The sequence below is a fragment of the Anaerobacillus sp. genome, assembly GCF_046314235.1.
GTDB lineage: Bacteria > Bacillota > Bacilli > Bacillales > Anaerobacillaceae > Anaerobacillus.
Genome location: NZ_JBKBWN010000013.1, coordinates 57672 through 115342, shown reverse-complemented (window position 1 = coordinate 115342; position 57671 = coordinate 57672). Strand labels below are relative to the sequence as shown.

Sequence of the window (57671 nt, the reverse complement as noted above, 5' to 3'; positions counted from 1 at the left end):
AATATTAGTTCTAGTAATTGCACTATTAGCAATACTAGCAACGACAACTGCACTTTTTTCATCAGAGGGGAACGGGGAATATGTGTACACGTCAATTCATGGCGAAGACGTTGTTATATATGGAAAAGGCTTATACAAACATATGTCGTCGGAAGTGGCAGTTCAAGGACTTGCTCAAGATGTGATCACACTTGTAGCCGGTGTGCCACTTCTACTGTTTGGTTTATTTAGTGCAAGACGAGGCTCACTTAAAGGACGTTTTTTACTGAGTGGTGTTTTACTATATTTTTTACTGACTTACCAGTTTTATCTAGCGATGGCGATGTTCAACACGATGTTTCTTACTTATGTTGTGCTGCTCTCATGTAGCTTTTTCGCGTTCATTCTATTAATTCTACAAATGAAGCCAGCTACTTTAATGGCAGCTTTTCATGAACGAACACCTGTTAAGTGGGTTGGTGGGTTTCTAGTATTTAATGCACTGTTGATTGGCATGCAGTGGTTACAAGTCATTGTTCCAGCAGTTATTGCTAACAAACCACCTGTTGGAATTGAACATTACACAACGATGATCGTCCAAGGTTACGATTTAGCGATATACATCCCAGCATCGTTTCTTGCTGGAATACTTCTTTTTACAAAAAAGCCGCTTGGGTATGTTCTTGCGCCAGTTTATATTACGTTCCTATCGATGATTATGCTCGCACTTACTTCAAAAATTGTAGGAATGTGGCTTACAGGATATGAAGTTTTTCCGGTTATTATTTTGTTTCCATTACTACTCACCCTTACATTAACGAATGCAAGCCTAATGTATCGGAATGTGAGACCAACAAGTCAATAAGGAGGGGCGAAGAGAAATGAAGAACATATCGAGAACTTTTTTACGATTGGGATTTACGGCTATGCTACTAAGTGCAACACTGAGCATAATCGGTTTGTTGTGGAAAGGACTTTACCAAGATACAAATGTATTAATTTTGAAAGGCTGGTGGTTCAACGACTGGGTAACACTCTTACTTGCAGTGCCACTATTTGCTTTGGCCCTTTTTCTAAGTAACAAAGGCTCAATACGCGGGTTCGCATTGCTCATGGGGATGATGATGTTCACCGTCTATAATTATTCTTTTTATTTGTTTGGTGCTGCCTTTAATGCAGCATTTCTAGGCTATGTTGCAGTGTTTGTTGTCGGGTTATTTGGTCTATTCGCAGGGACTTTGACGTTGTTGACCTTACTAAGAAGTGATCATTTTCCATCTATCATAGTTTCAAAGAGTATTAGTAGTTATATGGTGCTAACAGCAGTTTTTCTAAGTATCGGATGGGTTGGTCAATGGTTAGACTTCGTCATAACAGGAAATAAACCACAGTTAATGGAGCAATTTGAAGCCAGTAACCATCTTGTTGCAGCATTAGATATGACGTTCGTCGTTCCGTGGTTCCTGTTTGGTGCCTTTCTACTATGGAAGCAATGCATTTCTGGGATAATTGTCTCGTTTATGGTTCACGTGAAGACCACTATTTATAATGTAATTTTATTGTGGAGCTCAATCGCTCAGTATCTGGACGGAGTTGAAGGGGCGGAAGCTTTTATTCCGCTGTGGATTTTCTTTTTGATTGGGTCAACTGCATCCCTAGTAGGATTACTTCGCCCACTAAATAAACCTAACTAGATATAAAGTTTTTCTCAATATATTCCTTGTTTTCCATAATTAACTTATATATAATGAAGCTAGATTAGTTGAAAGGGGTGAGGTCGATGTTAACTGAATTCAATAAGTTTAGTCTTGTTCCGTCCTCGCTTTTTATTGTTCATTAATTAGCATTAGCCCTATGGACGTTTCAGACTTGGGGCTTTCGATAATATCAATATTTTCACTTCTATTACTGGAGGAAAGCCTAGGATCATAATTCTTTTGGCTTTCCTCTTTTTTGTGTGCTTATTTTGTTGGGAGATTTACTGAGCAAGCTTCTTTCGTAACTGGAAAACAGTTTGATGAGAAAAGTAGCCTAACATTTTGCCCAATTGAGAGGGGAAATGGGTGGTAAAGACTTGCTGTCGCCTTTTTTATACGAGATATATCACCGTACAGCAGTCGCCATACAATTTTAGAGTGAGAAGTCATGGACACAGGAATACCCCCTTAAAAACTTGTTGAGTTAATCAAATATTAACTGAAGGGATGTTATTTTTATGATGAAGTTAAGTACAATGAAAAAAGTAATGGAAACTGTTGATAATGTTTGGAGAAGTCCATTAGGAGAAAAAATTCTAGAAAACTGGGGATATGATGAGGGTTCTGTATTTATTCTACGCGCCAGTGCCAATTTCGTCTTTACATTCAAGAAAGCTGGGAAATCTTATTTTCTTAGATTTAATGATGCATGCGAAAGAGACTACGAAACGATAGAAGCTGAGATAAACATTGTTAATTTTTTAGGGGAGCAGTCATTAAACGTTGCCAAACCAGTGAGATCATTAAATGGAAAATTCATCGAAGTTCTCGTTACAGAATTAGGAACTTTTTATGCTGTAGTTTTTGATGCTTTAGCAGGGAAACATATTGAATATGAGGAAATAAGTGATGAACAGCTGTTTTTATGGGGGAAAGCTCTAGGTAAGCTCCACCAGACGCTAAAACGGATGCCTAAAAAATATCAGGTGAATCGGCCGAATTGGCGTGAACATCTCATTCAAGTTCAAGAACTTCTCCCATCTATTGATTACGCAGCAACTAGAGAACTAGAAAGAATTTCTGAATGGGCTGAGGGTTTAAAGGTTTCAAAAGAAAACTATGGGATCATTCATTATGACTTTGAACTTGATAATATCGTTTTTGAAAATAAGAAAATTAGTATGCTTGATTTCGATGACTGTTCTAGCTATTGGTATGTTGCTGATATTGTTTACGCGCTTAGAGATGACGGAGATTTCAGTTTAAAATCGGCAAATGTTCAGAAATTCATTGAAGGTTATCAACGTGAAACGAACCTTGATCTAGAGCTACTTAAGGATTTTTCATGGTTTGAGAGGTTACACAAATTAGTGATCTTCGCAAAGTTGATAAGGGCGGTTGACATTGAAGAAACAGAACAACATCCAGATTGGCTTAATAAGCTTCGAGCTAGATTGTGTCGGACACTAGATGATTGCCGTCGCTCGTTTGAGAAATTTGATTAACATAATGAAGAGGGTGGAGACGATGAATTCAATCATACGTATTAAACAAGAACATATCTCTGAATGCGCCAAACTTTATTGCGACGTATTCAATGCCAAGCCATGGAATGATAACTGGACAATAGAAACGGCTTATCAACGATTAAATGATATTTCTAATTGTCCTCATTTTGAAGGTGTATTGTTTGTTGAGCAAGGGATTTTTAAAGGGGCGATTTTCGGTAATTATGAGCAATTCTACGATGGCAAACATTATAATTTACGAGAAATGTTTGTAGCAACGGATCAACAAGGGACTGGAATAGGAACGAGATTGCTGTGTGAATTAGAAATGACATTAAATGAAAATGGGATAACAACAATGATGTTATTTACATCAAAAGGGAATAAAACAAGTGATTTTTACATGAAAAATGGCTTTTCTGAGTGGACTAGCATGGCAATGATGGGCAAGGCGATATAGATTGAATATTTAATGGTGCCTGGCACCTTTTAGTTTAGGAGGGTAATAGTTTTGATTATATTAATAGGTGGAAATAGTTGCACTGGTAAAACGATAATGTCTCAAAAGCTACTAGAAAGATATAAAATTCCGTATTTTTCTATTGATCATCTTAAAATGGGGTTATATAGAAGTGATGGTCATTGTGGCTTTACTCCGTTGGATAGCAACGAAGTGATTGCTGCAAAGTTATGGCCAATAATGAAAGAGATGATTAAGACAATGATTGAAAATAACCAAAGTAGGATCATTGAAGGGTGTTATCTATTACCGAAATTTGTTAAGGACTTAGAAGAACAGTATCCTGATAAAATAATCTCTGTGTACTTAGGCTTTTCAACGAATTACATCGAAAATAATTTCAAATCAAGTATTATAAAATACAGGAATATTATAGAAAATCGAGGTTGCTTTGAAGAAAGACCGATAAAGGAGTTCATTAATGAGCACAACAAGTTTAGACAAACGTGCATTGATTACGGTGTTCAATATCATGAGATAAACAGTGACTATGAGGAAGAAATTAAAACAGTTTATGAGCTAATCGACAACAGAATGGCTGAAGTTCATTTAAAAAAATAGCTGAGTCCACCGAAAGAAGGCTAACCCAAGCGAATATTGGAGATAATACTCAGGGAAATTTATTTACTTTGTCCTGAAGGAGGATTTAACTTGGAAATGACTTTGAAGGTCGGGGATATCGCACCGGAATTTAGCTTGCCTGCGACGATAAAAGAAAAAATATCTTTGTCCGATTATCGTGCCAATAAGAATGTTGTAGTGGCTTTTTATGGAATGGACTTTACTCCTGGCTGAATTAAAGAAATCGCCTCTTGGAAAGAGGATTACCAAAGGTTTGAAAAAACGAATGCAGAAGTGCTGGCAATTAGTGTTGATCATATCCACTCTCATCGTGTTTTTGCTGCAAGTCAAGGGACATTACCTTACCCGTTATTATCAGATTGGCACAAAAACACTGTGAAAAGCTACCATGTGTTTAATGAAAAAGGTGGAACTGCTAATCGTTCTGTCTTTGTTGTAAATAAAGACGGGATCATTACTTATCTGAACACTTCATTTAAAGCTGATAAAGTAGAGGACTATGAGGCTGTTTTTAAGGAGCTTGAAGCATTGATGAAAAAGTAGAACTTTTATTCTTAAATGAGGGGACAAACTCACCACTTTGAGTTTGTTCCTTTTTTTGTCTTGGCAGGTATTTTTTAGTTCGGACACGAATATAGAAACTGAGTTATAATTTTTAAAAAAGGAGCTTGCTATGACATTATCTAGAACGGTAACATATTCCAAGAAAAAAAGTAAAAAGACAATCATACTGAAAGGTTTCCTCGTCCTATTTACTGCATTTATTATTAGTTATCTTTTATTATTATTTGTTTTTGTACCAGAAAGAGAGATTCATCCTTTTTTTACTCATCATGATGGGCCATTGAATATTGCCCATCAGGGTGGCTATCATTTAGCACCTTCTAGCTCGATTGCCGCGTTTGATAAGGCTGTTGAAATTGGTGCCCATGTCCTAGAGTATGATTTGCATATAACTAAGGATGGTAAGCTCGCCCTCATCCATGATCCAACAGTAAACCGGACGACAGATGGAACAGGGGAAGTTGCGGCTATGACCTTAGCAGAGGTGCAAGCACTTGATGCCGGTTATTCGTTCACCGATTTAAGTGGTGAACATAGCTACAGAGGTCAAGGCGTGTACATCCCAGATTTACGCGAAATGCTCGAGCGCTATCCCGACAAGCTTCATTTAATTGAAATAAAGGACACGAATCCTTATGAAAGAATGGACGAAATCATTACAACATTATGGAGTCTCGTTGAGGAATTCAAGATGCAAGATAAAGTATTAATCGCTTCATTTGATAGCTTTATCTTAGAGCGTGTAACAGAACTTACTGGTGGCAAAGCAGCAACTGGTGGCGGAAAAAAAGAGACAACATTTTTTGTGATTGCTCATAAGTTCTTCTTACATCCTTTTTATTTTCCAAAAGTAGATTCGTTCCAACTTCCATTAGAGCAGGTCGGCTTTGATCTGACAGATCAGAAATTAATTAAAGGTGCATCACGTTTAAATCAACAAGTCCATTACTGGACGATTAATGATAAAGAAACGATGGTACGCCTACTGGAAAACGGTGCACATGGAATTATTACAGATCGACCGGATTTGCTTCATGAGGCAATCGAGGAGTATAAACAAAGCAAAGCTTCTGAATAACAAACTCAACGGGTGCCAGGCACCAATGAAAGTTCACTTTCACCAACGCGGATGTAAATATGATCGCCACAAACATCCAATCGAAGAAAGTGAACTTTCCTGTAAATACTATTTACAAGGAAGACACCAACGAAAGTTCACTTTCACCAACATGGATATAAATATGATCGCCACAAACATCCAATCGAAGAAAGTGAACTTTCCTGTAAATACTATTTACAAGGAAGACACCTGTTGTTTCAGTTTATTATTGACTAGCAAAAAGGAATGCAAGCTTGTATAATTTTTAAAGAGGAGGTGAGAAAAATGACAGAAAATCAATTTGGTCGTTTCGAAGGATTACTGACCCAATTAGTGTCGATGGTTGGACATTTAAGAGAAGATGTAGACACTATCAAACAAGACGTGGCTGAGTTGAAGGCAGACGTGGCTATGCTGAAAACAGAAATGACAACAATGAAATCAGAATTAAACACTATGAAAGAAACGCAGGAAAAACAACATGCTGAAGTAATTGGTAAGTTGGATTTATTAAGAGTGGATCAGGAAATCACTTGGGAAAAAACCGTTGAAAATGAAAGAGAAATAGAGAGACTAAAGAAATATGTTCTAAATAATTAACCCATGCGTTTTTTCTTCGATTACTACTACTTCAGTGAAAAAACACCTCTATTCTAAACTTACCCGTAGATGATGACAAATGAATAAAAAATAAACAGTCGATCATCCAATCGGCTGTTTATTTTTTATCAACAGGTGCCATATCATAGGGTGCCAGGCACCTTGATATACAAACAGGTGCCTGGCACCTATGAAAAGGAACCTATATTACAAAGAAATTCTCGCATGTGTATCTAGAGTGAATTTCTTAAAGGGTGTATCTGGAAGAGGGGTGAAATTTTCGACAGCTCTCTCTATTGCAGTCATAGCCGCTTCTTTATTTCCAAGCTCTAGTTGGCAAAGGGCCTTAAAAGCGTCCAACACGTAAAAGATGGATAAATCAAACGGATGATGGACATCGGGAATGACTATCTGATCAAGATGCAAAAGGGCTTCTTGAAAGCGACCCAAATAATAAAGCGCTTTTCCTTTCTCGAGGGTAAACCAAGGGTCGTAAAACTCTAATGTCTTTGGTTTGGCAAGTAATAGATCAATTTCCTCAAGAGCTTGACTGTACTGATGTTTTTCAGATATAAGGATCATAATATTTAGGAGTTTATAAAAATGAAGCGAAGACAAGTTATCGGCAAACTCACCGTATTGCTTGAGCTTTTCTAAATAGTAGATCTTTTGATCTTCATTTTGTGACATCATCGCTTGTGCAGCCGCAAGTCGATATAATTCGTCGATCCGATAAAAGATTTTTTTCTCTTTGGAAAAGGTCAGTGCACTTTCCATAATCCTTGTCGCTGCTTTTGAATCGCCGACTGCATAGTGCAAAACGGCTTCGTGATAATCAAGATCAAGCCTGGTTAAAGGATCGATATAGGCATGGTTAGCTTCGATGTTGCTTCGTTCACATAGGAAAACCTCCAATGATTTAGAATACTCATGGTCTAAAAACTTTGTAAATGCTCGATGTATAGCGATGGCGGACCGATTTGCGGAAATGTTCATTTGGTCAAACATTTTCGCAGCCCGTTCACAATACACCTCCCAGCCTCGTTTTTTTTCTCGGAAAAGAGAGTAGCTATAGATTTCTAATAACCGAGCAGCTTCGTATCCTTGTGAAAGGTTTTCGGCAAATGGCTCGATAAGGTCAATCAGCTGTTTATGTTTGTCCTTTGACTTAGCAAGATCGTTATTGTATATTTTCTCAGCTTTTTCTAAAGTTTCTCGAAGTTCCTCCGCATTAACGACGTCTAATAAATCGGAAACATCTACTTCAAGCTGTTCAGCAATATAGGTCAAGCTTTCCATTGATGGATTTGCCTTGTTATTTTCAATCAGACTTAGCATACCTTTCGTGAGCTGTTTACCAGCTAGTGCTTCAAGGGTAAGCTTTTTTTGTTTTCTTAATTTCTTAATCCGTTCACCTAGCATGTAAAACACTCCTTACGCCTATTTGTTTAATTATATTAAACTTGCTCTTGAAAAGAAAGGGGGAGCGTGATATGATTTGTTTAATTAAATTAAACTTTTAAAAGAGGTGGAATGATGGAGCATCATTTGAAAGTAAAAAAAGCGACGTATCACCTGTATACATTTATGATTAGTAAACTAATATCTTCGTTTGGGGCTCAAGTCTATACATTTGCGATTAGCTTTTACATTTTGCAATTAACTGGATCAGCTACAAGTTTTGCGACGAACTTGATTTGTAGTATCTTACCACGGACATTACTAGCTCCTTTTGCTGGAGCAATTACCGATCGGTACTCAAAAAAAGCGATTGTTATTAGTGCGCAAATCGCAACAACGATTACGATAGGTGGCCTACTTGTTTATACATTTACATCAGGACTTTCTTTGCTGGCGATTTATGTAACGACGAGCATTTTGTCGATAACTTCGATGTTTTCAGGAATTGCGTTTACTTCATCGATTACTAGTCTTATTGATAAAGAAAGAATTCAAAAAGCGATGTCACTAAATCAAATGGCAATTTCTTTCGCTGCAATAGGTAGTCCAGCAATAGGCGGAATTTTATACGGTGCTGTTACGATGCCAGTATTTCTCGTTATCTATATGATCGCATCAAGTATTGCTGTCCTATTAGAATCAACGATGAACTTTAAACTTTTTGCCAAAGAGAAAGAAGTTGTTGAGGGAGCAGAGAAGGAATCTCTACTAAAGAGTATTAAGCTTGGAATTGATTATTTAAAATTACATCCGGTGATCTTACTTTTGTTGTGGATGGCATTATTGATTAACTTTTTCTTTGGAGCGTTTGAGGTAGGTTATTCCTATATTCTCATAGAAAAGCTACAAATGAAATCGCAGCATTTTGGATTTACACAAGGGGCTTTCTCGGTAGGCATGGTGTTAATGTCGATTTATTTTTCAATTAGAAAAGAAGTGAAATTCCCTTTTCTTGTATCGAAACGTGGAATTATTGGATTGTGCTTTGTCATGGCGGCGGTAGCTATACCTCTCTTAACTTCATTGTCTTATAATCTTATAGTCGGTTATTATCTTGTCCTTATGCTTACCTTTGGCTCACTGATTATGGTAATCAATACTCCGATCCAAGTGATGCTTCAAAAGACGATTGATGAAGAGTATAAGGGGCGGGTATTTTCAATTATTGAAACAATGTCAATGGCGCTCACTCCACTAGGAATGGTTTTATACGGCGTTCTTTACGACCTATTCCCAGGTCAATGGATCTTAATGATGTCTGCTGGTCTATTACTTTGTGTTGTACTTTTCTTTGCTAGACCAAGTGAGATTAGGAAGATCCATCCAGAGCTAGGCGGCGGTAAAGAAACCATCAGAGAGGAAGTAGGAGCGGTTTAATCAAAATGAAACGACAGGGTGCCCTGCACCCTGTCGCTTATTAATTAATAACACTTACCTTATTTGGTGATGCCTCAACATTTTCCCATCCAAAGGCGCATTCTTCCAAATCTTTTCCGCCGATGCTAGTGTTCTTCTCGTAAACTTCCTCACCGCCAAGATGTTCAAAAAACTTATGTGAAAGGTGGTTCTTAAAGGTCCACAAGGCGATTTTTGAATGGTGCAAGGAAGCTAAATGCTCAGTAACCGAATTAAATAACCTTCTCCCAAAACCTTGCCCTTGAACTTCAGGATGAACATAAATCCCGTATATTTCTCCGGTATATCGCATTCTTAAACGCGGATCTCTCATCGTGCCCGCTAAGGCAAAACCGACAATATCACCCTTTTCATCTAAGGCAACAAAATTCATCGAACCTCCCTTGATGGAATTTGGTAGATCCTTTTGCCACCTTTTTTCCCGATCAGTATATGTGAACTTATCAATAATCTCTTCAGTAAAAAGCCCTTTATATGAGGCATGCATACAATCAACATGAACGCGAGCAATCCCTTTAAAGTCTTCTGCAGTTGCTTTCCTAATCATGTGTTTGCTCCTTTCCGTTACCTATATTTACTATTATCTTCATATTATCAGTTTCCTGAAAGTATTACAAAATAACAGGGTGCCAGGCACCAATTTCATATTCCTATATTAACTAATGCGAAAGTACTGATATTTTAGTACAATAAAAGAATGTAGAATTATGTAAATTTTTAGGAGTGCTTTTTCTTGGATAACATTAAAATATTATTAGCTACATATGAAAAGAAAACGGTTGATTTATCGAATCTAGAGCAGCTCCTCATGCCGTTTGTTCAAAGCTATGAGGAGTTTGCCACCTTAGTTTTACGACTTGAGGACGAAGGGAACCTCCTTGAGGTAAAGGCCAAGAAAAGAACGTCACGAAAGCCGTCCCTTGCTTATCAATACCGTATTATTAAACATTTGCTAACTGAGGATTACCATAAGGAAATCCAGCGCTATCGCCAATCACTCCATCCGGCAATAAATCTAGATAATTATTACAGCAAAGACCCTGCAATCTGGAAACATGATCTTTCTCTCATTCTTAAAATCGATCAATACTTAAAACAAAATGGATTACCAAGTGAACAAGTGCCTGCACCAGAGAGGAGCTACGAGCTGGTTGGTGATGAGAAATGGATCGTTGAACAAGGGGGAAAAGAGTTATTGGAGCGGCTGCAGCTATTTCACTTACTTCAGATTATTCCAGTTTCAGAGCCACTTATGTTCGCAATCAATCAGAAAAACTTTCAAGAAGACCACCAATTTCATCTCATTGTTGAAAATAAAACAACATACCAAGGTCTGCTACCTGCATTGAAGGATACGGCTTTCTCTACCTTAGTTTATGGAAGCGGAAAAGCTATCATTAATAGTATCGAGCAGTTTTCAATTCAATTTCCGATAATAGCGGAGCATCATTTTCTTTACTTTGGCGATATCGATCGAGAAGGAGTTTCCATTTGGGCTTCGTTAAATAAAAAACAGCAGATCGCACTAGCCTTACCTTTTTACAAGGCGTGTATCTCAAAAAAAGAAGCCAAAGGAAAAGAAAATCAACGAGAAAACGAGCAAGCTCTTGAACAGTTTTTAATGTTCTTTTCTAATACAGATCAAGAAAAAATTCGAAACCTTTTAAAAAATGGTTACTATTATCCGCAGGAAACGCTGAAAACTTTGGAATTGCAACGGATATGGAGGGCGACTGATTGGACAAGTATGAAATACAAGAATTAACGAGTGGCTACCGGGAGCGAATAAGAAGGCTAGCTCTTTTTGACCCTCTCTATGAGCTTGATCGGAAACGAGAGCAGGATCTAGATCACCAATTCATTGATATGAAGGGACTTGGTTTGTTCACGCTACTGTTTTTTTTCGAGCAAAAATTAATGCGACAATACAAAACAGGTGTGAAGCAACTAGCTGGATTTTTACATCAGCTAACACATGAAAAATATCGCTTTGACGAAGAAGCATATGAAAAAATTGCTAGGTTAATCGTCCAAACATTCCGCCCAACAACTGGAAAAAAACGCAGCTATCCGTTTTTTGACTGGGAAGAGCAAGTGGATGACGTCATTGAATATTCAATCTTAAAAGCGAATGACTTCGATGTGAATACAAACACGCAATATTATACACTCGATGAAGATGGACTTGAGCTGGTTTTTGCAACAAAAGAATTTTATAGTGAATTTCAGCTTTCGATTAATCAACTCTTACTTCGGAAACAGCTAGATAAAGGCGAGTTTAAAGGTGCGCTTCGGCAGATTAATGAAATGCAGATTGATGTCGAAAGCCTCGAAGAGCGAATGATAAAGTTAAAACATGAAATTCAGCGCAGCATTGTATCTGAAGAAACCTTTGAGCGGTACAAACAGTTGTTAGAAGATATTTATGGTCGGCTAACAAGGGAAGATGAAGAATTTAAAGAGTTACGGGAATTCGTAAAAGATACTAGGGATCGTCTTTATGCAAAGGATACACATCAAAAGGAACAAAAAACGTACGAACTATTGCTAAAAATTACGAGAGAGCTTGAACGAGTTCATTACGATCATTCTCGTCTCTTAGAACAAACGATCGGCTTGAAAAATACAACTCTAGTAACTGCTCAGGAATCTCTTTATTATACTGGAATTCAATCGTTTAACTTTGACCATGACCTTGTTTCGAGGATTGTGTCAACGCCACTACCATTAGCTGCAATGAAAGGTATTCTTCATCCTTTTTTAAAAGTAGAAGAAAACAAACGATGGTCCCCATTAACAATCCTATCCGAACAAAATATTACAGAAGATCGAGAAGAAAAGATCGAACAAAGCTTTATTGAAGTTGAAAAAGCAGAAAGTGATGACCAATACCGGAAATGGTTAACAACCAAATACAAACAAATTATGGAACAATATTTATTAGCGCATGCTTCAGAAAAAGGAACGACGCTAAGTGACTTTATCACGTATTTAGAAGCTACAAACCAAGCGGATTTTTATAGGCAACGATATTTTTATGAATTTTGGCTGTTTCTACATCAGCGGTCGCCAGTGACAAAGGGGAAATTTAGTGATGATGAAAGAAAAACCGTTTTTACTGAGGCAATTGCGTTACTTGGAGAACGAATATTATCGATTCAAGAACGAAATCCAATTATCAAAAGGTGTGAGCGCTTCTCCATTCAGGAGATGGTCATCACTTTAGAAGGAGACGAAAATGAATTATTCTGAGCAAAAAGTGATCCGCTCGTTTCAACTCTACACTCAGATTGCACGCGAAGGTGTGTTGGACATAGAGGCAGTGCAGTTATATAAATCAGATGACGAGATCCGTAGTCTATTAGATTTGTATAGTCGCGAAGTCGATTGCGTCATCATCTTAACAAGTGAGCGACTATTTTTAGTACCGCGGACGAAGCTTTCACCGTTCCATGTAAATAATGATTGGATCAAAAGGCATTACTTACGCTCGGGGGCAACTAACGGCGATATTTATTTATTATATTTTGCAACGCTTGTTCTTTTCGGGAGTTTTTATGATACGTACCAAAGTCAAGAGCCAACAAGGCAATTTATAAGACTTGATGAGTGGATCCACTTAATACAAGAGCGGATCGAGCAGATAAAAACGAATGATGAAGCGCAGTTAAAAGAACTAGAAAAAGAATTTTCTTATAATTGGAGTATCATTATTCAAAAATGGGACGATATGGATGATATTAAAGAAACTGCAAAAAAACAGAGCGGAAATACGATTAGTCGCTTGAGCTTCATCGATACGGTCAAGCGTTTCCTTGTCGATCAAGAACTCGTCCAAGAGATTGGAAACGATGAAATTACCTTAACAGAAAAGGCAAAAACAATTATCCAACGCTTTTTTATGGAGGTAGAGTATAACAAAGGGATTTTTGAATTTATTTATGGCTTTGAAAGGGATGAGGAAAATGCCAGCTATTAGTAAAATTCGTTTGATTAACGTGCAATATGAAGAAGGCAACAAGCGTTATAATGACGAGTTGTTTTTATTTGATGGGCATAACGGTGCAATTTTACTAGAAAATGGTGGTGGAAAAACCGTTCTAATTCAAACAGCCATCCAATCAATCCTTCCCCATGTTGACTTTGCTGACCGGAAAATTAAAAGTACGTTAGTGTTAGAAAACTCGCCAGCCCACATTGCCATTGAGTGGATCATCAATGATTCTCCTAGGCGTTATGTTGTAACGGCGGTTTCACTTTTCATGACAAAACATGGCCTCGATTCGTTTCGCTATGTCTATGAATACGGTGGGAATGACCCTAACGGCATTGAAGGAATTCCTTTTACATGTGAAGGGAAAGAAGGGAAACGGACAGCCGAACGAGGTGAAATTCAAGATTATTTTAGTTCAATGCGTGAACGTTCTTTTCTTGCTCGTTCATTTAACACAATTAAGGAATACAAGGCATTTCTTGAAGAACAATACCATATTATTTCAAGTGAATGGGAAAGTATTGTGAAAATTAATAGTTCTGAAGGTGGAGTTGAGGCATTTTTTGATGAGTGTAAAAGCACAAATCAGTTATTTGACCGTCTGCTCATTCCAACTGTCGAAAGCTCGATTATTGGTCATGACGAAAAAATGTTTGCAGATATGTTTGACAAGCAGCATGCGAGCTTTAAAAATTATAAAAAACTGAAGGAAACCCTTGAAGAAAATGAGAAAATACAGATTGAGTTAGAAGGCTATGTTGGTGCATTTAAAAATCTCCATGATCTTGATCTTGAATACTTAACAACGAAAAAACGTGCTAGAGGACTTTGGAATGAATTAATTAATCAAAAAAATGACTATACTGATGAGCATAAAGCAAGTCATGAAATGTTAGAAGACTGGAAAAAAAGTGATGAATTTCAACGTTTAAAAAAGGCCTCATACGACATTTTACTTGAAGAGACGAGTTTGAATACATTTGAAACGAACTATCTTAATTGTTTAGCTGAACAAGAAAAGAAAGAAGTGGAACTTCAGCGACATCAAGTTGACTATTATTCATATAAACTTGCGGATAAAAAGCGTGATATGAAAGAGCAAGAAAACCGCCTAACGCACATTGATACTGAAATTTCCTTATTTGATCAAGGTGAGGATTTGGTAAATTTTCAGGAGGATTTAGAAGCGACGAAACGAGTACTGCTCGGATTTTTCCTGAAAGAAATTGAGAAGTTTGAAAAGGAAATTCAGGATCTCAATTTTGAGCTATATCCAATCAACGTCCAAATTGAGCAAGGTTTGCTAAAAAAAGATGAATTATCAGGTCACCAAAGTAAACTAAGAGAAACCCTGTCAGGAGCTAACGCTCTTATTGATAATCGACTCAAGGACTTGGAAGGCCTAAAGCAGTTTTTGTTAGCCAATCCTAACCAAGAAGATGTAAAAATAGAGCTACAAAAATGGAATGAGCGCTATCAATTTTTGGATGAAGAAGTTATCCGCTTGCAGCAGGAGCAAAAGCAGTTATCTAAGGTAGAAGCAGATATAGATACTGAGCTTGAGGAGTTACGAGGGAGTTACTCTGATATTGAAAAAGAACGTGAAAACAGGTCTTTTCAACTAACTGAGATAAATAAGGTCCAAAAAAATTTGATCAATCGGCTTTGTAGTGTTCGACCACAATGGGCTAGTCTAGAAAATGTCTATTTGCACGAAGAGACTATAAAAAAACGGCTACAGGAAAAAATTGAGAGTCTCCAAAAAGAACGTGATGTACTATTATATAAAGAACGTTTGGGCTATCGGTTTTTCGATGATTACCGTAATCAACAACTATTTTTCAGTGATACTTTTGTTGAACAGCAGCTCTCATCATTGAAAAATCAGGTTGATTATTTAGTAACTGGGGTAGAGTACCTCCAAACGTTAAGCGACGAAGAGCGCGAAAAGAAAAAAAGCTATCCACTCTGGCCGGTGACATTAGTTACGACAACTAAATCGAAACAACAGGTGCTACAAAAATTAACACAATTGTCAGAGCAGCTGCAGGTTCCAATAGTGGTGCTGACTACAGAGGAAGCAGTATCAGTTCATGAAGAGAACCAAGAGTCGTGGATCGCGCCTCAATTCTGGAATCAGAACCTAGATGTTTCCACTTTTAAGGAATGGCAACAACAAATTGTTAATAAAGCACAGGAAGTTACAAAACTAAGGGAAGAAAAAGAAGCAGAAGTGCAATTGTGGCAAGGTGTTTATAAGGCCTATCGAGATTTTATTGAGGAATACCCGTATGAGGAAGTAACACAGTTACAAGAGGAAGTAGCAAAATTCACTCGTCAAGGAGAAGCGGTTTTTGCTAGGATTCAACAGCAGCGAAACTTAATTTTGGAAATCCGTTCGAAAATTCAAGGGACGACGACAATGAGGGCCAATTGCCTTGATGAAAAGCAGGGTCTTGAAACAAAAATAGATAAGGCAATGACCTATCTCCAATATGACAAAGAAGTTACCGAAGTGAGTAAGAAAGTAAACAAAGCCAATGGGCAGCTTCAAGAAGTAAAAAAGGAAATTACCCGTGTTGAGCGGGATCTTAATCATTTCAAAGAAGAAAAACAAGCCCTAAGTGAACGCGTGAACAATTTAAACAACGAGATCTTAATTATTAGAAGGAATGACGATTTTCAAGATCTGCAAGCTCTTACTCCGACATTCTCAAGTGAGACTAAAAAGAATATATTGGAAAGGATACGAGATTTAGAGTTTAAAATTAACAAAATTACAGTCTCTCAAGGCGAACTCCACGAAAAGCGAAGAGGGGCAATTGAAATACTTGTCCGATTAAAGAAAGAGATAGATGAGTTAAGGAAAGAGCATAGTTACATTGATGAAACGCGGGAATTTCCAGGAGACGGAGTTCAACTCTTGCATTTCTTAGCAGCTAAAATCACTACGTTAAAAAGTGAAGTTAAAACGCTACAAGATGAGGTATCGAAAAAAGCATCTCAAAAAGACACCCAAAAAGGAAAATGGGAAAAGCAAATTGAGCAATTTGGAAAAGAATTTCCTGATCAGGAAATTTACCAATTTACCCTACCTTTAGAGGATATTAAAGATAGTCTGTACTCTGAAGATGAAAAATTAATTGAAAGAAAAGTTTATCTTGATCAAGAGATAACCAGAATAACGAAAGAATTACAAAACCTTAAAGAGGCTGAACATGGCTTAGATCGATTTGATGAAGGGCATCATTTTCTTGCACCTGATATCATTGCAAGTGATCTTCATTCAGAGGCACTACTAGATTTTACCTATAATCGGAAAAGCTATGTAAAAGGAATTACTGATGAGCTTACTAGCAAAAAACAGGTAGTAGAAACAGAGAAAAAAGAGGTAGAACGAGCAAAACGTAAATTCGTAAATTTCTGTCTCAACCAAATTTCGGATATGAAACTACAACAAATGGCAACTAGAGGGGTCGAGGTAAAACAAACGTATCATGAGATCAATGAGTTTAAGAAAAACATGGTCGTAAGGATTGAAAAAATAACTAACTATGCCAATGAACATATTCGGAAAAGTGATGAAGATTTGCAGTTGTTTATTAATCAAATCCATACACATTTGTTAACAGTCGTTGATGGCTTAAAGCAAATCCCAAAGAAAACGAAAGTAAAAGTAGAGGATGATTGGAAACAAATATTTACGTTTTCAATTCCAGAATGGCAAGAAGAAGTAGGCAAAACGCGGATAAGGGATTACATTGAATGGATTCTCGGACAATTGGAATCGGAACGCTTTAAAACAAACGAAGGTAGTACAGATGAAGGGAAAATACGTAAAGAAATTGAAATGTGGCTTCAATCAAAACAACTATTACAAATGGTTCTAAACAACGAAGTAATGAAAGTTAATTGCCGCAAAGTGACAAATGACAACAAAGTCTCAACTCGTTCGTATTCATGGGAACAAAGCAACGTTTGGTCAGGTGGAGAAAAATGGAGCAAAAATATGACGTTATTTTTAGGAATATTAAATTATGTTGCTGAGAAAAAACAACACATTGAACTGAATATGAAACGACATCGGGCTGTTATCCTCGATAATCCATTCGGAAAGGCTTCGAGTGAGCATGTGTTAAGTCCAGTTTTCTTCGTTGCTGAACAATTAGGTTTCCAAATTATTGCTTTAACAGCCCATGCAGAAGGGAAATTCCTTCAAGACTACTTTCCGGTCATTTATAGTTGTCGTCTAAGAGGTTCCACTGATGGCAATAAAAAAGTGATGACAAAAGAAAAGTGGCTCCACCATGCGTACTTCCAGGACCATGAACCAAAAACAATTGAACGTTTAGGAGAAACAGAACAATTGGCGTTGTTTGATTAAAAAGAACAGGTTGCCAGGCACCGAAACCTTTTCGGTGCCTGGCACCTGCAGAAGCGAAAAGAGCTAAATAAAAGAATGAAGGTGCAAATATGGGCGACTTTTTACAACAACCTCATGCTGAGGACATAAGTTTTCAAGATTTAATTAAGGGTCAAAAAAGCCTAGTAGTCTTTATGAGACACCCCGGTTGACCAGTATGTAGAGATTATCTTACGCAGTTGCGTGAGCAGCATACATCGGTAACTAAAAAAGGAGTACAGATTATTGTGATTACTCCTTCTAATCGGGAATTTTTAGAAAAATTTATTGATGTTTTTGGTCCATACCCATTTCCTATTTATGGTGACCCTGGTCGAAATCTTTATAAAAAAATGGGACATCAAACCATGGCAAAATGGAAACTTCTTGCGATAGCTGCTATAGCGTTTATAAAATATGGAAAGAAGGCATTTCTTCCACAAGATGAAAAACAACAGGATGTAGTAAAAGTGGCGCTAAAAACTCACGATATTTATATTCAAGGTGGTACATGGATTTTTGATGAAAAAGGAAAAAACATTTGGAAACATGTTGATCAATCCCCAGAAGATCATGCAACTATCGAACAAATTCTTGATGCATTGTAGTTAAAATTTATATTTTTGCAAAAAAGTTTTATTTGTAACAGCTTTCGTCAGCGATCACAACAATGTAGAGAGAAATAAAAAATGACTATTAAATTGTCTAATAATTTAATAGTCATTTTTTTATTGTTTCTAAGGATGTTGTCGTAAAAGGGGTTAGTTGTGATTAACTTTATAGAGGAAGAAATTCATTTGGTCATATTTACAAAAAATCCTAAATGTAGTATAATAAAGGAAAATTTTGAAGGGGGAAAGTAAGTTTATGAAACCAACTAATTGCTAATATTAATTTTCTTCAAAATTAATATGTTTTCTAATGAGCGAAAATCACCTACTATGCTTAGGTTATTTGTTGTGCTCTTATGGAATTAGCGTTTAGAAGGTTACTTACTTTACCATATTAACTATTATCGTTTGTAGATTAATTCTGCAACTCTGTTTATATAAGCAAATCGCTTATATATGAATAATGGCTATTTGGACTGTAGGAAGATTCGCTTCTTACAGTTTTTTTGCGCGAAATAATCTTTAAACCTCTCCATAACGGGCGTATTTAACTATGAAAGAGGGAATTTATATGTTTGAACTATCATTAAACGGTGTAAAAAAATACATGGATGCAACGCTAATCTTAAAAAATATCACGTTTCAAGTATATGAAGGGGAAAAGGTAGGAATTGTCGGGGCGAATGGCAGCGGAAAGAGTACAATCCTAAAATTAATCGCAGGGATCGAGACGCTAAACTGTCACCCAGGTTTTACTTCAACTCTTGGTTATGATGAAGGGATGATTGCACTACCAAGAACTGCGACAAGCGCTTACCTTGAGCAAGTTCCCCAAGATCATCACGGTTTGAAGGTGATTGATATTTTGAACTCAGCGTTTACTGAAGTTTTTACTATTGAAACTGAAATGCGAAATCTTGAGCTAAAAATGAAAGCTTTAGAAGGGCCAGCTTTGGAAAAAGTTTTAAAGCAATACAGCGAATTAATGCAACTTTTCGAAGTGAAAGGTGGATACGAGGTAGAAGAGAAATTAAGCAAGGTTTGTAAGGGATTAAATTTCTCTGACAGCTTCTTAAATAAAGATTTCCAACTTTTAAGTGGTGGGGAAAAAACGAGTGTCAATCTAGGGAAAATCTTAATTGAAAATCCAGACATCCTGCTGCTAGACGAACCAACGAATCATCTCGATATGGAATCGATTGAATGGCTTGAAGACTATTTGAATTCGTATAAAGGGATCGTCATCATCGTATCTCATGATCGCTATTTTTTAGATCATGTTGTGACAAAAATTATCGAAATCGAGGATATGGAATGCGAAACATACAAAGGCAATTATTCCGCTTTTGTTAAGGAAAAAGAAGAAAGAATGCTCATCCAGTTTGAAAATTATAGAGAACAGCAGAAGCAGGTCAAAGCGATGGAGAAATCAGTAAAAGATTTGCGAGATTGGGCACAGAGAGCGGATAATAATAAGTTTTTTAAACGGGCTGCAAGCATCAAAAAAAAGCTTGAAAAGATGGAACGAATTGAGAAGCCGATGTTTGAGAAAAAGAATATGAAACTCAGTTTTAAGCCTACAGAGCGGTCAGGTAATGAGACGATCAAAGCGATCGGGGTTACGAAAAGCTATGATGATAAAGTGATTTTTAAGAATGCAAACCTACTAATCAATTATGGGGAACGAGCAGCACTGATCGGTGCAAATGGGAGTGGAAAAACGACATTTTTAAAAATGTTACTAGGTGAAGATCACCCAGATACAGGCGTCGTTGAATTGGGCGCTAACGTGAAGGTAGGTTATTTGCCGCAGAATATCATTTTTGAAAATGAGGAGCTATCAGTGCTCGAATGCTTTCGGGAAGATTTTTTCATTATGGAAGGAAAAGCACGGGAGTACTTATCTAAATTCATGTTTTTTGGAAATAGTGTGTTTAAAAAAGTAAAGCATTTGTCAGGAGGAGAGCGGATTAGACTTAAATTAAGTCAGCTCCTTTATGAAGACGTAAATCTTTTAATCCTTGATGAACCGACGAATCACCTAGATATTCATTCAATAGAAACGTTTGAGGAAGCGCTAGAAGATTTTAAAGGAACAATCTTTTTCATTTCTCATGATCGATACTTTATTAATAAAATGAGTGAAAGACTGATCGCGTTAGAGGATAAAGCTTTTAAAAGTTATCTTGGTAATTACGATGACTTTAAGGCTGCAAAAACTGTCATGAGTCCATGGCAACCAACAGAACCAATTGTAAAAAATGAAAAAATCCCGAAATCTACAGACGAACCTAGTAAAAAGAAGCTAGCAGATGTAGCTAAAGTTGAACTGAGGCTTGAAAGTCTAGAAAAAGAACTAAAAGAAATTGATGTTGCTATGACTGAATTTGGGCTAGATTATGAACAGCTTAATAAATTGTACTGTAAAAAAGAAACAGTAAGTAAAGCGCTAGATGAAGTGATGGAGAAATGGGTTGAGCTGAGCAATTAATCTAAAGGTGCCAGGCACCGAAACGTTTTCGTGCCTGGCACCTATAAAAAACGGGCACCGAAAACAAAAAAGGTAAAAAAGAGTAATGAATTCCATGTTTCGGAGCATTCTAAGGTAAGGAAGGAGAATGCTTTGTGTTTGGGACAAGATATAACAAGTTAGTCTTACGTGTTCTGACTATAGTAACATCAGGTAGTTTGCTGTTCTTATTGTTTCGAAAACCACCGATTAAAGATTGGGTATTGGTTTATTTATTTAATGCTGTCACCAATGGCATTATTGACAATTTCATTACGTCGTACAAAATAGTTAAATATCCAGTTCGTTATTTTCCGAAAGTTTTTAAAACACATATCCTATTTGACTTTTTGATCTATCCTACATTTACAGTCTTATATAATCAAGTGACTGAAAAAGACAAACCGATTGCCATTTTGTATAAATTAATTTTCTTTACAGTCCCTGCTTCTATTATTGAATGGTTGGCAGTGAAAAAGACAAATTTAATCGAATGGGATAAGGGGTGGAAATGGTACCACACTATTGTCAGTATTACGTTTAAATCCTTAGTTACAAGAGGAGTCATTGGCGTTATAAGAAAAATCGCTAAAAAGCAGCAAAATAATTTTTAAGAAATAGCCTTTAAGAAGTTGAGGGAAACCAACATGAATAATTTTATTACTACGAATAAAGAACGTCGGTATAAAGCGCATGTACATCGATAGAAGCAGCTGGAGTTAAGAAAGATAAAATTCTTGCTGTTCCACTCAATAATCGAGCAGAAGAGCGAAGGTTGTTTGATACTCTTCATCGGGCAGATGGGATTAGTTTATTTGATAAGGGAGCGGCAATCGGTACTGCATTTTCCGTTATCGGGGCTAGTGTCGGTTTTGTATTAGAGTGGGGTCCAATTTTTTGGGGATTAATTGGTGCTGCAGTAGGCTTTATTGTTGGCTTTTTGATTGACTACATTATTATAAAAGTAATTCATAAAAGAAAAAGAGTGATAAAAGGCAAAAAGTCAGAAGTGGTTTTAGTTATTGAGTGTTCAAATGAACTCGTAGAGAAGGTAGAAAGCTTACTTTGGGAAAACCTAGCTTTAGGAGTTGCTAAAGTCGGAGAGGAACGTTAGATACACTATTTATCTTTTTCTATCGTTGTTTTTGTTAAATCGACAAGGAAGTATATGGTGGGATCTGTTCATACGTTACTAATTTCGAAATAGATTTAGTAGCTTGGTAGATGGACTACCAAGCTACCCCGCAAGAACATCTATTTTTGCCAAATAGCAGGGAATAGGACGTAGGAAATTCCTGATTAACTTTTTGGACAATCTTTGCAAACTCCTCTTTGTCTATAGGAACCGAGGGAAGTTTATCTGCTTTTTCCTGTGTGTCAATACTAGCTCCAGGTGGAACAAAGCTGTTCGGCTTAAGGGTAACACCATTCGTTACAACCGCCCCCGAAGAAATAAAGCTGCCTTCTTTTATATAAGCATTAAAAACGGTAGATTGAAAACCTACAAATACATCATCCTCAATGAGACAAGGGCCGTGGACGATTGAATTGTGCGCACAAGTAACTCTTCTCCCAATATGGATCGAGTAATTTCGATTGTTTACTGTCACATACTGTTTTTTTAAACCATGAAGAATTACACCATCCTGTATGTTTGAATTACTACCAATGAAGAATGGGCTTCCCTCATCTGCACGTATACTTACGAAAGGAGCGATATAAACATTATTCTGAATGATTATGTCGCCAATAATGAAAGTAAAAGGACTTAAAAAAGCAGATGAATCAATCTGAGGGAATTTTGGATAGGGATTAGTAGAGGTTGGTGGATTGTATCCTATATAGTTATAAGGATTCATTTGACCAGTAGGCATGATTGGATAATTCCACAATATCGCTCCGACCTTTCAGCACGTTTTTTTTCAGTTTATTCAGGATAAGCCTAATTATGATTAACCTAGCTGATCATGTGAATAGTTATTTTAAAGAAAGATCATTAATAATTGTGGTAAAAAACAATTACAATTGAATTTTACCTATTTTTTTTGTGGGCTAAATGTGATAATAAATACAAGCTAAATATTTACAAAAATGTATTAAAGGTGATTAATGAAAAAATCTGGAAAGTATAGAAGAGTTTATTGAGAAGAATTAGCTGAAGTGTTCTGTTTAAGTAGCGAATCAATAAAAACCTAAATCTTGAAAGTACGGGGGTTGAATAACGTGGAAATGTCAGTGGTACAAGGAGAAAATGGAAATGTCTATCATGCAATTGATGAAAAGAATAATGTGTTAGGTAAAGGCTGGATTTATGCTTCAAAACCATCAGATATCTATACTTACTCTCGACTAGATATTTTTATCGAGATGGAGATATATGAAAAAAAGCATAATACGCAAATAAAAGATAGTATATTTGATACTTTAATGGCGGAAGCAAATAAAATAAAGAGTGAAAACCCTGACCAAGTTGTACGAGTATATAATTGCTGCTTTTCGAATGACATAGAAAGTATTAATTATTATTGTTCAAAAGAAGGCTTTGTCCATGATGAAGGAATGCATATTATTGGACTACAAATGGGTACTGAACCTTATATGGTAAATTGTAAAAATGATGAGATCCACTATGTGAGTCTCCCATTAAATTCGGATAACGAGATTACTAGATTAATTGATGTACATAAAAATGTATTTCGTTCAGGATATAGTATTGAAATGATTAAGGAATTAAAACAGAAAAAGGGCTGGAAGTCTATTGCAGCGACATATAATGGTGAGATTGTTGGTAATATTATGCTGTGGGTTAATGAAGAAGATCCTAATGCACCATACGGCTGGGTTGAAGATTTGTTTGTCCTAAATGATTGGCGAAAAAAAGGGATAGCTAAGGAGCTTATTACTAGAGGCTTAGCCCACTTTCAAGAATTGCCGGTCTTAGAAGTGAAAATTGAGGTTTGGAGTGCTAACGAAAGAGCAATGAAATTGTATAAAGAATTTGGGTTCGAATTCCAAAAAGAAACAGAGTCGTCTATTGGAATGTTTCTATAGTTATTTAAGTTTTCCATAATCCTAAAAAATATAGATAATTAACCAAGGAAAATTTAAATCGCGGCAAAGTAAATTCTAAATTTATGGGAGACGTTGTCTCGTAAATTGATATATCAGGACGCCTAGTCCTAATATATGGTAAAACATGTCTAATAAATCGAGGTTCGGGACATCAACTCCTAATAAGTGGGAAAACCAGTCTAGTAAATCAGGGTATGAGGACATCAACTCCTAATAAGTGGAAAAACTAGTCTAGTAAATCAGGGTATGAGGACATCAACTCCTAATAAGTGGAAAAACCAGTCTAGTAAATCAGGGTATGAGGACACTAACACCTAATAACTGGAAAAACCAGTCTAGTAAATCAGGGTATGAGGACATCAACTCCTAATAAGTGGAAAAATCAGTCCGGTAAATCGAAGTAAGAGGACACTAACTCCTAATAAGTGGTAAATTCAGTCTAGTAAATCAGGGTATGAGGACATCAGCTCCTAATAAATGGAAAAATCAGTCTAGTAAATCGAGGTATGAGGACATCAACTCCTAATAAGTAGAAAAACCAGTCTAGTAAATCGAGGTATGAGGACACGAACTCCTAATAAATGGTGAACGCAGTCTAATAAATCGAGATATGAGGACATCAACTCCTAATAAGTGGTAAACTCAGTCTAGTAAATCGAGATATGAGGACATCAACTCTTAATAAGTGGAAAAACCAGTCCGGTAAATCGAGATATGAGGACATCAACTCTTAATAAGTGGAAAAACCAGTCCGGTAAATCGAAGTACGAGGACACTAACTCCTAATAAGTGGTAAATTCAGTCTAGTAAATCGAAATCAAAGCACACTAGTTCCTGTGATTTTGGAAAAACTGATGAACTAGAGTGTTCGGTAGTACAAGCAATATATATTTTGGTTAGCTAAAGTCATTAATAGAAATGCGTAGTGCTGAGAATTAAAGCGATCACCTTTAGGGGGTTAAAATGAAAAAAATTGTAATTATTGGTTCGGGTGGTTCTGGAAAGTCGACGTTAGCAAGGAAACTAGGTGAAAAGTTAAAAAGAAAAGTCTATCATCTAGATGTTCTATTTTGGAAACCGAATTGGGTCGGGGTACCGAAAGACGAGCAAAGAAAAGTTCAAAATGAATTAGTTAAAGAAGAAGAGTGGATAATTGACGGTAACTATGGTGGGACAATGGAGATAAGATTAAATGCTGCTGATACAATCATTTTTTTAGATATTTCGAAAACAATCTGCGTCTTTCGCGCATTTAAGAGGATGGTTCAATACCGAAATAAAACAAGACCGGATATGGGAAAGGGCTGCAAAGAAAAATTCGACCCAGAGTTTTTTAAATGGATATGGCAATTCCCTACAAAGAGCAGGCCTCAAATTTTAGAGCAACTGAAACAATTGTCTAATGATAAACAAATAATCATTTTGAAGTCACCAAAGGAAGTAAACAAATTTTTACACAGGTTCTAAACTCTTCGTAATGCTAATACATCAAATAAGATAGGTCAGTAGGTTACAATCTGCTGAGCTATCCTTTTTTTTGATTGCCCTTTTAATCACTAAGTCCGAAGGCTAACTGTCATTGTGGTTATTCGCCTTACAACTTGCAAGTAGATAATGCAAAGCAGTTTTTTATTGTTTTTTTAAAATATTAATAACATAATCACAGTTAAAATGTTTTAATCTATGAAAAATTCTGATAAACTATGATTAGTTAAAAATTGATCGAGAATTAGGTCGGGCCTCTACTTGGTGAAACGCCGCAGTGTGAGCGCTTACTCTTTTTTGCAAATATAAGGGTATAAGGAAGGGTAAAGATGAGCAAAAGACAAACTAAAACAGACGTTATCTTAATTGGTGCCGGAGTTATGAGTGCGACTTTGGGATCATTACTAAAAGAGTTGGCACCGGAATGGGAAATCAAAGTATTTGAGAAACTCGCAAACGCTGGAGAGGAAAGCTCTAACGAATGGAACAATGCTGGTACGGGGCATGCCGCACTTTGTGAGCTAAACTACACAGTCGAAAAGCCAGATGGATCTGTAGATATTAGTAAAGCGATAAAGATCAACGAACAGTTCCAGGTTTCTATGCAGTTTTGGTCTTATCTAGTGAACGCCAATTTAATTAACAACCCAGAAGATTTTATTAGACAATTGCCTCATATGAGTTTAGTGCAAGGCGAAGAAAATGTAACGTTTTTAAAAAAACGTTTTGATGCGATGTCAAACAATCCTCTGTTCCATGGGATGGAATTTTCAACTGACCCTGAAAAACTGATGGAGTGGCTTCCACTCGTTATGCAAGACCGTGTTCCAAATCAACCTATCGCAGCAACCAAAATTGTTTCTGGAACTGATGTCAACTTTGGTGCGTTAACGCGGATGTTATTTGAGCATTTAAAGAATAAAAATGTTGAGATAAACTACAATCATTGTGTTGATGATATTAAACGAACGAGCGATGGCTTGTGGGAATTAAAAGTGTGGAATATGGCTACAGGTGAAATTGAACGTCATACTGCAAAATTCGTATTTATCGGTGGTGGGGGAGGAAGCCTGCATTTACTGCAAAAATCAGGTATTCCTGAAGGTAAAGGAATTGGCGGATTCCCGGTAAGTGGAATGTTCATGGTATGTAATAATCCGTTTGTTGTAGAGCGGCATCATGGAAAAGTATACGGAAAAGCTAAGGTTGGTGCTCCGCCAATGTCTGTTCCGCATCTTGACACACGTTTTATTAACAACAAAAAATCTTTGCTATTTGGACCATTTGCAGGCTTTTCACCCAAATTCTTAAAAACAGGATCAATGTTCGATTTAGTTACTTCTGTCAAACCGAATAATGTCATCACGATGTTGGCAGCTGGCGCAAAAGAGATGTCATTGACAAAGTACCTAATTGAGCAAGTTGTCTTATCAAAAGAAAAGCGCATGGAAGAGTTGCGTGAGTTTATCCCGAACGCTAAAAGTGAGGATTGGGATTTAGTTGTAGCTGGCCAACGTGTACAAGTGATTAAAGATACCCCTGAAGGTGGAAAAGGTACGCTTCAATTTGGTACGGAGGTTGTTAGTGCCGCGGATGGCTCAATCGCTGCATTACTAGGTGCTTCTCCAGGAGCTTCTACCGCGGTTCAAGTTATGCTTGAAGTCTTAAATAAATGCTTCCCACAACATATAAATGAGTGGGAACCGAAACTAAAAGAAATGATCCCTTCTTATGGTGTGTCATTAATGGAAAACCCAGAGCTGCTACATGACATTCATACATCGACTGCACAAGCTCTCGGTCTTAGTGAAAAAGAGCAAAAAGAGGTCGTCTATAGTTAAATTCATTACTAAAACAAAGGGCACGCGGAATCCAACCGTGTGCCTTTTTGGGCTGGCTTTCGCCTAATGAACATTGTTCAAGTTGGTATAAGAGTGGTAACCCCATTTTTGATCACCTCCTAATAAATCTTTACTAATATAACTAACAGTAGCAAAATAATTAAGTTAGTAGGCTCGATAAACCAGTTAACCAATACTATTATTAGATATTTAGTTGGATAAGGAAACAATCCGATTATAATTGCTGATATTCCGATCAGTAGTGATAACCACCAAGAATTTTCTTTAATTATTTGAAAAATACAAAGCTCTCCTTACATTAGTAGTGTAGATTTTTTTATAGGTTGAATAGCTCTTCTTTAATTGATACATCGCAATTTTTCATGGAAAGGTAACGCTTTTTTTCACTTTTGCCCTATCTTTGGGCGGTCAATCTCTAGCAATAATAATCTGCTTACTATATTGTGGTGCATTAAATGTATGTATTATTGAGATTGATCTTTTATTTAATTGGTTTGAAATTCATTATCTATTACTTTTGTAGGGTTTTAACGAAAAATTTGGGTAAATATGTTAAAGTTAAACTATTGCTTTATTAGTTTGAAATTAATTTATTTTTATTAAATAAACGAGGTGTTTTTTTGGGTATGTCTGAGTATTACCAAAAAATTAGGGAGAGAGTTGGGAATGAGTTAATTTTTATGCCATCCGTAGCTGGAATTGTTCGTAATGAAGAGGGAGAGATTTTATTTCAGAATAAAGGGAACGGTGAAAAATGGAGTCTTCCAGCTGGAGCGATTGAGCTTGGAGAAGCACCGGCTGAAGCGATTGTACGTGAAGTATGGGAAGAGACAGGTCTAATTGTTGTTCCTAAGAGGTTATTAGGTGTTTTCGGTGGTAAAGATTTTCGGTACAAGTATCCAAACGGTCATCAAGTTGAATACAGTGTCTTTGTTTTTGAATGTGAAATTAAAAGTGGGCAGCTTATTCCGGTTGATGAAGAAACTGTTGAATTACAGTTTTTTAGTACTGAAAATATGCCTGAACTTGCCTTACCATATCCAAAGTCTATTTTCGTTCAAACTGAAAATAATGAAGTATGTTTTCAATGGGATGAAAAATGGTTGAATATAAATACAGAAAACTAATAGCAGATGAAAAAGGTATCCAGAATTGAGAGATAGGCATTATATAGCATCAGTATTGAAAGATTAGGAGGCGGTAAAATGACACCTGAATTAAAGTCGTTAGAACGTATTGTTTTTGAGTATTCAAAGTTATTAGGAGATAATCTTGTAGGCATCTATTTGCATGGTTCCTTAGCCATGGATTGTTATAATCCGAATAGTAGTGATGTAGATTTTCTAGTAGTGGTGAAGGACGATTTGTCGTTTGAATTAAAGAGAGAACTTGTTGCTGTTTTATTGGATTTAAGTCTAGAGGGGCCAACGAAGGATTTTGAAATGAGTGTTATTTTAGAGTCGGATGCTCTTGATATCACCTATCCAACTCCATTTATATTGCATTTTTCTAATTACCACAAGGATAAGTATATTAATGACAATCAGTATGTTTGTGGAAATGGTGTTGATGAAGACTTAGTCGCCCATATCACAATTATCAATCATCGAGGCAGATGCTTAGTTGGAAAAGAGATTCATAAGGTGTTTGGCAATGTACCAAAACAATTTTATATACAATCGATTGTAAACGATATTGAGTTTGCGAAAAATCAGATTGTAGATATGCCAGTTTATATCATTTTAAACTTATGTAGAGTTTTGTATTACTTGCAAGAAGGAGCGATTTGTTCAAAAAAAGAGGGTGGCGAGTGGGGCGTTAAAACTCTTCCTACCCAGTTTCGTGATCTCGTTAAAACCAGTTTAAAAGTTTATGAAGGTTCCATCGAAACTAGAGAATGGGATCGGCTTATGTTAGACGAATATACGGATTACATGCAAATGGAGATAAAAAACAGGTTGAACTAGAAAAAATATAGGGGAAACTAAACAATGATTATCATGATAAACGGTGCATTTGGAGTAGGTAAAACGACAATAGCTAATGAACTTTCGAAAGAACTAGAAAATAGTATGATCTATGACCCGGAAGAGATCGGATTTTTGTTAAGAACAATAATTCCAAAAGGGATAAAACAAGTTGAAGCCCCAACTGGTGATTTTCAAGATTTGGATTTATGGAAAGAGCTAACAGTTACTACAGCAGCGCTTTTAATTAATAAGTATAATGTGAACCTAATCGTACCTATGACAATTAGAAAACAAGAATACTTCAATTACATATTAGATGGATTTAAAAGGATCGACAAACAGACTTACCACTTTTGTTTGACCGCAAATAAAGAAACTATATATGAGAGACTAAGAAAACGTGGAGAAGAAGAAGGTAATTGGTGTTTTCATCAAACGGAGAAATGTATAAAAGCGTTTAACGAAAATAAATTTGGCGAGTACATAAACACCGAAAATGTTAAAATTGCAGATGTAATTGATAATATCAAAGCAAAGATAATTCTTGATTGAACAAAAGGAGTTAAGAAGTGAAGATACTATTTTTGTGTACAGATAATTACACTAGGAGCGTAACAGCAGAATTTTGCTTGAAACACTTTTTGAAGAAAAACAAGCTAACAGGCTTTGAAGTATCGTCGGCAGGTTTTAAAGCAACAAGTGATTTAAATAAATTTTCTAGTATTCATTTTGATCGAATGCATGAATTAGGGATAGAGACATCAACTTTCGAAAGAACGCAATTTAAAGAAGAATTTTTGGATGAATTTTCAGTTATCGTTGGAATGGGAAAAGAACATAGAGATTATATACTTGAACATTTTGGTAAGAAAATATTCTTATTTAATGAACTATATAAAAATGAGCAAAAATCAGTAGTTGTCCCACCACCTGACGCAGAAGGGAAATATTTAGAAGAAATTAGAAATATGGTAGATTACATTAATCAAGCCATGCCTATATTTGTTGAACAATTATCTAAGCTGTAAAAAAATTAATAACTGTTTTCGGAAGGTGGATTTAACTTTGTCGATTTTACATTTTAAAAAAAGTCTTACGATTCTTCGTGAAATTTACTCGGATAATCTTTCGGTGAATTTAATTGCCGAAGAGGTACAAACTTGTTCCTTGGAAGATGACGCGAGTGAAGTAAAGTTGAATATGGAAAATCTGGATTTTGACTATTACGGTGTTAAAAGTAATGGACGAGTCATTGGCTATATCGTGCGATCAGAGTTAGGTGAGGGATTAATTTCAAATTATACTCATCCTTTTAAGATGGACGATCTTGTTTCAGAGTCAACTTCTTTAATAGAGTTGTTACAAATCTTGAGAGATAAGCACCCTGTTTTTGTACTAGAAAAAAACCAAGTAAAAAAATTAATCACAGTTGCTGATTTACAAAAACAACCGATACGCATGTTAGTATTTGGTTTGATTTCGTTGTTAGAGATGAATTTATTGCAACTAATTAAAGAACATTATCCAGAAGAAGGCTGGAAAGAGCATTTAAGTTTCGGAAGATTGGAAAAGATGTATGAAGTCTATAAATTAAGAAAAGAAAAAAATGAAGGCCTTGGTCTCATTGAATGCTTACAGCTATCAGATAAAGGTACGATTATTCGAAAAACGCCAAAATTACTAGAAAAGCTAGAGTTTCTGTCAAAGCGTGATGTCGATCGCTTTTTCAGATCAATTGAAGAGTTGCGCAATAATACTGCTCATTCCCAAAAATATGTGTATGACGATTTTAATGTCTTCTTAGATAATATTACTCGAGTAGAAAAGATCATAACTTTGATTTAATAAAAATCAGTTTTTTGAGGTAGGATAAGCCACTCATCTAGTAAAATTTTAGGTAGATGTCAACCAGAAACAAGAGGAATTACCATTTTTAAGTAGTATAGAGGAAGCGGATTAACTATAAATTCTAATGGAAAGCAGGGGGATTTTAAAATGAAACTATCTACACTAATATTTTTTGTATTAATCATTTTTGTTACGGGCTGTAATAATTCAGATCCAAATATGCTCGCTTTGAATGATATTGAAGGGATAAAGAAATTTCCCCATAAGGTGAAACTTCCTACGCGATTACCATTTGATGTAGAAGTCTCTCGAGGTGAGGTAAATGAATATGGTCCTAATGACGTTCATATTATTTTATCCTATTTCACGAAGGATGATAATATTGAAGTTCGAATTACGAGTTTAGAAGCTTTAGACGTTATGACGGGTGAAAACGAACAAAGAATACAACTAATTAATGGTACGTATGCCAAATATTTTTTTAATGGTCATACACAAATTCTTTCTTGGGATGATAATCAATCAAATTATAGTTTAACTGTATATTTGCATGGTGTTGAGGAAGGGACAGAAAAATATACAGTCGATGAATTAGTGGAAATAGCCGCTTCCTTTAAGTAAATTTATAAATTATGAACTAATTCTTAATTTACTGTTTTAAAAAATCTAATAGTTCCAGAATAAAAGAAACAACTTTTTTTAAAAGATTATGCTGCTAATGAACTGGCACTAGTCTAACGTTCCTTCGTGATTTTTAGAGCGATCAAAGAGTAAAAAACCAAAATCATGGCAAGATATTGACGATTTAGAAAGTGATAATGAACCTTTGAACGAAGAAGAACTTAAGCAGTTAGAAAGCTCGGAAGGATACATTTCTGGGGAGGATGGAAAGCGTGAGTTCGGACTACAAGTTGATTTACCATAAGTCCGCAGTTAAATTCATAGCTAAATTAGATAAAGTCTCTCAAGAAAGAATTGTAACTGGGTTAAAAGGACTTTTATTAATCCCACCAGAAGGCGATATAAAGAGTCTTAAAGGGTATGCTAGTTTTATAGATTAAGAATTGGTAGTTTTCGGGTGATTTTTAATATTGATCACCAAGAGCAAGTGGTTTATATTGAAGCCGTTGGAAACCGTGGAGATATTTATAAATAGTTTCAAGTGTACATCAAACTATTTTAACCGAAAAATCACTCAATGGGTTGGTCATTTGCTAAATAAGCGATTGCTCAACTCTTTTTTTCATAAGCGGGTGCTCTAAAACGAGGGAGAGGGCATGCGAAAATAAGGATACGCGCGTTAAACGGTACCCTTATTTAAACCAAGATAACACTACTGAGGCAATAAGGTTAACACAGAGAAAAAATGCATAATCGTTGCTGCGAGTACAAACACATGCCAGATTGCATGGTGATAATAAAATCCTCTCCACATATAAAAGATCGCCCCAACTGAATATAAAACCCCACCAATGACTAAAAATAATATTCCTTGCGAAGGTACTGTTTCTACGAGTGGCCCCCAAGCAAAGACGATCATCCAGCCTAATACGAGATATAATCCAGTAGATAAATGCAAAAATCTTTTTACAAAAAAAGCTTTAAAAACTGTGCCGACAATCGCAAGTCCCCATATGATACCGAAGAGAGTCCATCCTAGGGTGCCTTTTACAGCAATAAATAAGAAAGGGGTATAGGTCCCTGCAATAAAAAAGTAGATAGAAGAATGATCGAGAACTTCAAAGACATCTTTTGCTCTCCCAGCTGGGAAGCTATGGACGAGAGTTGAAGAAGTGTAGAGAAGAACCATAGTAACACCGAATAATGTAAAACTGACAACATGCCATGCTGTTCCATATAAAGATGAAAAGACAATTAAAATAACCAAAGCCGCAATGCTTAAAAGTACGCCAATTCCATGTATGATGGCATTGGCGATTTCCTCACCCTTTGAAAAAATATGTGTATTAGCCATTCGTTTTAATCCTTCCTATAAGCGGGATATTCGTTTTTTAAAAGTAAAAACTGATTATGTATCACTGCTATTATAACAGAAATACATTCATCCTCTAGTGTCGGAAGTAATTAAGTTTTTATTTCTACAATATGGAGATGCTAGGTTTGCATTTTACAAAACTACTATGAAACCTGGGGTGCTAGGCTTCACTTTGCTCAATTACTAAAATAATAGAGGTGCTAGCCATTCATTTTTGCAAAACGATTATTTAATTAAATGATAGAGTTTAACCAGATCGTCTTTTCGCAAAATTTTTGGTACGGGATAAAAAGGGTTAGCTTCCTTCAATGCCCGTTCTACCAAAATTGGAATATCTCGATCAATAATCCCAGCAACCTTAGTAGGAATGTTCATGTCTACATTTAGCTTTTTTATCGCGTCGATAAACTTCCTTGACTTCATTTCCTCAGTATCAGCGGCTTCGGTAATCCCTATCAAATCCGCTAACTCCGCCAAAGGTTTGTGTACCGTTTCACCGTAGTACTCAAGAACATGCGGTAAGATGATCGCATTAGCCAAACCGTGTGGAACATTATAAAATCCGCCAAGAGTGTGTGCGATTGCATGTACATAGCCAACATAAGCACGAGTAAAGGCCAGCCCTGCCAAGTACGAGGCTTTTTGCATGTTTGTTCGTGCAGTCAAATTTGTTCCGTTAGAATATGCTTCATAAAGGTTTGTGAAAATTAACTGGATCGCATCTCTACTATATTGCTTTGTTTCATTTGTGTTACTTCTGCCAATGTAAGCTTCAACCGCATGTGTTAACGCATCCATCCCAGTAGTTGAAGTAATATGAGGCGGGAGTTTCATTGTTAAAAGTGGATCAAGGACAGCATAATGTGGAATTAATACCGTGTCATTGATAACATATTTTTCATGGGTTTGACTGTTAGAGATGACCGCCGCAATTGTAGCTTCACTGCCAGTCCCAGCTGTTGTTGGGATCGCGATAAGAGGTGTAATTTCTTTTCTTACTTTTAACTGCCCCCTCATTTGTGACAGGCTTTTTTTAGGGCGTGCTAGCCTGGCCGCAACACCTTTTGCACAATCCATCGGTGAACCACCACCAAACGCAATAATCGCCTCGCACTCGTTTTTTTGATAAAGCATAAGCGCTTCTTCGATGTTATCAATCGTTGGGTTAGGCACAGTATGATCATAGATCACATAATTTGTGCCAACAGATTTTAACCCTTCAAGAAATCCATCGATGAGCCCAAGCTTTGTAATTCCCTTGTCCGTTACAATTAGCACATGTTGAATTCCCTTACTTTTTATAAGTTCCGGCAATTGATTTAAGCTATTTTCGCCTTCTAATAAAACTGGTTTACGCCATGAAAGAAAATTAACCGCGACCTTCAATGTAAGTTGATACATTCGGCAATATAGATTGTACATATTACGCGCCCCTTTTTAATTGAATTCTCAATTTTAAGCACAAAAGTCGAACTTGTATTACATAAAACCTAAACGCACAAACAAAAAGCTTTTATATATAATAGTAGTTTAATACATCGATAATTCATTAAATTTCTAGTGAAGGTGCCTGGCACCAATGGAAGTTCACTTTCACCAACACGGATCTAAATTTGCTATACACAATAGACCCAATCGAAGAAAGTGAATGTTTCTGTAGATGCTATTTACAAGGTAGAAACCTAAAGTCGATTAGGTGCCTGGCACCTTTTAGGTAGCACAACGTTTTTATCTACTTTCACGCCTTGATATCAATAATAATACCTGACTAATTAGCGCCAAAATCGGTAATTCCAACAAGGGACCTATGACTAATGTTAAAGCGATCAATGGTTGCTCAGGAAATGCCGTCATCGCGATGGCTAGGGCGATTGGCGAATTTCTCGCTAACGTCGTCAAACTTAAACTAACTCTATCGGACGTTTGAAACCCTATTAATCTACCGACCTTTTGACCGACGAGGAAATTAACAATAAAAAATAAAAGAATTGGAAGGGTTATTTGCCACATTAAATCTAAATTATCAAGCAATAGTTGGCCCTGTGATGCAAACATTGCTACGATTGCAAGACTTAGAAAAATAATGGGTAGTGCGCTAAGGTTTGATATTAGTTTATCTCTATACATTTGCTTGTTCCTTAAGACCATTTTTGTTAATAAAGCTAAAACGAACGGAATGAACAGCACGATTAATATACTTTCAAACAGAAAGACGAAATCTATAACCCCTGATGTACCAACAAAAATGAGCAGAAATATTGGCAACAAGATCACCTGTAAAATCAAATTTAGAGGTAAGATTGCCATTGATAACGAAACATTTCCTTTTGCAATCCCAGTAAAGATTAAATACCAGTCCGTACAAGGAGTAACCATTAGCATGATAAATCCAATATATAATGCTGGATGATCAGCTAAAAAAAGTGAGGCAAGGAACCACGCGAAAATCGGCGTCCATACAAAGTTAATGACAATCGATGTGTACGTAAACTTAGTGTTTTTAAATGAATGTTTAATCTCGTCAATTGGAATTTGTAAAAACGTAATATAGAGCATCGCTATTAGTAACGGGACAATAAAGTGTTCCGCATTCATTTGGATCACTCCTACTTGTCCAATCATTATCCCGATCATTACCGCGAAGAAAATAATGAAAGTATATAACTTTTCGAATAAATTCATGTCTACTCACACCTGCTAAAACAAATTTTCAAAGACAACTCATTTTACCATATCTATACAGGTTTCATCCTAGTTAGGTAATACAAAATAGGTGCCAGGCACCTAGGAGGGCGATCTTGAAGGTAACGTACAGTGGGGAAATGCTCCTGTCGTCTTATAAAATTTTCTGTCGCCTAGCAAATAATTTTGGTATATAATGTTAATTGGTCGGACAAACACTGCACGGTGGGTTATCGTTTTTTAGCTCTAAGTTAGGTGATTTGTAGTTTGCTAGGTGTAGTTCGTAAATTTGCACAAATCTCAACAATCGTTTAATTACCTACGAAAAGGTAAGGGATGTTGAAATAAAGAGTGAACAAGAAGCATACAAAGAAATTTCCGATGGAAAATTTAATTTTTACTCTGAAAATAAAAGAATAGAAACATTGCATATTCACAGCGTAGAGATAAGCTATCATTTAGATTCCAAAGGTTTTTATCAACCTGTCTATGCTTTTCATTGTATATTAAATGGAATAGAAACGACGATCTTAATTCCGGGAATTTAAATATTAGGTGTCAGGCACCTATCACCGCGTAAAGGTGCCTGGCACCTATCCCAAAAAAAGGAGACTAGAAAATGGAACATGATGAACTAAAAGCATTTAAGAGGGAAGTAAACAAACAAGTGGATGAGTTAAAAAGCGAGCAAAAAGCATTCAAGAGACGTGTCAGCATCATTGCTAACTTACTTGTTCCAGGAATTGGCTTTATCATCTATGGCAGCTCTTATTTAAAAGGTTTACTAACATTTATCCTTTTAAGCGCCTATAACTTCTTCTTTTTTAGTCAAATTCTAAATAATACAGATTTAGGAGTAGCTGTTTTATACTATCTTCCGGCACTAGTGATTTGGGTAGGTAGTACCTTCATGGTTTCTAGCCTGGATGACTAAACATGGACTAACGACCGTCTCGCTAGATGCCTTGCAAAAAAGGAGAGGTAAAAATACATGGGTGTGATAATACTCTTGGTTTTGATTGTTAATGAAATGGCACTTGCTGCTTACAGTATAATGACAAAGTCTATGCAACAAAAGGTAAGAAATATGATTAGAATTATCGCATTTGTAGGGTTTGTGCTTTTTAGCGCGCTGTCAGTCATTGACTGGAGTTTTCGTTATTACACCATAGCTGGGGTACTTTTTCCTCTGGCAATCATCGGAGCAGTGGGATTATTAAAGAAAAAGGAAGATAAACGAACGTATAAACCTGTTAGGGTTGTGATGAAAACAATTGGAATGACGCTGCTTTTCATATTCGTAGCTCTTCCTTCCATCATATTTCCGCAATATGAAGCGATAAATCCAACCGGGAACTATCAGGTTAAGACTGCTACATGCACATACATAGATATAAACCGAATTGAAACGTATACCAATACTGGAGAAAATAGAAAATTGAATGTGAGGCTTTGGTACCCTGAAAATACAGAAAGGTCGTATCCTTTGATCGTCTTTTCGCATGGTGGGTTAGGACTGAAAACAAGCAATGAAACACTGTTCAATGAACTCGCAAGTCATGGTTATGTTGTAGGCTCAATCGACCATACTTTCCATAGCTTATTCACTACTGATGAGAATGGCCAAACTACATATCTAGACAAAGGTTATATGAAGGAGTTAACGACTGAGAATGCAAAATTGAACAAACAACAAAGCTTTGAATTTTATCAAAAGTGGATGCAGGTACGCACTGATGACTTAAATTTTGTGATCGATTACATCCTTGGACAAGCCATGAACGATACATCTGATGAGGTATACAATCTAGTAGATACAACAAAAATAGGGGTTATCGGACATTCTCTTGGCGGATCTGCAGCACTTGGCATCGGGAGAATAAGGAAGGATGTTAGTGCAGTTATTGCATTGGAGTCGCCATTCATGGTTGATATTATTGGCGTTAATAACGATGAGTTCGTTTTTACTGACGAAGAGTACTCCGTACCTTTACTTAATGTGTATTCGGACAGCTCATGGCCTTATTTAGGCGAATGGTCACAATATGCCCAAAATTATCATCTGCTTTCCAATACCAATCCAATAGCATTTAATGTTCATATTAGTGGCGTCGGCCATTTTACACTAACAGATTTGGCGCTTACGAGTCCATTTTTTACACGAATGTTCAACGGGCAGAAATCAATGGTAAGCACAGAGAGTACTCTCAAATTGATTAACAAGCTTTCGCTTGAATTTTTCGATTGCTTTTTGAAAGGTGAGGGTAAGTTTAGTTCAGATGGGACGTATTAGGTAGGTAGGGAAACGATAATTTTTACTAGACAAGAGTTGTTCTTGGTTTATCGGACTGTCCGGATAAGAAACAGAATTGTTGGGGCGAAAAGGCTAACCATGTCTTCTAGACTGTGAGCACGTGTGAGGAGAGTTTCCCTTTCAAGGATCGTGAACTTATGTAACTCAGAAAATACCGGTTATCATCATACAGGAGATTCATATAATTAGAGTAAAACCTAACAGGAGTAGAGGTCATTGGACAAACGAGAAAGCAGCTTTAGATGGGTAGTATTTGCTTCTGTCATGTTTACTTATTTATTAATGGCGAGTCAAAGAACCGCGCCAGGATTGATTACAGTTCAATTGATGACGGATTTTCAGCTTACAGCATCGACCATTGGCTTACTGACAAGTATCCAATTTTTTATCTATACGAGTTTGCAAATTCCGATGGGAATTATGGCTGATCGTTATGGACCTAATTTTTTTCTAATTGTTGGTGCAATCCTTACAGGTATTGGTACTATCATATACAGCCTTAGTACGCATGAATTAATGCTGTTTTTTTCAAGAATTCTTACGGGGACCGGGGATGCAACCATCTGGGTTAATATGGTCTTAATTTTGAGCCATTGGTTTAATTCAAAGGAATTCACTCGATTAATTGGAGTCGCTGGGATGACAGGAAGCCTCGGCTTTCTTTTGGCTACGGTTCCGTTCTCGTCCACGATTCATCTATTAGGCTGGAGGGGAGCATTTTTATTATTAGGAATACTAATATGTTTTTGTGGTACTCTCCTTTACTTTGTCCTTGTGAAAAAACCAAAACAACTGTTTCCGAACCCTCCTGTAGTAATCGAAAACGTGAGACAACGTGAAAAATTATTCGTTTTACTGCGGAGAATATTTTCTACGCGGCAAGCGTGGGCTTTGTTTTTCTGTCACTTTGGGCTTGTCGGTGGGTATCTCGGATTTATCAGTTCGTGGGCAGTGCCATATGGAATGAATGTTTATGAGATGACACGTTCTGGTGCAAGTCAGCTAATTATGATTGGTCTAATTGGCGCACTTATTGGAGCTCCTCTTACAAGTTGGATCTCAAGTCGGTTGGAAACCATTAAACGGCCGTATGTGATTGTCCATATCATTATTTTAATGAGTTGGTCTACATTTCTGTTATTGAACGGTAATCCGCCATTTCCCATACTTGTATTGCTGTTCTTTATCATAGGCTTTGGATTCGGGGCAAGTGCCCTTACGTTTGCTGTTGTTCGTCAATCGTTTCCGATTTCAGAATCAGGGATTGTTTCTGGATTTGCAAATACAGGAGGATTTCTCAGTGCCGTCTTGCTACCTAGCATTTTTGGCAATATATTAGATCGCTTTACGACAGGATCAGCTAGTTTAGGTGATGGATATTTCTACGGGTTCATCATTCCGGTTGTCTTTTCCGCCATTGGTTTGATAGGAGTCAGTTCAATTCGGGAAGCCGTGGGACGGAGGGACAGGTCCACTGTCCCATCTGAGCCAGAGTAGGTGGTTGTAGACAATGGGGCAGGAATACTGTGCCATCCAAGACTAACTAGGGGGTTGGAGTCTATGAGACAGCGTACCTAAAACGCCCTAGAACTTCAACTATTATCTTATTCTTTTATGTAAATTTCATTTTTTACGTTTTCTTTCCAAAAAAGTACAGGAGATGAGATACTAATTATTAAAAATTTTTGACTAAGTATGAGTTTTAACTTGTACTTAGTCTTTTTTTGTTAGTCTAGCTCCAGCACCCAGCCCCTCGAGGTCAAATAACCTGCCGAGGAAAAAGGATCTCGCTTTTTCTTAGATAAAAAGTGAAAAAAGCACACTTCCATGCTCCTGCGGTTACTCGTCGCAAAGCTTGCAGGATGTTTACTTAAGAAGTTGCTTGGCAGAACATTTGCTTGTCGGGGCTAATCAGGGTGCTTACGCTTTTTTTAAGGGTTAAAATTACCAGTCAACTTATGACCTATGCTAAAATAAATATAAAATATGGAATTTTACAAAAATTCAGTATAAAGGGTGATGTTTGGTGCTGAAAAAGTATCCCTTAATAAAAACTAAATTTATTCCACCTCTTATAAAAAATACTAATCTTTACCGCCCGATGTTAATTAAGAAAATGAGAAGTATTCTAGAAGTACCAATTACATTGATTCATTCTGGTCCAGGGTATGGAAAGAGTTCATCCATTGCCTCTTATTTAGAATACCAGCAGGGAAAATTTTGTTGGTATACACTGTCCAAACAAGAGGACAATTTCGTTTCATTTCTTGTACATATGATTTATGCGGTACAAGTATCTTCACCATCTTTTTGTAATAGATTACTGGATTTTGTATTAAATGAAGATATTGACAGTTTGGAAGGCGAAGTGGAATTACTCTGTTCAGAATTTATCAATGAATTAGTGGCAATGAACGAGGATGTCATTATTGTTCTTGATGATATTCATTATTTAGAAGCATCGAGTACGAGTATTAAATGGTTAAGTATAGTCATTCAATATCTACCGAAAAGTGTACATCTCGTGTTATGTGGTAGAATACGCCCAACATGGGACGTTTTGACAAGGTTGTTGGTCCATGGTGAGTTGCTAGAAATAACTGAAAATGATTTGGCTTTTACGAAAGAGGAAATTGAAGTTCTTTTTGCAGACTTCTATAACCTAGAGTTAATTGAATCGCAAGTCAACTACGTTTACGAATTAACAGAAGGATGGATTATTGCAATCCAAATGATTTGGCAGCAGTTTAAAATTACAGGCGATCTAGAAGTGAAAGAGCATTTAAATATTAGATCGCTAGAAGAACTTTTCCGTTATTTAGCGATGGAGGTGTTTTCAAAACAGCCTGATAAGATGCGGCAGTTTTTATTATCGACATGCATTTTTGGAGAGTTTAATATTCCATTCTGTAACGCCATTCTTAACCGCAAAGACTCACATCAGATGGTAGCAAACCTACTTTCACAAAATTTATTTATTATTCCAATAGGTACAGAGCAGTATCGATATCACCCTTTGTTTAAAGATTTTTTAATTAAACAATTACGTTACGATGAAGCTCTTTTTTATGAAAATCAAGATCGTGCCGCAAAATATTTTTTTGAAAATGAAAATTATGAACGGGCGATCTATCATTATCAAAAAATTGAAGAGAATAGAAAGATTGGCGCAATCTTAGATAGCTATGGCCAAATTTTATTGCAGCAAGGAAAGATAGAGGCAGTATCTAAAATGTTTGATCGACTATCAGTAAATGTGAAAATGGAATATATCAGACTATGGTTTATTGAAGGAGAAATAAACCGTTATTTTTGTCACTACGAGAAAGCGCTTTCTTGTTATCGTCAGCTTGAAGAATTAGCAGAATTTAAACAAGATTTCCTAGCAGGGAGCTTGGCGCAAGAAGGTAAAGCAAAGATTTATTTAGATACGATTCAACCAGCAAAGGCAGATAGTCATTTAAGTCAGGCAATCAAACTAATGGAGGAAGAACAGGGAAATCCAGATCGACAACTACAACTTTATAGTTTAATGGCAGAAAACTTGGTTAACCTGGGAAAAATGCAAGAGGCATTGCAGTGGCTCATTAAATGTAAAGCAGTAAAAGAAGACTTCACTAAGGTTGAATTACAATCTCGTTATTTTTTACGCATAGGCGAACTTCAACAGGCAAAAGTGATCTTAGAAGAGGCTAATGAATTCGAAGCAAATGAAAACTATCTATCTCGATCCCACCGAGAAACAGATTTAATTCTATCTATTATTTGTTCGTTTATGGGGGAATTGGATAAGGGAAAGAGATTGGCAGAACGTGCCATATTACGTGGGACGTTAAGGAAGTCGCCATTTGTTGAAGCTTGTGGCTGGATACGTATGGGTCATATAGTTCAATTAAACGGAAAATACAATCATGATTTAGCGATCCAATGCTATGAAACTGCTCTTGGATTAATGGATAAAATTAATATGTCTAGGGGGAAGTCTGAAGCTTACATGGGATTAACAGTCCTTTACGGAAGATTAGGAAATTACGAAATGGCGCAAAAAATGTCTTTAATGGCATTGGAAGAACCTAATCGGGTGAAGGATCAATGGTTAGCCTCCTTTGTTTACTTATCTCATAGTATTGCTGCTATCTATTGTAAGAAGTTAGAGGAAGCAAAGCTTTTACTAGACGAGGCTTCAAAAGGCTTTGACATGTGTAGTGGAAAGTTTGGACTTACAGTTACATTCTTTTGGCAGGCAAAGCTAGCAATGGATCAGGGTAATTGGCCAGACTTTCAAGTAGATATAGAAAAATTTTTACAATTTGTAGATGATTATGATTTCTTTTTAACTAAAAAAACACTATTTGGTCCGAAAGATCTGCAAATTATCATTCCAATGCTAATTGAAGCAAGACAATTAGGAATAACTAATTCCACACGTTTTCTTGAAAAACTTGGACTTGAGAACTTATCATTTCATCCTGGTTATTCAATAAAGGTAAAAACTTTGGGTGATTTTCAAGTTTGGTTAGGCAATGACAAAGTTCATGATAGAAGTTGGAAACGAGAAAAAGCGAAAGAACTTTTCCAATTATTAGTGACTAACAAGACTAAAATGTTTCCAAAAGGAGAAATTTTAGCATTACTATGGAATGATCTTGATGAGGAAGCTGCACAAAGAGATTTTAAAGTGGCGCTTAACGCCCTCAATAAAGCGATTGAACCAAAACGGCAAGTTCGAAGTAACCCTTTCTTTATTCAACGAGAAGACTCTTTATATGGAATAAATAAAGAGGCGGTGTTCGAAGTGGATGCCGAAACCTTTGAAACAACAATAGAAAAAGGATTAAGAGAACAAGGGGAAAAGGAAGCCATTGAGATTTTAATCCAAGGTTTAACCCTTTACGAAGGTGACTATCTACCTAGCAGACGTTACGACGATTGGTGTTTAGAAGAGAGGGAAAGACTACTTGTCTTGTTTTTACGTGGGGCAGAACGATTATCACAACTATATATAGAAAATAATTTGTACGATGATGCTATTTACTGGAGCGAAGCTATTCTTCTCAAAGATGTATGTTGGGAAGAAGCATATCGCATTTTAATGTATTCCTATCATAAAAAGAATAACAGAACATATGCCCTTCGTATTTATGAAAGATGTTGTAAACAACTTCAAGAGGAACTCGGTGTAGAGCCTATTGAAGCGACGAAGCAATTGTATAAAAAAATTAAAGAAAACAGCAAAGTTGAATTGACCAGTATGTCTTAATGGATGTACTGTTTTCTTTTCGAAACTCAAGATAGATTTTGTAACTAAGTTGTAACTAACCGTTTGTATAGTTTGAATAGAAAGAAAAGAATACTCATAGGAGGTTAGAATAAGAACAGTTGTAATTATTATTCAAATTTGTAACTAATTTGTAACTTTTATCAATGATACTGTAAATGAGTGAATTTCATAAATTCCAAAAATGAGTTATATCAAACTAAATGGCGATAATACGGAATTATGAAATTCAATAAACGAAAAAAAGGGGGATTTAAAATGAGATTGAAAAAAATTTGGCTTGGCTTCTTTATCGCATTAATTGCTGTATTAACGTTGGCGGCTTGTAGCTCTAGCGATACGGGAAGTAATGAAGCATCAAATGAAAATCCACCAAAGACAACGCCACCTGCTCCTGAAGAGAAGAAGGAATTAGAAGTAGTTAAAATTGGCTTATTAACGTCAGTGACTGGAGCACTTGAAGCATATGGTGCTCAAACGATTAAAGGCTTTGAATTAGGATTAGACTATGCAACTGGCGGGACGATGGAAGTTGCCGGAAAGAGAATTGAATTCGTAATTGAAGATACCGAAACGCAACCCGATGTAGCGGTTCAAAAAGCTACAAGATTGCTAGAAGATCACAAGGTTGATTTTATCGTTGGTTCATCTTCATCTGGGGATACATTAGCTGTTTTACCTTTATTGGAAGAATACAAAAAGATTATGGTTGTAGAACCGGCAGTTGCGGATAGTATTACAGGTTCAAACTGGAATAAATATATTTTCCGAACAGGAAGAAGTTCTTCTCAAGACGCTGTTGCAGGTGCCGCAGCCATTGCAAAGCCAGGAGTGAAAATCGCAACACTAGCACAAGATTTCGCTTTCGGTAGAGATGGAGTTGCCGCATTCAAAAAAGCTGCGGAAGCTCTAGGCGCTGAATTAATGCATGAAGAATTTGCAGATCCAGCAGGTGTTGACTTCTCTTCGAACATCCAACGTATTATTAATGCAGAGCCTGACTATTTATTCGTTATTTGGGCAGGAGCTAATAGTCCATGGGGACAATTAGAAGACATGAGAGTACAGGAAAGAGGGATTAAGCTATCTACGGGAGCACCTGATATTGCGGCACTTCGTACGATGGAAGACATGATTGGAATGGAAGGTTTCACGGTTTATCATCATAGCTTACCAGACAACGAAGTAAATGATTGGTTAGTTGCAGAACACCAAAAACGTCATAATGGTGAAATGCCAGATTTATTTACGCCAGGTGGTTTTGCTTCGGCAATGGCCATTGTAGCGGCACTTGAAAAAACAAATGGGAATTTAGATACAGAAACGTTAATCACTGCAATGGAAGGAATGACTTTCGATACACCGAAAGGTCCAATGACATTTCGTCCTGAAGATCATCAAGCGTTGCAAACGATGTATGCAATTAGATTAGAAAAAACGGATGAGTTTGACTATCCAGTTCCAGTATTGTTGCGTGAACTGTCACCAGAAGAGTCAGCGCCAGAAATAATGAACAATAGGTAATGAAAGTAGTTCAAGGCATTTAAAGACTTTTCTTCTATATTAAAAAAATAAGGTGGAGCGCGAATGTAAAAAACGTGCTCCTCTTTTTTAAAAAGATGAGAAAGTGAAGGACACCCGTTCCGTTATTTTGAAAAAATTGTAACCTTCTAGAGGGTTGGAGGACAAAAAAAGTAAAAGAGGTGAGACGGTGGATACGATATTAGAAACAAAACAATTAACAATCGCTTTTGGGGGGCATGTAGCTGTAAGTGAAGTAAATATTGAAATTGAACGTAATATGCTAAAGTCTATTATTGGTCCAAATGGTGCTGGAAAAACAACGTTCTTTAACATGATCAGTGGCCAATTAAAACCTACAAAAGGGCAAGTGTTTTTTAAAGGGAAAGATATTACGAAGATGTCTCCGACTCAGCGGACAAGACTTGGGATTGGAAGATCGTTCCAGATAACAAATGTATTTCCACATCTAACTTGTCATGAGAACGTTCGACTAGCAGTTCAATCTCAAATGAAAGTCTTCTATAATATGTTTTCCCATTTTAGTAGATTAAATGAAATTAATGAAAAAGCAACGGAGTATTTAAGAACAGTGAAGCTTGAAAATAAAGAGAAAGAATTGGCTGTAAACTTAGCCCATGGTGAAAAGCGCAAGTTAGAAATTGCGATGCTACTTGCCTTAGAAACGGAAGTACTACTCCTAGATGAACCAACGGCAGGAATGTCGTTAGAAGAAGTACCAATGATTTTAGATGTCATTAGGGCGATCCGTGATGAAAGAAAGCGGACAATTGTATTGATCGAGCACAAGATGGATATGATCCTCGACTTATCAGACAGCATTATGGTTTTGTTTCATGGGAAACTACTGGCTGATGGAGAGCCGAAAGAGATCATGAAAAATGAGCAAGTTCAAAAAGCTTATTTAGGAGGGTTACACGATGACGCTTCTTAAAGTAGATAACATTCATACGTACATTCAGCAATATCACATTTTACAAGGGGTTTCATTTGAAGTAAAGCAAGGAGAAGTAACGGTACTACTAGGAAGAAACGGAGCAGGGAAAACGACAACATTAAGATCAATTATGGGACTAAATCCAATTACTTCTGGAAGTATCACTTTTAAAGATAACTCAATTGGAGACTGGCCGACACACAAAATTGCCAACGCCGGAATTGGTTATGTTCCTGAGGATCAAGGGATATTCGGTGCCTTAACTGTTGAAGAAAATATGAAGGTTGCCATGAAGAAAAAAGATGATGCAACACTGGAGCGAATGGATTGGATTTTAGACTTGTTTCCTGATTTAAAGCAATTCTGGAAGAAGAATGGTGGACACTTAAGTGGTGGCCAAAAGCAAATGTTATCAATTGCTAGAGCTTATATAAACGATAATGACATGCTCCTTATTGACGAACCGAGTAAAGGGTTAGCGCCAATTATCGTGGAGAAGGTCATGGATTCGATTAATCAAATGAAAGACAAAACGACAGTCGTTCTTGTAGAACAAAACTTCATGATGGCAAGTACAATCGGTGATTGCTTTTATATTATTGATGATGGGCATTCCGTCCATAATGGGGTAATGGGTGAATTAAAGCATAATGAAGAGTTAAAACGGAAATATTTAGGAATTGCTTAAATGAATCGTGAAAGTAGGTGAAGGAAATGGAAATGCTCATTAATATTACGGTCAATGGTTTGGCAACAGGGATGCTTATTTTTTTACTTGCAGCAGGTTTAACACTTATTTTTGGTTTAATGGACGTGTTGAATTTCGCTCACGGTGCTTTATTTTTATGGGGAGCATATGCAGGGATTTGGGTGTATACAAGTTCGGGAAGCTTTTTGGTTGGAATTATAGCGGCAATTATTACTTGTTGTATTTTAGGATATTTATTAGAGAGATTTATTGTAAAACCAGTGTATGGAAATCATATTCAGCAAATTTTGATTACATTAGGAGCAATGCTTGTATTAAGTGAGCTTGTAAAGGTTGTTTGGGGACCTAATATCATTCATGCTCGTGCGCCAGAATGGCTTCGAGGTAGCTGGGAAATTGGCGATGTATTCTTAATTAAATATAGAATTTTTATTATTTTCGTTGGGTTACTTGTTTTTGGTAGTCTATTATTCTTATTAAACCGAACAAAGCTTGGGCTTGTAGTTAGAGCAGGTGTGATGGATAAAGAAATGGTGCAAGCGTTAGGAATTAACATTCGGAAGGTATTCTTATTCGTCTTTATCCTTGGGGCTGGAATGGCTGGTTTAGGAGGAATGCTTTTTGGTCCTTATTCTGGGGTTATTTACGCAGAAATAGGCTTAGAGTATGGGATTTTAGCATTCATAGTTGTTGTTATCGGTGGAATGGGGAGTGTTCTTGGCTCAATGATTGCAGCACTACTGGTTGGTTTATTAGGTTCTTATGCAGCTTACTTCCTACCGGAAATTGCTTTAGCAGTTAATTTCCTACTCATGTTAGCTATATTAATATTTAAACCATCAGGAATTATGGGAATGAAGGAGGCGTTAAAATGAGCCGACTGAAACAACTATCAAAATTTAAACTGACTTTTTCAGTACTTACGATTGGCTTACTCTTCCTCCCGTTCGTCACTGACTCACGAAGTATGTTAATTATGTTAACAAAAATCTTTATCTTTGCTGTATTTGCAATGAGCTATGACTTGCTTTTAGGCTATACCGGAATCGTTTCTTTTGGTCATGCAATGTTTTTTGGTATAGGTGCTTATACAGTTGCGATTTGTTTAAAGGCATTTGGCCCTAGTGTTCCAGTGTTGCTATTAGCGATTGTTGTAACGATTATTTTTACTGGCATCGTCAGCTTTTTAGTAGGTTTATTAACCCTTCGATTAAAGGCTCACTTTTTTGCGATGTTGACCTTAGCAGTAGCCGCTCTATTTTTAGTAGCAGCGGAAAAGTGGCGCTCGTTAACGATGGGAAATGACGGGTTTACGTTTGCAATTCCAGAAATACTTCGTGATCGCGTTACCTTTTATATCGTGGCTTTAGTATTTATGGTTATTGTGTTCCTATTCTTGGAGCGTTTTACTCAGTCGCCGATGGGGAGAGTCTTACAGGCTATTAGAGAAAATGAACCACGTGTTGAGTCTCTTGGCTACCGGGTTATGCATTATAAAATTACAGCCAATGTAATTGCTGGTATTGTGGCAGGTTTAGCGGGAATTTTGTACGCTATGAGCTTACGATTTGTAAATACTGCTGTTTTTGCAACGGAACTAACCCTTGATGCCCTTTTGATTACGATCATTGGTGGAGTTGGTACCTTATTTGGAGCGATTGTTGGAGCAGCTCTAATTGAATATGCTCGTCATGGATTAATGGATTTAGCAAGTGTCCACTGGATTTTTGAACGTTGGGTCATTCTATTAGGTACAGTCTTCATTTTAGTAGTAATGTTCTTCCCGAAAGGAATTGTAGGAACGACGCAAAGTTGGTGGGTAAAGAGACAAATGAAAAAAGCGAATAAATCAAAACCACAACCACCTGCTAAAAATAAAAACTTCACCCAGGATGTAGGTTAAAGGAGAGATACGTTTATGGAGGCTCAGTCTCAGGTGGTGTCATTCGTGATTAGAGTTCATACTGCATTAAATGAATGTCAAGAGCAGGAAAATCAAGTACGGATAAAAGTGAAGCATGTTCAAACGGATGAAGAGGCTGCTTATGCAACCTTAGAGGAAGTTTTCAGTTATATCAAGGGTGTGATTGGAGAGTGATGGAAAGATGCTAGAAGAACGAGAGAAAATTGGGATTGTTAGTACTGGAGTTTATATCCCTGACCATCGCATGACTAGTAGCGAGATTGCTAGTTTGTCAGGTATTCCCGAGGATGTAGTTGAAACGAAAATGGGCATTCGCGAGAAAACAATTCCAGGTCCTAATGATCACACCTGCCAGATGGGAGTTTTTGCAGCCGAAAAGGCGTTAAAAAAGGCAGCTATTGATCCTCTTGATATTGATTTAATTATTTATATTGGTGAAGAACATAAAGAGTATCCGCTTTGGACAGCAGGTATTAAGCTACAGCAAGAGATTGGAGCGGTTAATGCATGGGCCTTTGATGTGGCCCTTCGTTGTAGCACAACTGTGATGGCTTTGAAAGTGGCAAAGGGAATGATGAACTCTGACCCTTCCATTCGTACGGTTCTTCTTGCCGGTGGGTACCGAAATTTAGATTTTATCGATTATGAAAATCCCAGAACGAGGTTTATGTATAACCTTTCTGCGGGAGGTGGAGCCATCATCCTTCAAAAAGGGTTTAATGATAATGAACTGTTAGAAACGTCGTTAATGACGGATGGTTCTTTTTCAGAAGATGTTGTTGTCGTTGCAGGTGGCACAAAGCATCCTATAACTGGGGAAGCGATTGAAAACCGTCTAAACTATTTAGATGTTCTTGACCCCAAAGGAATGAAAGAGCGTCTCGAAGATAAATCGATGAAAAACTTCTTAAAAGTAATTAGAAAATCTTTAAAAAGTAGTAAATTAACTGAAGCTGAGATTGATTACTTAGCTATCTTGCATATGAAGCGCTCCGCTCATGACTATGTGTTAAAAGAGTTAAATTTACGAGATGAGCAGTCAATTTATTTAGATCATTATGGTCATATGGGGCAAATTGATCAAATCCTTTCCATAGAACTGGCCCTTGAACAAGGGAAGATTAAGAAGGGTGACCTAGTTGTTCTCGTAAGCGCTGGAATTGGTTATGCCTGGGGAGCAACAACGATCCGCTGGGGCTAATAAAAAGGAGGTACTCACATTGGCAAAAGTAACTTTACAATCAATTTTACTTGAAAATGGTGAAACAATTTCCTATCGTGAGCGAATCGGAGGAGAAGAAAAGCTATTACTGATTCATGGAAATATGACTTCGTCAAAGCATTGGGACTTACTTATAGATGCATTGGATGATAGGTTTAAAGTCTATGCAGTTGATATGAGAGGGTTTGGTGGTTCTAGTTATCATCAGCGGATAAACTCTATTCAAGATTTTACCGATGATGTAAAACTATTTGTCGATAGTATCGGTTTAGATAGGTTTTCTGTTATGGGATGGTCAACTGGTGGAGCGGTTTCCATGCAGCTAGCCATTGATTATCCGGACCGTGTCAATAATCTAATTTTACTAGCTTCTGCTTCGACAAGAGGTTATCCGTTTTTGCAAGTAAATCATTTTGGAGAAGTAACTCGTTTAAAGACGAGAGAAGAGATTGAACAAGATCCAGTAAAGTCACTTCCAGTTGTTAATGCTTATGAAACAGGTAATAAAGAGTTTCTAAAAGCGTTATGGAATGCCGTTATTTACACTCAAAAAAAACCTTCAGAATATTTATATAATCAATATCTAGAAGATATGTTGACGCAAAAAAACGTAACAGATGTTTACCATGCGCTTAACACATTCAATATAAGCGATGTCCATAACGGATTGACCGAAGGCAACGGAAAAGTTAAGGAAATCACTTTACCAACCCTTGTATTATGGGGTGAAAATGATTTAGTCGTAACTGAAAAAATGACAAAAGAAATTATTGAAGATTTTGGAGAGGGAGCTAAGGTTGTTTATTTAAAAGGTTGCGGGCACTCTCCATTAATCGATGATCTAGAACTGTTGAAAAAAGAGGTTGAAAATTTTTTGATCCTAGAATGATTAATCGATGAGAATAACTTGAGTAAAAAAAAATTTTTTCTAACAGCTTAAAGTAGAAAGGGGAACTAAAATGCGTTTAAGAGATAAAGTCGCAATAGTTACAGGTGGAGGGAATGGAATTGGTAGAGAGACGGTTTTGACCTTTGTAAGAGAAGGTGCCAAGGTGGTCATTGCCGATTTTGATGAAGAAGCAGGCGGGAAAGTTCTTAATGAAGTAACTGCCCTTGGTGGAGATGCTATCTTTCAGAAGGTTAATGTTGCAGATCAAGAGAGTGTGACAAAATTAGTTGATAAAGCTTTAGAGACTTATAGCACAGTAAACATCCTTGTGAATAACGCAGGAATTACAGCTGATGCAATGACACACAAGATGACACCAAAAGCATGGCAAAGAGTTATTGATGTGAATTTAACTGGCGTTTTTTATTGTACACAGGCTGTTGTCAGTAAAATGGTTGAGCAGGGGAATGGAAAGATTATTAATACTTCTAGTGTTTCTGGTGTTTATGGAAATGTAGGCCAAGCAAACTATGCTGCAACAAAAGCAGGAGTAGTAGGTATGACAAAAACGTGGGCGAAAGAGTATGGTGGCAAGGGAATAAATGTGAATGCAGTAGCGCCTGGTTTTATTGAAACGGGAATGGTGGCTAAAGTGCCTGATAAAGTAATTGAAAAAATGAAAGCAACGATCCCTTTAAAACGTCTAGGCAATCCGTCTGATATCGCAAATGCATACTTGTATTTGGCGTCAGATGAATCTAATTATGTAAATGGAACCGTCCTTCATGTTGACGGTGGCATCATGATGTAAATTGCACCGATCCTTGATCTGTAACTTGAATGCAACTCTTTTTCTATACTATTAATACGTGTCAAAAAAGATGATAATCAGTTCCGAGAGCTATGATTACCGGAATTTTTAAACATTCTCTATTAAAATATAAACTTTTCATCGTCGCAAGTTAAGAGATGCTAAATGGGTAATAAAGACAGTTCAAAAAGGAGGATAACGAAAGACGCTTCGTTGTCGGGCTTTTGACCAGCTTTTTATATAGAAAAAAGTAAAGGGGGAGGTAAGATGAGCTGGGATACAGATTGGTTAAAAAAGCGAGCTCGGATTACTCCAGACCGGGTTGCAATTGTTGATGGAGAAACACGGGAGCGGTGGACTTATCAAAATATACATGACCGAGCTGAACGATTAGCGTCCTATTTGCTAGAAATAGGTGTAACCAAAGGAGAACGAGTCGCCCTTATATCTCCAAATAATATTTGGTACTTCGATTTAATGTTTGCTTGCACGAAACTAGGAGCAATCTTTGTTCCGATCAATTGGAGATTATCTAAAAATGAAATTAGCTATATCCTAGAGGACTGTCAGCCAAAGCTAATTGCATATCATGAAAAATTCAAACCTTTACTTCCGAGTCAGTATCAAGGATCGTTATTCAATATAAATCAACAGGATGAAACATTATTGAAAAAGACGGCTTTGCAGCAATTTTATGTAAGTGTGAGTGAAACGGATCCTCTTGCAATTATTTATACCGGTGGAACAACTGGGAAACCTAAAGGAGTAGTTCTTACTCATCAGTCAATTTTCCATAACGCAATAAATACGATAACAAGTTGGAATTTAACTGGTGATGATACAACCGTAACATATTTACCTATGTTTCATACAGGTGGATTAAACGCCTTATCGATACCGCTATTGCACATTGGCGGTAAAGTGGTCATCGACGATAAATTTGAAGCGCAGCGTATGATAGATGTCATTAATGAAGAACGTTGTACAATTCTTTTATTAGTGCCAACCATGTACCATGTTCTTACGGAAACGGAACTGTTTCAGAAGACGTCATTTCCTTCAATGCATACTTTTTTATCTGGAGGAGCTCCTTGCTCTTATCGGATTTACGATGCCTTTGCGAAGAAAGGATTGGCATTTAAAGAAGGTTATGGATTAACGGAAGCTGGTCCTAACAATTTTTATATTAATCCAAATGATGTCACGAAAAAACGAGGTTCCGTAGGCAAACCAATGCTATATAATAATGTCAAAATTGTTGACCAAAACGGGGATGAAGTTCGTTGTAGTGAAGTTGGGGAAATCGTCATCAGTGGTCACCACCTTTTTGCTTATTATTGGAACAATCCTACTGTAACTGCCGAAACAAAAAAGGAAGGTTGGCTTTACACAGGGGACTTAGGTAGGTTTGACGAAGATGGTTATTTCTATATCGTAGGTCGAAAAAAAGACATGATCATTACAGGTGGTGAAAATGTCTTTCCTTTGGAAGTTGAACATATCATTGCGGAACACGAGAAGGTTGCTGAAGTGGCCGTTGTTGGAATTAGCGATGAGAAATGGGGCGAGGTTGTTACAGCCTTTATCGTTCCAAAAGAAGGTGTCTGTTTTTTGGAGGAAGAAATAGAACAGTATTGTAAAGAATACCTTGGTAGTTATAAAGTACCGAAAATCATTCGTTTTGTTCGTCAGTTGCCGAAAACAGCAGTCGGAAAAATTGATAAAAAGGAGTTAGTAGAAATGGTGTTTTAACTTAATTTGACTGAAAAAAGCTGAGCTAGGGATATTCCCTGATCTCAGCTTTTTTGGTTGTGAAGAAGAGGCCTTTTTTGAAGCTAGTCTTTATTTTTTCCACCACTGGATATCACGCTTTTACTAGTTATTAATGATAGAAATATGAAAAAGGTGTTAAATCTTCTCTCAATGTCTAATACAAAAATTTCAATTTATGTAAGACTAAGATTATAATTTTGAAAATTCAGAACTAGGGAAGGGGTGTCTTGATGAAGGTTCGTTACTTATTTACTTTTAAAGATGATCGAATGAAAGTATTACATTTAACATGGATTGCCTTTTTCGTATCATTCTTTACGTGGTTTAATATGGCTCCGTTAGCGACATCAATGCTTGAAAGTATAGATTGGCTTACGAAGGAACACTTAGCAGCATTAGCCATATTAAATGTAGCATTAACAATTCCGGCCAGGATCGTCATTGGGATATTACTTGATCGCTATGGACCAAGAAAAGTTTATTCGGGGTTATTAATAACTATGGCTATTCCAACGTTTGTATTTGCTTTTGGAGATAGCTGGACTCAATTAATGGTCTCCAGATTATTGATCAGTAGTATTGGTGCTAGCTTTGTTATCGGAATAAGAATGGTTTCAGAATGGTTTCCACCAAAAGATATTGGATTTGCCGAAGGTATCTATGGTGGCTGGGGGAATTTTGGTTCGGCAGCAGCTGCAATTCTCCTACCTTGGTTGGCCTTAACAATGTTTGGCGGCGAAAATGGTTGGCGTTATGCCATCGCTTTGTGTGGATTATTTTGTATTGTTTATGCGTTTATTTACTATTTCGCTGTGAAGGACACACCTGATGGCAAAGAGTATATTCGTCCAAAACGAAATGGGGCAATGGAAGTAAGTACTTTTGGTGATATGGTGCAGCTAATTATTTGGACGATACCACTTGGCGGTGCATTAGCAGTTCTCGCTTGGAGACTAGAGGGGCTTGGGTTTATTTCAACAACAATCCTTTATTGTGCGTATGTCTTGATCACGATAACAGTTGTCTTTCAAGTATATAAAATTATTCAAATTAATGTTCCGATCTTAAAAAAAGGTGTTCCTAAAGATGATCAATATAAATTTAAAAATGTTGCAGCTCTTAATACAACTTATTTTGCCAACTTTGGCGCTGAACTAGCTATTGTTTCTATGTTGCCGATGTTTTTTCAATTAACTTTTTCATTGACACCGACAACAGCTGGTTTAATCGCTGCATCGTTTGCTTTTATTAATTTAATTGCTCGTCCACTAGGTGGAATTTTATCGGATCGAATGGGAAGTAGAAGAAACGTTATGCTCATCTATATGTTGGGTATTTCGATTGGCTTAGGTGCAATGGGGCTAATTAATTCAGGCTGGCCATTGACATTGGCTGTTTTAATTACAGTTTTGACATCTGTATTTATCCAAGGAGCTGAAGGTGCCACTTTTGCTGTTATACCGATGATTAAAAAACGAATTACAGGTCAAATTGCAGGGATGGCTGGAGCATACGGAAATGTAGGGGCAACGATCTACTTAACGCTTTATACCTTTGTGACACCGCAACAGTTTTTCTTTATTTTAGCAACTGGTGCATTGATAAGCTTCCTAGTTTGCTTCTTCTATTTAGAAGAACCTAAAAATGCTTTTGCAAAAGAGTACTATGTGTCATCTGTAGATGAATCAGATGTTGAACAAATTGAAAAAGCAAGGCGAAAAGTTATTTAAACAATTACTAGGAGGTAATTAATATGGCAAAAAAACATCTTGTCTTAATCGGTAATGGAATGGCAGGTGTCCGGTGTATAGAAGAAATTCTGAAACTAGGTGGTAAGGACCTTTTTGAAATATCTATTTTCGGTAATGAACCTCATGTAAATTATAACCGGATCATGCTTTCTTCAGTATTAGCAGGTGATATGACGGTTAAAGATATTGAGATGAACAGTTTGGAATGGTATGAGGAAAATAACATTACCTTATATCGAAACGAGACAGTAGTTAAGCTTGATAAAGAAAAGCAAGTTGTTTATACGGATAAAGGAAGAGAGACCAGCTATGATTACGTGATTTTTGCAACTGGTTCAAATCCGTTTATGTTACCAATTCCAGGAACTGATCTAGAGGGTGTAATTGCTTTTAGGAATATCGAGGATTGTGAAACGATGATGAAAACTGCAAAGAGCTATAAAAAAGCTGTCGTCATCGGTGGTGGTTTGCTAGGTCTAGAAGCAGCCAGAGGCTTACTTAATTTAGGGATGGAAGTAGAAGTTGTTCATTTGCACCATTACTTAATGGAAAGACAGCTTGATGAGGAAGCAGCTAAAATGCTACGACAAGAATTAGAACAACAAGGGATGCGGTTTTTAATGCAGAAAGTAACGACCAAAATTTCTGGAAGATCTCGGGTGAAGAAACTAAAATTTAAAGATGGAAGTGAAACCGAGGCAGATCTTGTTGTAATGGCGGTCGGGATAAAGCCAAATGCAGAAGTAGGTATTGAAAGCGGAATAGAAGTAAACCGAGGTATCGTTGTTAATGACACTCTTCAAACGAGTATAAAGAATGTTTATGCAGTTGGTGAATGTGCAGAACATCGTAATATTGTCTATGGACTTGTTGCGCCCCTTTGGGAGCAAGGAAAGGTACTAGCGGGTCACCTTACTGGGCTCAATCAAGAAAAAGTTTATGAGGGATCTGTCCTTTCCACAAAGTTAAAGGTTTCAGGAGTAAATGTATTTTCGGCAGGTGAATTCTTTGATTCTGACTCTTCCAAAAGTATTCGCATTCAAGATGAATTTACAGGAGTGTACAAAAAAGTTATCATTCGTGAAAATCGAGTTATTGGCGCTGTTTTATACGGGGATACATCAGAAGGAACAAAGTTGTTTAACATGATCCAGAGTGAAGAGGATGTTTCTGGATTATCTTCAGCGAGTATTATCCAAAGTGAAAGCAATCAAGATATCCAAACGGCTCTAGTCATGGCCGATAGTGACAATGTTTGTGGCTGTAACGGGGTAACAAAAGGGGAAATTGTTAGAGCAATTAAAGATGATGGCTTATGCTCGGTAACTGAAATTAGTAGCTGTACAAATGCTGGAAGGTCATGTGGTTCTTGTAAACCATTAATTAGTGAAATTCTTGCTGCAACAATTGGAGCAGAATTAGCCGAAGCGAAGGAAACTGTTTGCGGTTGTACCTCTTTATCTCATGAAGAAGTTGTCGAAGCAATTCGTGAAAAGGGGTTAAGTCATCCAAAAGAAGTAATGAATGTTCTTGATTGGAACACTGAAGCAGGCTGCTCGAAATGCCGCCCTGCGATTAATTATTATTTAGGAATGGTGCAGCCAGTTTCTTATGAAGATGAAAGAGAATCAAGATTTGTCAATGAAAGAATGCATGCCAACATTCAAAAAGACGGTACGTATTCGGTGGTTCCGAGAATGTATGGCGGGGTTACCAATCCAACTGACTTACGAAAAATTGCTGATGTAGCTGAAAAGTATAATGTACCTCTAGTTAAAGTAACTGGTGGGCAAAGAATTGATTTATTTGGTATTAAAAAAGAGGACTTACCAGCGGTCTGGGAAGAATTAGGGATGAATTCAGGTTATGCGTATGGAAAAACGCTCCGCACTGTAAAAACATGTGTCGGAGAAAGCTTCTGTCGTTTTGGTACCCAAGACTCGATCGGGCTTGGAATTGAGTTAGAGAAAAAGTTTGAACGATTAAGTACACCCCATAAAGTAAAAATGGCAGTATCTGCATGTCCCCGTAACTGTGCCGAATCAGGGATTAAAGATGTTGGAATTGTTGGTATTGAAGGAGCTTGGGAGATTTATGTAGGTGGAAATGGTGGGGCAACATTACGAAAAGGCGATATGCTTGCACAAGTCGAGACATCAGCTGAAGTCATTGAAATAACTGGAGCGTTTCTTCAATATTACCGAGAAACAGCGAGGTATTTAGAAAGAACTTCGCATTGGGTAGAGCGAATTGGATTAGAAAGTATCAAAGAAAAGCTACTAGCTGATGAAAGTTTCCGCCTAGAACTAAATGATCGTATGGAAGTAGCTTTATCAGCTCTAGAGAGTGACCCTTGGAAAGAAATTATTGAAAGCGAATCGTTGAAGAAAGAACTATTTACAAATACCCATATTGAGATCTTTCAATAAAATGCGTTAGCAATGAAAATAAACTTAGTGGAGGTTTGTATGGAAAAGATAAAGGAAAAAAATGGCCAAATTAAGATTGCACACCTATCTGAACTTCCTTTATTAATAGGGAAAGAAGTTGTGATAGCTGGGTTTGAAATAGCATTGTTTAAGCTCGCAAATGGGACAGTGAAAGCTATTGAAAACAAGTGCCCACATAAACAAGGACCCCTATCTCAAGGAATTGTTAGTGGCG

Annotated in this window: 48 protein-coding genes and 2 pseudogenes (2 of these 50 cut by a window edge); 44 read left to right on the top strand and 6 right to left on the bottom strand. The window is 36.8% G+C overall.

Annotated elements, in window-relative coordinates:
- From ACK4M9_RS17100 to ACK4M9_RS17065, 8 genes are all read left to right on the top strand, one after another.
- Positions 1-844, top strand: partial view of a hypothetical protein gene (locus tag ACK4M9_RS17100; RefSeq protein ID WP_409853179.1) — the 3' portion only. The gene continues 23 nt to the left of window position 1, outside the view; the window shows 844 of its 867 coding nt (coding positions 24-867); its start codon lies off the left edge, out of view; the stop codon is at positions 842-844.
- A gap of 16 nt (positions 845-860) precedes the next feature.
- Positions 861-1673, top strand: a complete 813-nt coding sequence (locus ACK4M9_RS17095) for a hypothetical protein (protein ID WP_409853177.1) — start codon at positions 861-863, stop codon at positions 1671-1673.
- A gap of 521 nt (positions 1674-2194) precedes the next feature.
- Complete coding sequence (locus ACK4M9_RS17090) at positions 2195-3181, top strand: phosphotransferase enzyme family protein (RefSeq protein WP_409853174.1); 987 nt, start codon at positions 2195-2197, stop codon at positions 3179-3181.
- A 22-nt stretch (positions 3182-3203) separates the two neighbouring features.
- Positions 3204-3644: a GNAT family N-acetyltransferase gene (locus tag ACK4M9_RS17085; protein ID WP_409853171.1), complete on the top strand. Its 441-nt coding sequence runs from the start codon at positions 3204-3206 to the stop codon at positions 3642-3644.
- Positions 3645-3695: 51 nt separating this feature from the next.
- Positions 3696-4265, top strand: coding sequence for a 2-phosphoglycerate kinase (locus ACK4M9_RS17080; RefSeq protein WP_409853168.1), 570 nt, complete (start codon positions 3696-3698; stop codon positions 4263-4265).
- Positions 4266-4361: 96 nt separating this feature from the next.
- Complete coding sequence (locus ACK4M9_RS17075; protein WP_409853226.1) at positions 4362-4829, top strand: redoxin domain-containing protein; 468 nt, start codon at positions 4362-4364, stop codon at positions 4827-4829.
- 130 nt (positions 4830-4959) lie between these two features.
- Complete coding sequence (locus tag ACK4M9_RS17070) at positions 4960-5928, top strand: glycerophosphodiester phosphodiesterase family protein (protein WP_409853166.1); 969 nt, start codon at positions 4960-4962, stop codon at positions 5926-5928.
- A 306-nt stretch (positions 5929-6234) separates the two neighbouring features.
- Entirely contained in the window at positions 6235-6549 is a 315-nt protein-coding gene (locus tag ACK4M9_RS17065; RefSeq protein WP_409853164.1) for a coiled-coil domain-containing protein, read from the top strand.
- Positions 6550-6756: 207 nt separating this feature from the next.
- Here the strand turns inward: ACK4M9_RS17065 and ACK4M9_RS17060 are convergent, their stop codons facing one another.
- Positions 6757-7971 carry a helix-turn-helix domain-containing protein gene (locus ACK4M9_RS17060; RefSeq protein WP_409853162.1) on the bottom strand — a complete coding sequence of 405 codons (1215 nt, stop codon included), beginning with the start codon at positions 7969-7971 and terminating at the stop codon, positions 6757-6759.
- 111 nt (positions 7972-8082) lie between these two features.
- Between ACK4M9_RS17060 and ACK4M9_RS17055 the strand changes: the two genes are divergently transcribed.
- Positions 8083-9387: an MFS transporter gene (locus ACK4M9_RS17055; RefSeq protein WP_409853159.1), complete on the top strand. Its 1305-nt coding sequence runs from the start codon at positions 8083-8085 to the stop codon at positions 9385-9387.
- A gap of 40 nt (positions 9388-9427) precedes the next feature.
- On the opposite strand, the gene ACK4M9_RS17050 is transcribed toward ACK4M9_RS17055, so the two are convergent.
- Entirely contained in the window at positions 9428-9973 is a 546-nt protein-coding gene (locus tag ACK4M9_RS17050; RefSeq protein ID WP_409853157.1) for a GNAT family N-acetyltransferase, read from the bottom strand.
- Between the two features lie 186 nt (positions 9974-10159).
- Here ACK4M9_RS17050 and ACK4M9_RS17045 point away from each other — a divergent pair, with 186 nt between their 5' ends.
- The 8 genes and pseudogenes from ACK4M9_RS17045 to ACK4M9_RS17010 all read left to right on the top strand — a co-directional run bounded on the left by ACK4M9_RS17045 (position 10160) and on the right by ACK4M9_RS17010 (position 22056).
- Positions 10160-11191, top strand: coding sequence for a Wadjet anti-phage system protein JetD domain-containing protein (locus ACK4M9_RS17045; RefSeq protein ID WP_409853154.1), 1032 nt, complete (start codon positions 10160-10162; stop codon positions 11189-11191).
- Positions 11164-12678: a replicative DNA helicase gene (locus ACK4M9_RS17040; RefSeq protein WP_409853152.1), complete on the top strand. Its 1515-nt coding sequence runs from the start codon at positions 11164-11166 to the stop codon at positions 12676-12678. Before ACK4M9_RS17045 ends, ACK4M9_RS17040 begins: the two co-directional genes overlap by 28 nt.
- Positions 12665-13405: a DUF6063 family protein gene (locus ACK4M9_RS17035; protein ID WP_409853150.1), complete on the top strand. Its 741-nt coding sequence runs from the start codon at positions 12665-12667 to the stop codon at positions 13403-13405. Before ACK4M9_RS17040 ends, ACK4M9_RS17035 begins: the two co-directional genes overlap by 14 nt.
- Positions 13392-17804, top strand: a complete 4413-nt coding sequence (locus ACK4M9_RS17030) for a coiled-coil domain-containing protein (RefSeq protein ID WP_409853148.1) — start codon at positions 13392-13394, stop codon at positions 17802-17804. The genes ACK4M9_RS17035 and ACK4M9_RS17030 overlap by 14 nt, the downstream gene beginning before the upstream one ends.
- Before the next feature lie 203 nt (positions 17805-18007).
- A pseudogene (locus ACK4M9_RS17025) lies at positions 18008-18430 on the top strand (peroxiredoxin-like family protein); the annotation flags it as partial.
- Positions 18431-19004: 574 nt separating this feature from the next.
- The gene (abc-f, locus tag ACK4M9_RS17020; RefSeq protein ID WP_409853145.1) at positions 19005-20924 is read left to right on the top strand and encodes a ribosomal protection-like ABC-F family protein; all 1920 of its coding nucleotides are present in this window, start codon (positions 19005-19007) and stop codon (positions 20922-20924) included.
- Positions 20925-21058: 134 nt separating this feature from the next.
- Positions 21059-21556 (top strand): CBO0543 family protein, encoded by a 498-nt coding sequence (locus ACK4M9_RS17015; RefSeq protein WP_409853142.1) that lies wholly within the window; start codon positions 21059-21061, stop codon positions 21554-21556.
- Positions 21557-21717: 161 nt separating this feature from the next.
- A complete protein-coding gene (locus ACK4M9_RS17010) occupies positions 21718-22056 on the top strand; it encodes an inorganic phosphate transporter (RefSeq protein ID WP_409853140.1) in 339 nt (112 codons plus the stop codon).
- A gap of 115 nt (positions 22057-22171) precedes the next feature.
- Here the strand turns inward: ACK4M9_RS17010 and ACK4M9_RS17005 are convergent, their stop codons facing one another.
- Positions 22172-22834, bottom strand: a complete 663-nt coding sequence (locus ACK4M9_RS17005) for an LbetaH domain-containing protein (protein WP_409853137.1) — start codon at positions 22832-22834, stop codon at positions 22172-22174.
- A 337-nt stretch (positions 22835-23171) separates the two neighbouring features.
- Between ACK4M9_RS17005 and ACK4M9_RS17000 the strand changes: the two genes are divergently transcribed.
- The 10 genes and pseudogenes from ACK4M9_RS17000 (at position 23172) to ACK4M9_RS16955 (ending at position 32335) form a co-directional block, all read left to right on the top strand.
- On the top strand, positions 23172-23993 hold the full coding sequence (locus ACK4M9_RS17000) for a GNAT family N-acetyltransferase (protein ID WP_409853223.1): 822 nt from the start codon (positions 23172-23174) through the stop codon (positions 23991-23993).
- Positions 23994-24977: 984 nt separating this feature from the next.
- On the top strand, positions 24978-25481 hold the full coding sequence (locus tag ACK4M9_RS16995; RefSeq protein WP_409853135.1) for a DNA topology modulation protein: 504 nt from the start codon (positions 24978-24980) through the stop codon (positions 25479-25481).
- Positions 25482-25828: 347 nt separating this feature from the next.
- A complete protein-coding gene (locus ACK4M9_RS16990) occupies positions 25829-27340 on the top strand; it encodes a malate:quinone oxidoreductase (protein ID WP_409853132.1) in 1512 nt (503 codons plus the stop codon).
- Positions 27341-27981: 641 nt separating this feature from the next.
- Entirely contained in the window at positions 27982-28488 is a 507-nt protein-coding gene (locus tag ACK4M9_RS16985; protein ID WP_409853131.1) for an NUDIX hydrolase, read from the top strand.
- Between the two features lie 78 nt (positions 28489-28566).
- Positions 28567-29328 (top strand): aminoglycoside adenylyltransferase domain-containing protein, encoded by a 762-nt coding sequence (locus tag ACK4M9_RS16980; RefSeq protein WP_409853129.1) that lies wholly within the window; start codon positions 28567-28569, stop codon positions 29326-29328.
- 24 nt (positions 29329-29352) lie between these two features.
- Positions 29353-29883 carry an AAA family ATPase gene (locus ACK4M9_RS16975; protein WP_409853126.1) on the top strand — a complete coding sequence of 177 codons (531 nt, stop codon included), beginning with the start codon at positions 29353-29355 and terminating at the stop codon, positions 29881-29883.
- A 17-nt stretch (positions 29884-29900) separates the two neighbouring features.
- Positions 29901-30359, top strand: a complete 459-nt coding sequence (locus ACK4M9_RS16970) for an arsenate reductase/protein-tyrosine-phosphatase family protein (RefSeq protein WP_409853123.1) — start codon at positions 29901-29903, stop codon at positions 30357-30359.
- Positions 30360-30396: 37 nt separating this feature from the next.
- The gene (locus tag ACK4M9_RS16965; RefSeq protein WP_409853120.1) at positions 30397-31176 is read left to right on the top strand and encodes a hypothetical protein; all 780 of its coding nucleotides are present in this window, start codon (positions 30397-30399) and stop codon (positions 31174-31176) included.
- Between the two features lie 150 nt (positions 31177-31326).
- Positions 31327-31800 carry a hypothetical protein gene (locus ACK4M9_RS16960; RefSeq protein ID WP_409853117.1) on the top strand — a complete coding sequence of 158 codons (474 nt, stop codon included), beginning with the start codon at positions 31327-31329 and terminating at the stop codon, positions 31798-31800.
- Between the two features lie 272 nt (positions 31801-32072).
- Positions 32073-32335 (top strand): annotated as a pseudogene (locus ACK4M9_RS16955) (type II toxin-antitoxin system RelE family toxin).
- A gap of 177 nt (positions 32336-32512) precedes the next feature.
- Here ACK4M9_RS16955 and trhA read toward each other — a convergent pair.
- The 3 genes from trhA to ACK4M9_RS16940 all read right to left on the bottom strand — a co-directional run bounded on the left by trhA (position 32513) and on the right by ACK4M9_RS16940 (position 35857).
- Complete coding sequence (trhA, locus tag ACK4M9_RS16950) at positions 32513-33154, bottom strand: PAQR family membrane homeostasis protein TrhA (protein ID WP_409853114.1); 642 nt, start codon at positions 33152-33154, stop codon at positions 32513-32515.
- Positions 33155-33400: 246 nt separating this feature from the next.
- A complete protein-coding gene (locus ACK4M9_RS16945; protein WP_409853112.1) occupies positions 33401-34597 on the bottom strand; it encodes an iron-containing alcohol dehydrogenase in 1197 nt (398 codons plus the stop codon).
- A 306-nt stretch (positions 34598-34903) separates the two neighbouring features.
- Positions 34904-35857, bottom strand: a complete 954-nt coding sequence (locus ACK4M9_RS16940) for an arsenic resistance protein (RefSeq protein WP_409853109.1) — start codon at positions 35855-35857, stop codon at positions 34904-34906.
- 619 nt (positions 35858-36476) lie between these two features.
- Between ACK4M9_RS16940 and ACK4M9_RS16935 the strand changes: the two genes are divergently transcribed.
- The 17 genes from ACK4M9_RS16935 to nirD form a co-directional block, all read left to right on the top strand.
- Complete coding sequence (locus tag ACK4M9_RS16935) at positions 36477-36791, top strand: hypothetical protein (RefSeq protein WP_409853106.1); 315 nt, start codon at positions 36477-36479, stop codon at positions 36789-36791.
- 57 nt (positions 36792-36848) lie between these two features.
- Entirely contained in the window at positions 36849-38150 is a 1302-nt protein-coding gene (locus ACK4M9_RS16930; RefSeq protein ID WP_409853103.1) for an alpha/beta hydrolase family protein, read from the top strand.
- Between the two features lie 237 nt (positions 38151-38387).
- Positions 38388-39668, top strand: coding sequence for an MFS transporter (locus ACK4M9_RS16925; RefSeq protein WP_409853100.1), 1281 nt, complete (start codon positions 38388-38390; stop codon positions 39666-39668).
- A 529-nt stretch (positions 39669-40197) separates the two neighbouring features.
- A complete protein-coding gene (locus ACK4M9_RS16920) occupies positions 40198-43431 on the top strand; it encodes a winged helix-turn-helix domain-containing protein (RefSeq protein ID WP_409853097.1) in 3234 nt (1077 codons plus the stop codon).
- Positions 43432-43707: 276 nt separating this feature from the next.
- A complete protein-coding gene (locus ACK4M9_RS16915) occupies positions 43708-44973 on the top strand; it encodes a substrate-binding domain-containing protein (protein ID WP_409853094.1) in 1266 nt (421 codons plus the stop codon).
- A gap of 187 nt (positions 44974-45160) precedes the next feature.
- Positions 45161-45925, top strand: a complete 765-nt coding sequence (locus tag ACK4M9_RS16910) for an ABC transporter ATP-binding protein (protein ID WP_409853091.1) — start codon at positions 45161-45163, stop codon at positions 45923-45925.
- Positions 45912-46616 (top strand): ABC transporter ATP-binding protein, encoded by a 705-nt coding sequence (locus ACK4M9_RS16905; protein WP_409853088.1) that lies wholly within the window; start codon positions 45912-45914, stop codon positions 46614-46616. The genes ACK4M9_RS16910 and ACK4M9_RS16905 overlap by 14 nt, the downstream gene beginning before the upstream one ends.
- Positions 46617-46642: 26 nt before the next feature.
- Complete coding sequence (locus ACK4M9_RS16900) at positions 46643-47512, top strand: branched-chain amino acid ABC transporter permease (protein WP_409853086.1); 870 nt, start codon at positions 46643-46645, stop codon at positions 47510-47512.
- Positions 47509-48540 carry a branched-chain amino acid ABC transporter permease gene (locus ACK4M9_RS16895; RefSeq protein ID WP_409853083.1) on the top strand — a complete coding sequence of 344 codons (1032 nt, stop codon included), beginning with the start codon at positions 47509-47511 and terminating at the stop codon, positions 48538-48540. The genes ACK4M9_RS16900 and ACK4M9_RS16895 overlap by 4 nt, the downstream gene beginning before the upstream one ends.
- 45 nt (positions 48541-48585) lie before the next feature.
- The gene (locus ACK4M9_RS16890) at positions 48586-48735 is read left to right on the top strand and encodes a hypothetical protein (RefSeq protein ID WP_409853081.1); all 150 of its coding nucleotides are present in this window, start codon (positions 48586-48588) and stop codon (positions 48733-48735) included.
- A gap of 7 nt (positions 48736-48742) precedes the next feature.
- Positions 48743-49762 carry a 3-oxoacyl-ACP synthase gene (locus ACK4M9_RS16885; RefSeq protein WP_409853078.1) on the top strand — a complete coding sequence of 340 codons (1020 nt, stop codon included), beginning with the start codon at positions 48743-48745 and terminating at the stop codon, positions 49760-49762.
- A 19-nt stretch (positions 49763-49781) separates the two neighbouring features.
- Positions 49782-50672, top strand: a complete 891-nt coding sequence (gene phaZ, locus ACK4M9_RS16880) for an intracellular short-chain-length polyhydroxyalkanoate depolymerase (RefSeq protein WP_409853075.1) — start codon at positions 49782-49784, stop codon at positions 50670-50672.
- A 70-nt stretch (positions 50673-50742) separates the two neighbouring features.
- Positions 50743-51483: a 3-oxoacyl-ACP reductase FabG gene (gene fabG / locus ACK4M9_RS16875; RefSeq protein WP_409853073.1), complete on the top strand. Its 741-nt coding sequence runs from the start codon at positions 50743-50745 to the stop codon at positions 51481-51483.
- A gap of 267 nt (positions 51484-51750) precedes the next feature.
- Positions 51751-53235 carry an acyl-CoA synthetase gene (locus tag ACK4M9_RS16870; protein ID WP_409853070.1) on the top strand — a complete coding sequence of 495 codons (1485 nt, stop codon included), beginning with the start codon at positions 51751-51753 and terminating at the stop codon, positions 53233-53235.
- A gap of 251 nt (positions 53236-53486) precedes the next feature.
- Positions 53487-54986 carry a NarK family nitrate/nitrite MFS transporter gene (locus ACK4M9_RS16865; RefSeq protein ID WP_409853068.1) on the top strand — a complete coding sequence of 500 codons (1500 nt, stop codon included), beginning with the start codon at positions 53487-53489 and terminating at the stop codon, positions 54984-54986.
- A gap of 23 nt (positions 54987-55009) precedes the next feature.
- Positions 55010-57436 carry a nitrite reductase large subunit NirB gene (gene nirB, locus ACK4M9_RS16860; RefSeq protein WP_409853065.1) on the top strand — a complete coding sequence of 809 codons (2427 nt, stop codon included), beginning with the start codon at positions 55010-55012 and terminating at the stop codon, positions 57434-57436.
- Between the two features lie 39 nt (positions 57437-57475).
- Positions 57476-57671, top strand: the 5' portion of a protein-coding gene (gene nirD / locus ACK4M9_RS16855; RefSeq protein WP_409853062.1) for a nitrite reductase small subunit NirD. 131 nt of this gene lie beyond the right edge of the window; the window shows 196 of its 327 coding nt (coding positions 1-196); its start codon is at positions 57476-57478; its stop codon lies beyond the right edge, outside the window.

Bases quoted from the DNA above. Each gene is read 5' to 3' on its own strand.
- ACK4M9_RS17095 (WP_409853177.1), top strand. From the start codon at position 861: ATGAAGAACATATCGAGAACTTTTTTACGATTGGGATTTACGGCTATG.
- ACK4M9_RS17090 (WP_409853174.1), top strand. From the start codon at position 2,195: ATGATGAAGTTAAGTACAATGAAAAAAGTAATGGAAACTGTTGATAAT.
- ACK4M9_RS17085 (WP_409853171.1), top strand. From the start codon at position 3,204: ATGAATTCAATCATACGTATTAAACAAGAACATATCTCTGAATGCGCC.
- ACK4M9_RS17070 (WP_409853166.1), top strand. From the start codon at position 4,960: ATGACATTATCTAGAACGGTAACATATTCCAAGAAAAAAAGTAAAAAG.
- ACK4M9_RS17065 (WP_409853164.1), top strand. From the start codon at position 6,235: ATGACAGAAAATCAATTTGGTCGTTTCGAAGGATTACTGACCCAATTA.
- ACK4M9_RS17060 (WP_409853162.1), bottom strand. From the start codon at position 7,971: ATGCTAGGTGAACGGATTAAGAAATTAAGAAAACAAAAAAAGCTTACC.
- ACK4M9_RS17055 (WP_409853159.1), top strand. From the start codon at position 8,083: ATGATGGAGCATCATTTGAAAGTAAAAAAAGCGACGTATCACCTGTAT.
- ACK4M9_RS17050 (WP_409853157.1), bottom strand. From the start codon at position 9,973: ATGATTAGGAAAGCAACTGCAGAAGACTTTAAAGGGATTGCTCGCGTT.
- ACK4M9_RS17035 (WP_409853150.1), top strand. From the start codon at position 12,665: ATGAATTATTCTGAGCAAAAAGTGATCCGCTCGTTTCAACTCTACACT.
- ACK4M9_RS17030 (WP_409853148.1), top strand. From the start codon at position 13,392: ATGCCAGCTATTAGTAAAATTCGTTTGATTAACGTGCAATATGAAGAA.
- abc-f (WP_409853145.1), top strand. From the start codon at position 19,005: ATGTTTGAACTATCATTAAACGGTGTAAAAAAATACATGGATGCAACG.
- ACK4M9_RS17000 (WP_409853223.1), top strand. From the start codon at position 23,172: ATGTCAGTGGTACAAGGAGAAAATGGAAATGTCTATCATGCAATTGAT.
- ACK4M9_RS16995 (WP_409853135.1), top strand. From the start codon at position 24,978: ATGAAAAAAATTGTAATTATTGGTTCGGGTGGTTCTGGAAAGTCGACG.
- ACK4M9_RS16990 (WP_409853132.1), top strand. From the start codon at position 25,829: ATGAGCAAAAGACAAACTAAAACAGACGTTATCTTAATTGGTGCCGGA.
- ACK4M9_RS16980 (WP_409853129.1), top strand. From the start codon at position 28,567: ATGACACCTGAATTAAAGTCGTTAGAACGTATTGTTTTTGAGTATTCA.
- ACK4M9_RS16975 (WP_409853126.1), top strand. From the start codon at position 29,353: ATGATTATCATGATAAACGGTGCATTTGGAGTAGGTAAAACGACAATA.
- ACK4M9_RS16960 (WP_409853117.1), top strand. From the start codon at position 31,327: ATGAAACTATCTACACTAATATTTTTTGTATTAATCATTTTTGTTACG.
- trhA (WP_409853114.1), bottom strand. From the start codon at position 33,154: ATGGCTAATACACATATTTTTTCAAAGGGTGAGGAAATCGCCAATGCC.
- ACK4M9_RS16945 (WP_409853112.1), bottom strand. From the start codon at position 34,597: ATGTACAATCTATATTGCCGAATGTATCAACTTACATTGAAGGTCGCG.
- ACK4M9_RS16940 (WP_409853109.1), bottom strand. From the start codon at position 35,857: ATGAATTTATTCGAAAAGTTATATACTTTCATTATTTTCTTCGCGGTA.
- ACK4M9_RS16935 (WP_409853106.1), top strand. From the start codon at position 36,477: ATGGAACATGATGAACTAAAAGCATTTAAGAGGGAAGTAAACAAACAA.
- ACK4M9_RS16930 (WP_409853103.1), top strand. From the start codon at position 36,849: ATGGGTGTGATAATACTCTTGGTTTTGATTGTTAATGAAATGGCACTT.
- ACK4M9_RS16915 (WP_409853094.1), top strand. From the start codon at position 43,708: ATGAGATTGAAAAAAATTTGGCTTGGCTTCTTTATCGCATTAATTGCT.
- ACK4M9_RS16905 (WP_409853088.1), top strand. From the start codon at position 45,912: ATGACGCTTCTTAAAGTAGATAACATTCATACGTACATTCAGCAATAT.
- ACK4M9_RS16900 (WP_409853086.1), top strand. From the start codon at position 46,643: ATGGAAATGCTCATTAATATTACGGTCAATGGTTTGGCAACAGGGATG.
- ACK4M9_RS16895 (WP_409853083.1), top strand. From the start codon at position 47,509: ATGAGCCGACTGAAACAACTATCAAAATTTAAACTGACTTTTTCAGTA.
- ACK4M9_RS16885 (WP_409853078.1), top strand. From the start codon at position 48,743: ATGCTAGAAGAACGAGAGAAAATTGGGATTGTTAGTACTGGAGTTTAT.
- fabG (WP_409853073.1), top strand. From the start codon at position 50,743: ATGCGTTTAAGAGATAAAGTCGCAATAGTTACAGGTGGAGGGAATGGA.
- ACK4M9_RS16870 (WP_409853070.1), top strand. From the start codon at position 51,751: ATGAGCTGGGATACAGATTGGTTAAAAAAGCGAGCTCGGATTACTCCA.
- ACK4M9_RS16865 (WP_409853068.1), top strand. From the start codon at position 53,487: ATGAAGGTTCGTTACTTATTTACTTTTAAAGATGATCGAATGAAAGTA.
- nirB (WP_409853065.1), top strand. From the start codon at position 55,010: ATGGCAAAAAAACATCTTGTCTTAATCGGTAATGGAATGGCAGGTGTC.